Here is a 56897-nt window from a genome sequence, read left to right on the forward strand (position 1 = left end):
GGACGTTTGAAATCGTCAGCGCCGATCCGCCGCCTTTCATCAAGAACCGCACGATGAAGGCAGCCGGCATGGCGGGCTATGAAAAGCTTGCCGTGAAGCTTGGGCCCTTGATTGCGAAGGGCGGTATTCTTGCCTTCGCCGCCTGCTCGCATCATGCAAGCCCCGGTGCGCTGAAAAAAGCGATCACGGGTGGCCTTGCCAAAGCCGGGCGCAAGGCCACGCTTATCCATGAAGCGGGCGCGGACAAGGATCACCCCGTGCATCCGCAACTGCCCGAGACGCGCTACCTGACCTTCCTGATGTTCGAGCTGGACTGATCTCACGGGATTTTGCCGTCGTTTTGACACGCGGCTGTGGTATCAATGATCAAAGGCCCCGCAATCAGGAGAAGCCAGCCATGACAGCCGCCTCAGGGAAACTGCGCGAATATACCATTCTGGAAGAAATCATCCATGCCATCAGCCATGGCCTTGCGGCCATTGCAGCGGTGGTGGGGCTGTGTTTCCTTATCGCCAAGGCGGTGGCGGCGGGTGGTGCGCTGGAGATCACGGCGGCCGCGATTTACGGCAGTTCGGTGCTGCTCGTTTTCGCGCTGTCCACGCTTTACCATTCGATGGTCTATTCGAAGCGGCGGGATTTTTACGAGCTGCTCGATCATGTGGCGATTTACGCCAAGATCGCCGGCACCTATACGCCGATCGCCCTTTTGGTGCTCTCGGATACGCTCGGCCTATGGGTTCTTGTGCTTGTCTGGTGCGCGGCGGCGGCAGGTGCGACGGCCAAAATCATCGGCTTTGCCACGGGGCACGCTGAAGGCAAGGTGTTCCGCGCCATTTCGCTTGGCACCTATCTCGCCATGGGCTGGGGGGCTGTTGCCTTCGCGGGTGAGCTATATGACCGCCTGCCGGGTGCGGGCCTTGGCTGGATCGTCGCGGGTGGGCTGCTTTATACCGTCGGCGCCATCTTTTATGCCCTGAAGGGCAAGCGCTTCACCCATGCCATCTGGCACGGCTTTGTGGTCCTCGGCAGCATCGCGCATTTCATTGCGATCTACGCATTCGTGCTGCCGAGGGTTTCTGTGTGAGCCTGATATCAGGCGGAACGGAAGGCCACGACGACCGGCAGGCGCGCTGCCCGCCACGCCGGGAAGACCCCGCCGATAAAGCCGATGATCAGCGCCAGCACTGCCGCCTGCCAGATGAGGGCAGGGGAGAGCTTGAAGCTGAACACCACCTGCGTGAAGCTGCCGCCGAGCGTTGATGCCGTGATCCCGTCAAAGAACAGGTAAGCGGCAACTGCGCCGAGAAGGCCGCCCATCAGGGCCAGCACCATCGATTCCGCGAGCGTGCCCACGAAGGCTGCCGTGCCGCCGAAGCCGATGGCCCGCAGGGTGGCAATTTCGCGCGCCCGGTTGGCGACCGAGGTATACATGGTGTTCAGGGCACCGGCGAGCGCACCGAATGCCATGGCGATACCAAGCGGCCAGCCAAGATACATGATCAGGTCGGACATGCCCGAGGCCTGATCGGCGAAATAGTCGGCTTCCGATTTGATATCGAGCTTCAGGCGCGGGTCGGCTTCGTTATAGGCCTTCAGCGCTTCAATCGCAGCCGGGTCATCAAGCTTCAGGCGAACCGTCTGGAAGCTGTTGCCCCGCTGGAAAAGCGACTGCACGGAGCCGAGATCGGCCCAAAGCTCGCTTTCAGCCACTTTGCCATCCATCGAGAAGACACCGACGACCGTCCAGCGCGATCGGGCGAAGGTCACTTCACGGCCAAGCTCGAAGCCTTCGAACTCCTTCAGGGCACCGGCGCCGACGATAAGCTCGTTGGTGCCGGGCATGAACATGCGGCCTTCGACGATTTTCAGGTCGCCGCGCATCTTCATGCCGGCGTCGGCAAGGCCGCGTAGCGGCAGGTTGGCCTTGGTGTCGCTCGCCTTCTTGATGCCGTCGACGACGACATAAAGTTCAGGCGAGACGATGGGGCCAGCGTCGCCTTTGGCGATGCCGGGCCCGGCTGTCAGCAGGTCGACCTGTTCCTTCATCAGCACGCTGTTCAGTTCGGCCTGCGCGCCCTCACGCATGGCGATGGCAACGTCACGTGCACCTGTGCCCGCAACCGTCGCCTGGAACCCGTTCGCCATGGCGAGGAAGGCCAGAAGGACGGCCACGACGATGGCGACCGCGAAAACGGTTGCTGCCGACATCCACGCCCGCTGCGGCAGGCTTTTCACATTCATCGCCACAACGGCGTTGATCTGGGAGATAAGCGATCCCATAGCGTCCTCCTATTGCCGGCTCATGGCGGTGATGATGTTCAGGCGGTGGGCCGAAAGGGCCGGTACGATCCCGGTGAGGAAACCAAGCCCCACCATGATCGCCAGCGCCGTCAGCGCCACGTCAGGCGTCAGCACCAGTGTCGGCAGGATGCCCGCGAGGGCCGCTTTCATGCCGCCCACGATAAGCCATGCCGCGCCGATCCCCAGAAGCCCACCGATGAGCGACAGAAGAAGCGATTCCCCGAGCACCAGCTTGAAGATGCGGGCAGCCGGGAAGCCGAGCGTTTTCATCACGGCGATTTCGCCGGTACGCTCGCGGATCGCCAGCACCATCGTGTTGCCGACGATCAGGAGGATCGTGAAGAAGGCGGCACCGACGACGGAGGTGACGATCATCGCGATATTGCCGATCTGCGCGATGAAGGCCTTGTTGAAGGCTTTCTCGCTGTCGGTCGAGGTTTCGAAGAAGCTGTTGGCGAACATGGTGTCGATCGTGTTCGCCACCTTGTCATTGAGCGCCGGATCGGTGGTGCGCAGGATCAGCCAGCCGGCATAATCCTTCCCGAAACTGCGGCTTTCATCGAAATATTTATAGTGGAAATAGACCGAGTTCGTGTCGAACTGCTCGGTCGAGCCCGTATAGATGCCCTCCACATCAAAATCCCACGCCGTACCACCGGTTTTCTGGGAGAAGATGTTGGAGTTCATCGGGATGCGGTCGCCCACTTTCCAGCCGAACTTGACAGCGATTGCCTGACCGGCGATCAGACCCTGGCGGTTTGCCATGAAGGCCTTCTTCTGGTCTTCCGGCAGGACGATTTCAGGATAAACGTCCAGAAGCGTTTCGGCGTCACAGGCCATGGCCGCGATGAAATTCTTCGGGTCCTGATAATAGCCGCCGAACCAGTTGCACCAGGTGAGGACATCCACGCCTTCGATGGCGCGGGCCTTGTTCACATAGGCGATGGGCAGGGGCTGGGTGAAGTTGATCTTGTTCACCACCACCATGCGGTCATCGGCCGAAAGCTCGATCCCCGAATTGAAGGCCTTGTTGAAGCTCGACAGCACGCCGAAAATCAGGAAGGCCACAAAGATGGCAAACAGGGTGAGGCTGAGCCGCAGCTTGCGCCGCGTCAGATTTTTGAAAATCAGGTAAAGGTCGCTCATGCCATCAGTTCCTCTTTGACGAACTGACCCTTGTCGAGATGCAGGGTTTTCTTGGCATACTTGGCGGCTTCGGGGTCGTGCGTGACCATCACGATGGTCTTGCCGAACTCGCGGTTCAGAAGCTGCAGCATCTTCAGGATCTCGTCGGCGGTGGCGCGGTCAAGGTCACCGGTCGGCTCATCGCAGAGCATCAGTTTCGGGTCCGAAACAATTGCACGGGCGATGGCGACACGCTGTTGCTGGCCGCCTGACATTTCCTTCGGCAGGTGGCCGGCGCGGTCGTCAAGGCCAACAAGCTTGAGGGCTGCTTCAACGCTTGCCTTGCGGCGCGACCGGCCAAGGCCCGTCAGCAGCAGCGGCAGTTCCACATTCTTGGCCGCGCTCAGCATCGGCATCAGGTTATAGAACTGGAAAATGAAGCCCACATTGGCGGCGCGCCACGCAGCAAGGCCGTTTTCGCTGAGGTTATCGATGCGCTTGCCATCGAAATGGATTTCGCCGCTCGTTGGCTGGTCAACACCGCCCAGAAGGTTCAGCAGCGTCGTCTTGCCCGAGCCCGACGGCCCCATGATGGCAATGAAGTCGCCCGACTTGATGGTCATGTCGAGCCCTTCGAAGATCGAAATCGTCTCTTTTGCCTTCACGAAGCTTTTGCTGACCTTTTTCAGTTCGAAAAGGTTGTCCGTCATTATATTAGCCCCTCTTGCTGTCGATTTTGGATTGTTCAGGCTTTCAGGAACGCCACTTTTACCCCCATTTCGGGAAGGATGCGGGCGTCTTCGGTATCGATCCCGATGCGCACCCGAACGGTGGCCCGTTCACGATTGGCGGTCGGGATGATGGCAACCACATGGGCCGGGATATCCCAGTCCGGGTAGGCGTCGAGCGTGGCGGTGACCTTCTGGCCGGTGCTCACACGGTTGATATAGGCCTCGTTGACATCGACCTCGATCTCGAGCGAGCCCATGTCGACGATCGTGCAGATGCCCGTACGGGTGAAGCCGCCGCCAGCCGAGATGGGCGATACCATCTCGCCCGGCTGGGCATTCTTGTCCGTCACCACGCCCGAGAAGGGCGCACGGACGGTGTGATTATCGAGCTGTTCTTCGGCGGCGCGCACGGTGATGGCGGCCACCTCGCGGTCAGCGCGGGCGGTGACAAGTTCGGCCTTCAGGCTGTCCACATCCGCCTTGGCGCGGGTCAGCGCTGCCTCGCTCGAGAAATCCTGGATATTCAGTTTCGACACGCGGTTCAGCACGCGCTCGGCTTCGGCGAGGTTTACTTCGACGGTGGCTATGCGCGAGGTGGCGGCCTTGAGCTGCGCGCGGGCGCGGTCCACATCGACGGTCGCAATGGCGCTGTCGAGTTTGGCAAGCACGGTGCCTTGCTCGACGGTCATGCCTTCCTCGACGAGGACATCGGTCAAGAGTCCGGTGATTTCAGCGGCCACCGTCGCCATGCGGCGCGCGGTGATATAGCCCGAGGCGCTGAGTACGGTTTCGCCGGCCGGCGTCACGGCCCGTGCCGGTTCGGCAGACGGGGCAGCGGGCGCTGCGACGGGCTCGGTTGCCGCCGCGCTATTGCTACCGTTTGTGCTGCTGCTGGCAGGCGTTGTGGCCTGCGGTGCTTCCTCGCTGCCGGTGCCCATGAAGGCTGCGGTGCCTGCGATGGCAAGGGCGGTGATGGTGGCGGCTGCCAGAAGCTGTTGCTTCGGCCCCAGCCCGCGCGCGGCTTTCGCCGTGCCCCGCTCGTCATTGTCAATACGGAGGGATTTCAAAAGATCGCTTTGGTCGTTCACTTGGCTGGCTCTCGTCTCTCGCTGTTGGTCAAGTCACCGGGGTCGGTTCCATTACGCTGGTCCGACCTTATTGGATGGGTACAGAGTAACAACTTGTCTCAACGAACGATATAGTTAACGCACATTTACTTCCACATGAAACCAAGTGCGACATTAACGCAACAATCTGAGGCATTTACAGCTTTGATCATACTGGCCGGTTTGACTTTAACCATGAATCGCGTTCTGATGTCAGGTGGGAAGACGTACCGGTCTGGGGAGGCCGGTTAAATTAGGGAGGAAACTATGATGACACGTACGACCGTGGCTCGTCTGCTTGCGTCCTCATGCCTTCTTGGCATGTCGAGCGCAGCGCTGGCGCAGGAAGCGGGCCAATCCGGCAATGATTTCACACTCGAAGAAATCGTCGTAACGGCACAGATGCGGAGCCAATCCGTGCAGGACGTGCCGATTGCCGTAACGGCCATGTCTGAAAACATGATGAAAATGGCAGGCGTCGATGACCTGAAGGAACTGGCGCAGTTGGCGCCCAGCCTGCAGGCATCCTCGACCAACAGCGAAGCCCAGGGCACCGTGATCCGCCTGCGCGGCATCGGTACGCAGGGTAACAACGCGGCGTTTGAATCCGCGGTCGGCGTCTTTATCGACGGTATCTACCGTTCGCGCGCCGGTGCAGCCCTCACTGAAATCCTTGATCTTGAGCGCGTTGAAGTGCTGCGCGGGCCGCAAGGCACGCTTTTCGGCCGCAACACTTCGGCCGGTGCCATCAATATCGTAACCAAGCAGCCCGAATTCGAAGCTGGCGGTTACCTTGAAGGCACCTATGGCAATTATAATGCGTTCGACGTTCGCGGCTCGGTAACCGGCCCGATTGTTGAAGACAAGCTCGCCTTCCGCCTTTCCTCGTCCTACGTGCAGCAGGACGGCTGGATGACCGACACGATTTCGGGCGATGACCTGAACTCCAAAGGCCGCTTCCAGCTGAAGGGCCAACTGCTTTGGACCCCGAACGAGGATGTGCGCCTGCGTGTGATCGCCGACTATCGCGACGTGGATGAGGATTGCTGCTATGCGGTGCCTTACGCCTATCGTGGCGGCATCGCCGGCACCATCATCAATGCCATCATGCCGGGCGCCCAGACGATGCCGGCAGATCCGGAATCCTATGAAGCCCAGATGACCTCGGGCCCGGATCGTCCGAACTACCAGAAGAGCAAGGACTGGGGCCTCGCCACGGACCTGAGCTGGCAGCTTGGCGAAGTCGAGCTGAAATGGATCAGTGCCTACCGCGAGTTTGAGTCCAACCGCGGCCAGGATATCGATTTCACCGGCGCCGACCTTCTGTATCTGAAGCAGCTCAACGATATCAACATGTTCACCCAGGAACTGCGCCTGTCGGGCCAGAACGGCCGACTGGACTGGGTTGTCGGTGCCTTCTATTCGGATGAGGAAATCGGTGTAGGTGGCGACCTGTTCCATGGTGCTGACTATGAAGCCTTCCTCAATGCCCGTACCGGCCCGCTGATCGCGGCCGTGTTCGCTGGCCCGACCGGTGGCCTTGTCACCAACTGGAGCAGCTATGTGAACGTCTTCTCGGGCGGCGCCATTCCGCCGGGTACCGGTTGGGGTGAAGGCACTGGCGTTTACGGCGATACCTGGCTTTCGAAGAACAAGTCCTACTCGCTCTTCACGCACAACGTGATTGAACTGAGCGACAAGCTGGACATGATCTTCGGCCTGCGTTTCACCCGTGATGAAAAGCATGCGGAATCGAACCTTTCGACCCCGAACACACCGGGTTGTAACTTCGCCCTGCCGCGGCTTGCCCAATTGCCGATTGCCGAAGCACCGCTTGGTGCGATCCTCGGCACCGATGACGTTCGCCGCGTGATCGACGTGCTCGCCACCCTCGGCTGCCTTGGCATCACCTCGGCTTCGTTCGATATCGCACCGGAAGACCAGGACCTGAACGACAGCGAATTCTCTGGCGTTCTCGGCCTCAGCTACCAGTTCGATGACGACACCATGATCTATGGTAACGTCGCGCACGGCTACAAGTCGGGCACGATCAACCTCGACCGCGCCGGTACGATCCTGACGCGTCCGGGCGACAATACCGATCCGCGGAACTATCTGAGCCCGCAGATCGGCGCCGAAGAAGTGGACTCGTTCGAAATCGGTATGAAGAAGACCATGTTCGACAATCGCGCACAGGTTAACGTCGCGCTGTATTACATGGACTTCGATAACTTCCAGCTCAATACCTTCAACGGCTCGAACTTCCTGCCGGAAGCTATCGAGGACGTGAAGACGAAGGGCTTCGAGATCGAAACGCAGGCGCGTTTCAGCGAAAGCTTCGACATGATGCTGGGTGTGGCCTATTCGAAGGCTGACTATGGCGACAATCTGCCGGCCACGGTCAATATCCTGAAGAATGATCGCTTCGGCACCGCCTATCCGGAAGTCAGCGGCCTTTCTGGCCAGCAACTGACCAACGCCCCGCGTTGGGTGCTGACCAGCGGCGCCACCTGGCACAAGGAAGTTTCGGACGGTATGGAATTCTTCATCAGCGGTAACGTCCGTTACCAGACGAAGATCAATACCGGTTCGGACCTTGATCCTGAGAAGCTGCAGAAGGGCTTCGCGCTCGTCAATTCGCGTGTCGGTATTCAGGACGTTGACGGCAAATGGTCGGTTGAACTGTGGGCAAACAACCTCTTTAATCAGTTCTACCAGCAGAACGCTTTCGACATCCCGCTGCAGGCTGACGACGGCTTCGGTGCCTTCCTTGGCCAGCCGCGCATGTACGGCATCACCGGTCGTTTCCGCTTCTGATCTTGGCGAAATGATCTAGCTTCAGACAAGGGCGTGCCAGCATGGCGCGCCCTTTTCAATTCGAACGACAATCGATCCGTGCAAGTTGAGTAATGGTCCAATAAAGTGTTGTATCTGTTCGGTTGCTAACGTTAATCTGAAACTGTCTCGTATTCTTTTGGGGCATACATGTCGAAGATTCCCGAGCGATTTGTGGGGTACGCGTTCTGCGTCGGCGATCTCCTGTTGGAGCTTGACCGCGATTTCACGATCCTGAGCGCTGACGGGGCGAGCCAAAGCCTTCTCGGCAAGGTGCCGGGGCCGCTCGTTGGCAAGAATTTCATGTCGCTGATGGGCGCGAGCGACCGCAAGATCCTCGAGACAACAGCCAAGACCCTTTCCGGCAAAAAGATGCGCAGCGGGCCTTTCACTGTGAAGGTGGGGCAAGCCGAAAAGGACCGCGAACCTTTTTCCATTTTTATCGGCGCCCTGCCGATGCGGGATGACAGGCTGTATCTGGTGATGGCGCGCCCGCACCGGATTGGCCTGAAGCCGGAAACCCGTTCGTCGCCGCAATCTGTCGCTGAAGCCAAGGCAGACTTCTATGAAAATCTGCAGACGGTTTTCAAGAACGACCCGGAAGCGCAGGACAATATGCTTGTTACTGTGCTGCAATCGATCGGCAAGCCTTTCACCGAGAACCAGCAGGCAGAGGTAGAACGTTATCTGAAATCCTGTTCGGTCGGCGGCAACCTTGCCACCCGGCTCGGGGATGACAAGTTCGCGCTGGTGCATGAAAAGGACGAGGACGGTTCGACCGTTGCCCTGTTGACGCATGAGATCAGCGAGGCGACGGGCGTGAAGATCGATAGCGCCACTATCGACGCCCATGACGCGCACCTCGCCGAAGAAGACAGCGTCAAGGCGCTGGTCTTCAGCCTGCAGCAATTCACCCGCGCCCAGAAGGGCTTTGCGCTGAAGGACCTGCAGGCCGAATGCGGCAAGATGATCGGCGACAATACGAAGAAGCTGAAGGAATTCCGGCAGGTACTGAAGGACGGTGCCTTCTCGCTCGTCTTCCAGCCGATTGTGGAGTTCAAGACCGGCAAGACCCACCATTTCGAGGCGCTCTCCCGACTGCAGCTGAGCGACGTGAATGCCTCGCCCTTTGAGATGATCACCTTTGCCGAGGACGTGGGGCTGATTGACGAGTTCGATCTGGCTGTGCTGCGCCGGGCCATCTCAAAGCTCGCTGAATCGGAGAAGTCAGGCCATATCCCGAAGCTTGCGGTAAACTTGTCCGGCCGATCACTTTCGGATCGCGGCTTCATCAAGAAGCTCCTCTTGGAACTCCATAATGCTGACCGCTACCGTGATAACCTCTCGCTGGAAGTGACTGAGTCCGCCCGGATTGATGATCTAGCCTCCCTTGGTCGAGTATTGCGGGATATCCGCAATGCAGGCTTCAAGGTCTATCTGGACGACTTCGGCGCCGGGGCGGCGGGCTTCCAGTATCTGCGCGAATTGCAGGTGGATGCCCTGAAGATTGACGGTGTTTATATCCGCAACGCGGTTGACAGCGCCAAGGACCGCGCCTTCCTGCGCAGCATGGTCACGCTTTGCCAGGACCTTGGCATCGAAACGGTGGGGGAATGGGTGGAAACCCAGGCCCACGCGACGCTACTGCGCGATCTTGGCGTCGACTACGGCCAGGGCTATTTCTTCGGCAAGCCCGTCTCCGGGCTGGTGCCTGCCCGCGTCGGCAAGATCTGACTGAGGCCTTCGCCGCGTCCGCCGCCGCGCTCAGCGGGCGGCGATGGGGATGGCTACCATGCTCGTATCAAAGCATTTGAGGAACGCGAGCATATCGAGCTTGCTGCCATCGATGGCCACATTGCCGCTTGCCAGTTCTTCCACGAAGCCGGTTTCGCCTTTCACGATCTGGTCGTAGGTCGACCTGTCCACCGTGAGGGTGGCATTGAGGCCGTCTTCAAGCCCGGTACGGATATCGAGAATTTGGTTTCTGAGCTCAATGGTGAACTGCTCGTCCCGGTCCGGGAACACATAGCCTACCTTCACATGCTTGTCGGCAGCGGCTTCCGGCGACAGCCGGTAGCGCATCAGTTCCAACAGGCGGCGGCTTGGCAGGCCATCTGTGTTGAAGCGCGCCCGTCCAGCTTCCAGCAGGGCAACGCTGTCGACAAGGCCGTCGAGTTCGCGCGCGCCGACGAGGTAGAAGCCCCGCCAGTTGGTATTGAGTGTATTCTCACCGATCTGGCGCAGGGCTTCAGCCTTCAAGTGGCGCGCTTCGCGGTCTTCGCGGTTGATCCGTACCAGAAGCGTGGTGAGTTCGGCGCTCCACTGTGGGTCGCCGCCATCGAACACGCGTTTGGCCTCGGCAAACACCTTGTCGCGCCCGCCCATCAGGGCAACGGTGCGTCGGGCAGCCTCGACACGCGGTGTGGGGTCAAGCGTAGCGGCATCGCCGTCGAACCAGCTGATATAGCTGGTGTAGAAGGAGCGCACCGAATGCTTGACGGTGCCATAAAGTTCAAGTGTCCACGGGATCATGGTCAGATGTTCAGGCAGGGCAGGCATGGCTTCGGCCAGTTCTTCCTGCGTATAGCCTTTGTTGATCAGCCGTACGGCCTGATCGTGGGTCCACTGGATCGCGTCACGGTAGGTGACAAGCAGCTTTTCAACCTCGGCCTCGCCGCTGACGATGGGGCCGTGGCTCGGCACCAGCACGCGGGGGTGATAGGCGCGCATCCGGTCAATCGCATTGATCCATTTCTGGGCGTCGCGCGGCTTGGTGCCTCGAAGCGAATGCAGGTTCGGGAAGGTCGGTCCCTGGATTTCATCGCCCGAAAGCATCACGCCATAGTCGGGCAGATAGACGGCGATGTGCGAGGCCGCCTCGCCGCCGGTGCGGAAGATATGCATGCGCACACCGTCCAGCGTCAGGTCTTCGCGGTCCCCGATCAGGTGATTGGGTTCGATGAAGGCGCTGGGGCCGGGGATGATATTGCCGCCAAGGCCGACCTTGTATCCCTTGCCATCGGTTTCAGGGTCCAGAAGCACACCGTACATATAAGCCGCGCGCAGCCCCATGATCGGCCCGGTGACGGCATTTTCGTCCAGCAATTCTTCGGGCAGGTCGTCAGCCGAGATCACCATAACCTTGCCGCTTGCCGCATCTTCGCGGCTTACAAAGGCGCCGGCGCCGCCCGTGTGGTCGATATGATGGTGGGTATAGATGACACCGACGATGGGCTTGTCGCTCTTCTGGCGGATCAGTTCGAGCGTAGCATCGCCGTCTGTGCGGCTGAGTGTGGTGTCAACGATGATAAGCCCGGTGTCACCCTCGATCACGATCGTATTGGGGATGCCGCCGTTCACATTCATATATTGCCAGACGGGTGCATCCTCCACGAGGAACGGTCCGTTACCATGGTCCTTGAAAAACTCGACGGCTTCCGCTGGCAAGTCAGCAGGCTTCAGCACCCGAGCCTTGGTCGGCTTTTCGTCGCAAGCAGCGAGTGCCACAAGGCAGGCGCCGGCCATCAGGCCATGAATGATCGTCCGTACGCTGGCTGTGGCCATCGTCCCTCTCCCCTGACGTCTGTGTCTCTCCCGTGAAAAATTAGACTGGTCAGTTCAGTTCTTGTCAAGCCGGGAACGAGGCGGCAATCTGTGGCTGGGAAATCAAGGGGAAAGTTCATGTCAATCCGCGCCTGGCTGGCGCGCCGCCAGATCCGTCGTGCCTTTCGGGGGAAAGCCACACGCGACTTCGCGCCTGACCAGCTTGTCAAACTCTTCGGTGGCCTCCTTGCGAAGGCCGAGCAAATGGCGCCAGCACTGCCGGCGTCTGTCAAGGTCACGCCAGTTGAAGGCGAAGGCTTTCGCGGTGAATGGGTCGAGGCACCGGGCGCGCTGCCCGCTCGCAGCATCCTGCATTTCCATGGCGGCGGCTATGTGTGGGGCGGTATCGGCGGCTTCCGTGATTTCGCGATGCGGCTTTCGGCAGCGGCAAAGGCGAAGGTCTTTCTGCTGCAGTACCGCGTGGCGCCCGAGCATCCGTGCCCGGCGGCAGTTGAAGACGCCGTTGCCGCATGGAAGGCGCTGGCAATGGGCGGTGCACCTGTGATGCTGGGCGGGGATTCCGCAGGTGGTGGGCTCGCTGTCGCGCTTGTGCAGGCGCTGGCCGCTGAAGGCATCAAGGGGCCAGCTGCCCTCGGGCTGATCGCGCCTTGGGTCGATCTTGGGCTTGGCGGCTCCACCTTCGCCGGGAACGCAGAAAGCGACGTGATGCTGGACCCGCGCGGCATTGGCCGGGCGGCGGAGCTTTACCGGGGCGGCCTTGCCGCATCCGATCCGCGCTGCTCACCGCTTTTCGGGCGCATGGATACGATGCCGCCGACGCTGCTGCAGGTGGATGCGGGCGAGATATTGCTCGATGACAGCCGCAGGCTCGCAGCAAAGATCACGGAAGCGGGCGGCAAGGCACAGCTCGATATCTGGAAAGGCCTGTTCCATGACTGGCCGATGGTCGCCCGGCTGGTGCCGGAAGGCCGCAAGGCGATTGTCGATATGGCGCGTCACTATGAAGCCCATTGGGATGGGGGAGAAACAACATGAGTTACAATTACGGCCCGGCTTTCATCACCGGGGCAGGCTCCGGCATCGGGCGTGCGATGGCCATCCAGCTGGCGGCTGCGGGCTCCCCCGTCGCCCTCGCTGACGTCAACGAGGAAGGCATCAAGGCAGCTGCTGCCGAGATTGAAGCGGCAGGCGGCAAGGCTATCACCTTCAAGCTGGATGTCTCCGACCGCGCTGCGGTGATGGCGGCGGTCCAAGCCACGAACGAGGCCTTCGGCGGCATCGGCTTCATAGCCAACAATGCTGGTGTGACGCTCACCGATCTTGTCTCGACGATGCAGGAAAGCGACTTCCGCTGGCTTATGGAAATCAACTTCTGGGGGGTGGTGCACGGCACACAGGCGGCATTGCCGCTGATGTTGAAGCAGGGCCGTGGCCATATCATCAATATTTCCAGCCTGTTTGGCCTGATCGGCGTGCCGAGCCAATCGGCTTACTGCGCTGCCAAGCATGCGGTGAAGGGTTTCAACGAATCCCTGCATTACGAACTCGCAGGGACCGGGGTCAGCGTCCACAGCGTGCATCCGGGCGGGGTGAATACCAATATCGTGCGCGGCGGGCGTCACCGCCGGAACGCCGAGGGCGACACCGATACGACAAAGATGCAAAGTTCCTTCCAGCCGCTGGCCATCACTACACCGGATGAAGCAGCAAAGGTGATCCTGTCGGGCGTCGCGAACGGCGACTACAGGATCATCGTGGGCAAGGATGCGCGCTTTGCGGATCGCTTCCAGCGCTTCTTCCCCAACCTCTGGCGCAAGTTCTTTGGCCGGGGATTGAAACGTCGCAAGGCATTTTGATGCCAAAGGCAGCGGCTGGCGTCGCCGGAGCTATCCCTTGGACCATCCTTCAGCGCTGACTATCGGCTAGTTTTTGAGGGGAAGGATTACGCCAGCACGGGCGGCATCCACGGCAACCTCGGCATTCCTGTAGCGCTGCCAGCCTTGCAACTGGTGGCGGCGTGCTTCAACGGCATTCTCGCGGATCGCCAACAGCCCGAAAACACCGGTCTGCATGGCATTATACTGCCGCAGTGAGGCGGCAACCGCCTGATCGGCCGCAACGGTAACCTGTTCGTTCAGAAGCTTGACGAGCTTGTGGGCGGCATCGCGTTCGCGCACCAGAAGGGCGGCGCGGTTTGCGGTCACCACAAGGGAATGGGCATACTCATATTGTGCGGCGCGGACGTCTGCCTCGGCTTTTTCGCGTTTCGGGCCGTCGAAATTGAAGACGGGAACCGGCATTTCGATCGAGGGGCCGACTTCCCACTGATGGTCGTCCCGCTCCGCCGAAACGGCAAGATCGATGTCCGGCAGGATGGAGCTGATGTCTGTGATGCCATGCGAGGCTCCAACGCGGGCGACTTCCGCCTTGCTGGAGGCGAGCGCCAGACTGTTGTCCATCACAGCCTGCATGTCGACAGCGTTCAGGTCGGCAGGGATGGTGGCGGGGTCTGCGTTGTGGACGAACCAGTCGCCCATCAAATCAACACCCAGAAGGCCGGCCAGGTCCTCGCGGGCCTCGCGGCGTTCGGATTCTGCCATGATCACGGCATGCTCGGCGTTTGCCACCGCAATCTTGCGCGCGACCAGTTCGTCAGCGGGGAGGTTGCCCTTGTCAGCAAGCTCGACAGCGACCTTTTCAGCGGCCCGGGCGATATTTTCCGACATTTTGGCCAGATTGTGCGCCTGCTTGGCGACGGCAAGCCGGGTCCATGCCCGGCGGACATCAGCAATCAGCGCGACGGCATGATCCGTGACCTCGATCTCGATCCGTTCAGGGATTGTGATGCCTTGCTTGTTTCTCAGCGGTATCAGGAAGATATCCAGAACCGGCAAAGCGATGCCAGCCTCGGGGGTCCGGGCGCCATCGGAAACAGGCAGCAGGCCAGTTGCCCGCAGATCAGCTTCGGTGATGGCCAGCTGATCGTATCGGGCTCTCAGCGTATGATCGTTGAAAAGGGCCAGGCGGACGGCAGCTTCCTCACCGAGCGGGCTTGCCAGAATCTCTGCGACTTCGGCATCGCTGGTCAGTCCAACATAGCGGGTGCGGACATCAAGGCCGGTGTTGGTGCTGTCCCTGCTTGTCCCTTGGGGCAAGGTAGCGCAGGCCGAAAGAAGGGCTGCAGCGGTGGCAAGGCTGATGCTCGACGAGATCAAACGCACTAACACTCTCCGGGCGAATGGCTGAACAAGGCGCGACCATAGCCGCAACCCCATTTCACGGCAAGTCAAAGCACAGCGAGCGCTTTTGGGGCGCGGCTTTCTCATGGCGATTGTGTTGATGCCTGCTTCCTGATAGGGGAAGCCAAAGGGAAAACACCAAACGGGGCAATCATAATGAGCGAACAAGCCACTGAAGCAGCATTTCCGGCAACGGGCAGCGCCTCGGGCCAGCTGTTTTCGGATCTGAATGCGGGTTTCGCCTTCTTCCTCGATTGCGTGGTCAATCTGTTCGTTCTCTCCGGCATCCTGATCGGTGCGTTCGGCATGCCGGGCGAAGTGGTCTTCGGCAAGATCATCCCCGGCGCCATCGTCGGTATCGTTGCGGGCAATGCGCTGTTCATCTGGCAGGCCAAGCGGACATCGAAGGCGACGGGCAACCCGGCGCTGACGAGCATCCCGCTCGGTATCGACCTGCCGACCATCTTCGGCATGTGCTTCTTCATTGTCGGCCCGGCCTATGTCTCCAATGTGGAGGCCATGGGCAGCCTGCCGGCCGCCGAACATGCCTGGCAGATCGGCATGGCCGCCGCCTTCTGGATGGCAATCATCAAATTTGTCCTCTCCTTCTTCGGTCGCGCCATGCAGACCCAGATGCCGCAGATGGCGCTCGTTGGTGCGATGGCCGGTATCGCGACCGTGTGGCTCGGCGCTGAAGCGCTTCTTGGCGTGTTCGCGCTGCCGGAAGTCAGCCTCGTTTCCATGATGATCATGGCCTTTGCCCTGATCGCCGGTCACCGCCTGCCGCTTTCGATGCCGGGGGCGGTGATCGCCATCGTCGTCGGGACGCTTCTTTATTATGTGCTCGCCTTCGCAGGTGTCGGGAACGGCTATGTGGTGCGTGAAGCGCCTGAACTGATCCCGGCGATCCCGACCTTCACGGTTGCTGGCATCAGCGCCATGTCGGGCGAAATCACCAACAGCCTCGGGATCGTTTTCCCGTTTGCGCTGCTGATCGCGGCGTCTGCGGTGAATATCGTGGCAGGTGCGCGCATCGTGGGCGATCATTTCGACCCGCGTCAGGTCGTGCAGATCGATGCGACTGCCACCTTCATCAGTGCCATTTTCGGCGGCATCGTGCAGACGACCCCGTACTTTGGCCACACGACCTACAAGCGGATGGGCGCGCGCACCGGCTATGCCATCGGGGCGGTCAGCATGATCGCCATCGGCGGGCTCGGCGGGGTGATCGCCTTTGCCTCGCAGATGATCCCCGAAGGCGTGCTGAAGCCGATCCTTGTGGTGGTGGCGAGCGATATCCTGCGACTGGCCTTCGCCGGCGGTGATGCCCGCCATGCGCCGGCGCTTCTCTTTGCCATGGTGCCGGGCATCCTCAACTATGCCTTCTCGAAAGTGTCGGACCTTTACGGCCGCATCGGCGAGGCGGTCCAGCAGACCCTCGGCACCGACTGGCAGAACAGCTATCTGCTCCTTGGCGCCATGTCGCGCGGTTATATCCTTACAAGCCTTATCTGGGGTGCCATGCTGGTGTGGATCATCGACCGCTCGATGAAACGCGCGGCCTTCGCCGCCATTGCAGCGGCTACCTTTACGCTGTTTGGCGTGATCCACTCGGTGCTGCCGTCTTCGGGCATGTATCTGCCGTGGGCGATGCCCGCGATGGACGGCTTTGCGAGCGTGCTGCCATATCGGCTGGCGGCGGGTTACCTGATCACCGCGATCATGCTTTTCCTGTTCTCGCTGGACCGCGAAAAGCCCAGGGCCTGAGACCTTAACAAGGCGGGAGAAACCTGATGACCTCGCCCCAATATGTGAATGTCGGCACGGACTTTCATGCCGACTGGCTGGAAGATATCCGTGTCAACAAAAGCGGCGTCGAGCGCCGGGTTGCCGCACTTGGTGCTGCGCGTCCGGTCAGCGGTGAGGCACAGGTTGCCTTTCTGCTGAAGGCCATCAGCTGTATCGACCTCACGACCCTTGCCGGCGACGACACGCCGGGCCGGGTGGAACGCCTGTGCGCCAAGGCGCGGAACCCGGTGCGCCGGGATATTCTCGCCGCTTTCGATATGGCCGACATGGGCCTCACCACCGGTGCGGTGTGCGTTTATCACGGCATGATCGAAACGGCGGTGAAGGCGCTTGAAGGCACCGGTATCCCCGTGGCGGCGGTTTCGACCGGTTTCCCGGCGGGCCTGGCGCCCATGGAAACGCGGATCGAGGAAATCCGCCGCTCGGTGGGGGCAGGGGCAGCGGAGATCGATATCGTCGTCACCCGGGCCCATGTCCTGACCGGCAACTGGCCGGCCCTTTACGCAGAAGTGAAAGCCTTCAAGGAAGCCTGTGGCGCTGCCCATATGAAGGCTATCCTTTCAACGGGTGAGCATGGCAGCCTCACCGAAGTTGCCAGGGCCTCGATGGTTGTCATGATGGCCGGCGCCGATTTCATCAAAACGTCGACGGGCATGGAGGCGGTGAATGCAACGCTTCCCGTGTCGCTCGTGATGGCGCGGATGATCCGGGACTTTGCGGATCGCACCGGCATCAAGGTTGGCTACAAACCCGCGGGCGGCATCCGGAAGGCGGCGGAAGCCGTGCGCTATCTGGTGCTGATGAAGGAAGAACTGGGCCGCGACTGGCTGGAGCCCGGCCTGTTCCGGTTCGGGGCGTCGGCCCTGCTTGGCGATATCGAACGCCAGCTTGAAACATTGGCGACGGGCATTCCCTCTGCCCCGTGGCGCCATGCGATGGCCTGAGGAGACGGGGCGATGAGTGTGAAAGACAAGCTGCAGACCATGGACTATGACCCCGCGTTTGAAAGCCGTGCGGCGGCGGATGCCTGGCTCGATGGCCACAAGCGCCGCTTCGGTCATTTCATTGGTGGCAAATGGCTGAAGCCCGCGAAGGCGCAGATGCTGCCGAGCTTTGCGCCCGCCACGGGCGAAGTTTTGGCCGAGATTTCAGTGGGCACCCATGCGGAAGTGACTGCTGCCGTGAAGGCTGCGCGCGCAGCGGAAAAGGACTGGGCGAAAACGAGCGGGCACAAACGCGCCGCTTATCTCCGCGCGCTTGCCCGGCTCATTGAAAAGCATGCAGGCGTGCTTGCTGTTCTCGAAGCGCTCGATAACGGCAAGCCGATCCGCGAGACGACCAATGTCGATATTCCGGCATCCGTCCAGCATTTCGATCATCACGCCGGCTGGGCTGAACTGATTGAAACCGAGTTTCCGGGGCATGAACCGGTTGGTGTGGCCGGGCAGATTGTCCCGTGGAATTTCCCGCTCTTGATGGTCGCGTGGAAAGTGGCGCCGGCGCTTGCGGCCGGTAATACGGTCGTGCTGAAGCCTGCCGAGTTCACGTCGCTCACCGCCCTTTACTTTGCCGAGTTGGTGATGGCCGCAGGCCTGCCCGATGGCGTGGTGAATATCGTGACAGGGCCGGGTGAAACCGGCGCGCTACTGGTGGAGGCCGATGTCGACAAGATCGCGTTTACGGGATCGACCGAGGTCGGCAAACTGATCCGCCGCCGGATCGCCGGCACTGGCAAGCATCTGACGCTGGAGCTTGGCGGCAAGTCGCCCTTCATCGTGTTCGATGACGCGGATTTGGATGCGGCTGCAGACGGCCTTGCCGATGCCATCTGGTTCAATCAGGGGGAAAGCTGCTGTGCGGGCTCGCGCCTTCTGGTGCAGGAAGGCATCGCCGAGCGCTTCCTTGAAAAGGTGAAGGTGCGGATGGCAGCAATCCGCATCGGCCACTCGCTCGACAAGACCGTCGATATGGGGGCGATTGTTGACCCTGTCCAGCTAGAGCGTATCAAGCGGATGGTGGCCGAGGGCACCGCGGACGGCGCCAAGGTATGGCATGCCCCCTGCGGATTGCCTGAGGATGGCTGCTATTATCCCCCGACACTCGTGACCGGGGCGGGAACGGCCAATATCCTGATGCAGGAAGAGGTATTCGGGCCAGTTCTGAGCGTCCTCACCTTCCGCACGCAGAAGGAAGCCGTGGCGCTGGCCAACAACAGCCGTTACGGCCTCGCTGCCAGTGTCTGGTCTGAAACCGTCTCCCGCGCGCTTGAGGTTACCGCCGCGTTGAAGGCCGGGGCCGTGTGGGTGAACGGCGCCAGCATGTTCGATGCGTCGGTCGGTTTTGGCGGTATGCGGGAATCCGGTTTCGGGCGTGAAGGCGGCCGCGAGGGCATGACGGCCTATCTGGTGCCGAAGGCCGAACGCAAGCTGAAGGATTTGAAGGCTGACGCTGCCCCTGCGGGCAGCAGCAACGCCAAGGATATCGACGCCGCTGTCGAGGCCACATCAGGCGCGCAAGCCGCTTGGGCGTCCAAAGCCGCTGCCGAGCGCGGCACCGCACTGCGCCGTATTGCCGAAACGCTGGATGCCCGCGCGGATGAGTTCGTTCGCAAGCTGGAAGCCACAGGCAGCGGCCGCAAGGCCGCGAAGGCCGAAGTGGAAACCACCATCCGGCGCCTGTTCACAGCAGCGGCCCTTGCCGACAAGTTCGAAGGCGTGGTGCATACGGCACCCCTGCGCGGGGTGGCCTTTGCAATGAATGAGCCCTTCGGTGTTCTGGGGATCGCATGCCCGCCCGAAGCATCGCTTCTGGCGCCCGTTACGCTCGCCGCTCATGCGCTTGCCGCCGGGAACGCCACTGTGCTGGTGCCGGGCGCTGCCTTGGTCGCCGATTTGAAAGGGCTGTTCGCCGGATTGCCGGTGAGCATCGTGACGGGCGATCCCGCCGCCAGCGCCCTGTTGCTGGCGCGGCATGGTATGGTGGATGCGCTTTGGTCCTTCGCGGGCGACGGGGCCGTGCAGGAAGCCGCAGCCGCCGACAATATGAAACGCACCTGGATGGGCATGGCCAAGGCGTGGGACTGGGAGAATGGCACACTGACAAGCGGCAAGGCCTTGATGGAACGGGCTACTGAGGTCAAGAATATATGGGTGCCTTGGGGTGACCAGAACTAGCGGGTGACCAGAATTAGCGGGTTTCGAGTGACGGGGAAGGAGCGGAGATGAACAGACGGGTCTTGCTGATTGGCGGAACAGCCTATGCCCCCGCGCTCGCGGCGGTGGAGGCCAAGCGCAAGACGCTCGTTGCCACTGTGCCCGATATGGGCTCGGCGCGGGATATCATCTCCACCGAAACCTTCGATTTCATCGTGGCCGACCTCGATACACCCGGTGTGGAGGTCGATTCCGTTATCCGGCTCGCCGCTTCTGCCCCCCTTTGCGCCGGTGTCCTGATCTTCGGCGACATGAACACGGCGCGCGCCCGCGCGGCGCGTGATCTGGCGACCGCCCTCAGCGTCAATCTTGTCGGTATTCTGGTGAGCCCGATCCGCGCCAGTGATATCGCCCGACTTCTGGAAGGTGTTAGCCTGACCGAAGAACCCGAGCGGGCGGGGAGTGCGGCGATCCTGTCTGAAGCCGAATTTCTGCGCGGGCTGATGACCGACGGGCTGGTTGCGGCTTACCAGCCGAAGATCGACCTGAAAACCGGGCGGATCGTGGGCGCTGAGGCCTTTGCTCGCTGGCGGGGGCCTTCGGGCGGTATCCTCGGTGCCGGGGCAGTGCTGCGGCTTGCCCGCCAGCGCGGCTATATGGACGTGCTCGCGCACCGCATGTTGGAACTGGTGGTGGCCGAACTTGGCCTTTGGGTACAGATGGGGCTGGAGCTGAAGGTTTCCGTCAATGTGTCGACCGAAAACCTGCGCCGCAGCGATTTTGTGGATGTGGTGACGAACCTTGCCGCCGTTCACAAGGTGCCGCCGCATCTTATCCAGCTTGAAATCACCGAAAGCGAAATCAACTGGGATGATGCGCCACTGAAGGATTCCATGCAGCGCCTGAATGGGCGGGGTTTCCCGCTGGCACTGGATGACTTCGGGACCGGCCTTGCCTCGCTCATGAAGCTATCGGAAGTGAAGTTCGACGAAATCGTGGTGGACCGCCGCTTCACCCGCACGGCGGTGGACGACGGCCCGGCGCGCACTGTGCTGGAAGGCGCCATCGGCGTGATCCACAAGCTCGGCCTTGTTTGTACCTGCGAGGGGATCGAGGACGCGGCAACGCGCGATCTGGTGGCGGGGCTCGGCGCCGATGTCGGACAGGGCTTCCTGCTGGGCCAGCCGATGGTTGGCACTGAATTCCTAGAGCTTCTGGACCGCCAATAGGCGCTGAATTCTGCCATTGTTCTTGTTTTGTTCTCATGCTATGAAAGGGCATGAGACACAGTATGGCTATATCGAGCGATCCGACAGTCCGTGCAGAAATGCTGCGGGGGCGCGGTGCTGTGAGCAACCGTTCCGGCCGGTTCGAGCGCTTTGCGAAAAGTATCGCCGATGATGGCTGGGGGCCGGTGCAGGGCACGCTTGAAGCCCTGGCCGAACTGCCGCGCCTCAGGACCGAGGTCACGGACGAACACCCGAAGCACATCATCACCAAGAATGCCTCGCCGGACATTCCCTTCGATCGTTCGATCAACCCCTATAGGGGGTGCGAGCATGGCTGTGTTTATTGTTTCGCGCGGCCGACCCACACCTATCACGGCCTTTCAGCCGGCCTCGATTTCGAGACAAAGCTGTTCGCCAAGCCGGATGCCGCCGACCTCCTGAAAACGGAACTTGCGAAAAAGGGTTATGCGCCCGCCCCCATCGCCATGGGGACGAATACCGACCCTTATCAGCCGATCGAGCGGGAGCGGGGCATCACCCGCGCGCTTCTTGAAGTGCTCGACAAGGCCAGTCACCCAGTGACGATCGTCACCAAATCACGCCTTGTGGTGCGCGATATCGATATCCTGTCGCGCATGGCGGAACGCAATCTGGTGAAGGTGGCGCTGTCGGTGACGACCGTGGACCCGAAGCTTGCCCGCACGCTGGAGCCCCGCGCTGCAACGCCGCAGCGGCGGCTGGATGCGATCCGGCTGCTCACGGACGCGGGTGTGCCGACGGGTGTGATGATGGCGCCAGTGATCCCGGCCATCAATGACCATGAAATGGAACGGGTGCTGGCCGCCGCCGCCCATGCGGGGGCGCGGGAGGCGGGCTATATCCTCGTGCGGCTGCCGCTTGAGGTCGCCGGGCTTTTCGAGGAATGGCTGGAAACCAATTATCCGGACCGCAAGGACAGGGTCCTGTCGCGCCTTGCCGCCATGAGGGGCGGGCGGCTGAATGATCCGCGCTTCGGCAATCGGATGAAGGGTGAGGGGCTGGAGGCGGAACTGTTGCGTCAGCGGTTTGCGCTGATGTGCAAGCGGTTCGGCTATAACAAGGATCGTATCCGGCTGGATACAGGTGCCTTCGAGCCGCCCCTCAAACCGGCGAGGGGCGGCCAGATGGATCTTTTCGGTTAGGAATTTCCGTTCGGCCTGAGGAGGCCCACAGGGCCGTCTCGAAGACCGCAGTGTCGAAGCGGCGCCCTTCGAGACGCGCTGCCGCGCTCCTCAGGACGAACGGTGCGTGTTCTTTAGACAAGCTCGCCAAGCTTGGCCTTGTCGAATGCGGCGAGGCTGTCGAAGGCACCGTCGCGCACCGTTTTGGTCCAGTCCGGGTTGGCGATGAGGGCACGACCGACGGCAACGAGGTCGAACTCGTCATGCGCCAGACGGTCCATCAGCTTGTCGAGGCTGGCCGGGGCCGCATTCGCGAAGCCTTTGGCGTTTTCATCGATGAAGCCGCCATCAAGGCCGACGCTGCCGACAGTGATGGTCGGCTTGCCGGTGATTTTCTTGGTCCAGCCCGCGAGATTGAGGTCGCTGCCTTCAAACTCGGGTTCCCAGAAACGGCGGGTGGAGCAATGGAAGATATCGACGCCCGCGTCGGTCAGCGGGGCAAGGAAGGCTTCAAGCTCGGCCGGGGTCACCACAAGGCGGGCGGCATAATCCTGCTGTTTCCACTGCGACCAGCGCAGGATGATCGGGAAATCGGCACCGACACGGGCGCGGATGGCTTTCACGATCTCCACGGCGAAGCGCGTGCGGGCCACATAATCGCCGCCCCATTTGTCGGTGCGCTCGTTGAGGTCACCCCAGAAGAACTGGTCAACCAGATAGCCATGCGCGCCGTGGATCTCGACCGCGTCAAAGCCGATGCGCTTGGCGTCTTCCGCCCCTTGCGCAAAGGCGTTGATCACGTCTTCGATATCCTGCTCGGTCATCTCATGGCAGCGCTTCTTGCCCTTGGATACCATGCCCGAGGGGCCATGGCCCGGCACGGTCGGGTCGGGCTCGATCCCTTCCTTGCGCACCGATCCCACATGCCAGAGCTGCGGGGCGATCTTGCCGCCGGCGGCATGCACGGCATCCACCACCTTTTTCCAGCCGGCAAGGGCCTTGTCGCCATAGATGAAAGGCACGTTCGGGTAACCGCTCGCCGCCGGGTGGCCGATGCAAGTGCCCTCGGTGATGATGAGGCCCACGTCGCCTTTTGCGCGGCGCTCATAATAGGCAACGTTCAGATCGTTCGGCACATTGCCCGGCGAATAGGTGCGGGTCATCGGCGCCATCACCACACGGTTCTTCAGTTCCAGCTTTTCGCTTTTGAACGGGGTGAACAAGGCGTCGGTCGAATGGGTCATAAGATTTCCGATCTTCACAAATGCGTCAGCGGCCGGGCTGGCCTATAGGCCAACCGTTGTCCAACCGGCCGCGGGGAGCTAGGTTGAAAAAATGTCACCAAGGGAGAATTGGGCCATGTTCAGAAAATGTCTAGGGGTCGCTGTCGCTTTTGTGATTGCAGGCACCGCCATCGCCGCGGAAAAGACCGCATGGGACTTCACGCTGACCTCCATCGACTATACCGACATGCCGATGGAAGCCTACAAGGGCAAGGCCGTGCTAGTGGTGAACACCGCATCCTATTGCGGCTTCACGCCCCAGTATGAAGGCCTGCAGAAGCTGTATGACGAATACAAGGACAAGGGCCTTGTGGTGCTGGGTGTGCCCGCCAATGATTTCGGCGATCAGGAGCCGGGCTCCGAGCGCAATATCAAGAATTTCTGCAAGGTCAATTTCGCCGTCGATTTCCCGATGACCAAGAAAATGGTCGTCAATGGTTCGGAAGGCACCGCCGACTTCTATAACTGGATGGCGGAAGAGCAGGGCGAGGACAGCCGCCCGAAGTGGAACTTCCACAAATATCTGATCGGCCGCGACGGCCACACGGTTGCCTGGTTCGGCACCAAGGTGGAGCCGGATAGCCCCGAGCTGAAAGCCGCCGTGGAAAAAGCGCTGAACTAGGCGCGCTGCAGCCAGTTATCAGCGGGGTAGTGCGCTGCCCCGTCGACCACATGGACGGTATAGGCATGCCGCGAGCGGGGCGAAAGGTTCGGCCCCGAAAGATGCGGCAACAGCCCGTGAAGCACGATGAGGGTCCCTTTCGGCACAGCGAGGGGGACCTTTTTCTCTTCCTCGAACGGGGATGCATCCAGCGTTTCAGTATAGGTGCCGGTGTCGCCGGTGCGGCGGAACCGTTCTTTGGGCGCGTCGCCGGCGTGCGCGCCGGGGATGGCCCACATGCAGCCGTTTTCCTCTGTCGCGTCTTCAACCGCGAGCCAGAAACCAAGCACGCTTTGCGGTTCGGTCCAGAGATAGGTGGCATCCTGGTGGCACACCACCTCGCCGCCGATCTCCGGCTGCTTGAAAATATACATCGACTGCACCGGATCGGGCTTCGCGTGGCCAAGTGCTTTCGCGAGGCCCATCATCTTCGCGCTGTTTGAAAAGGCGCTGAAAACGGGGTCAAGCGTGTGCAGCGCATGCCCCACCTTGTTGATCGCCACATTCAGCGGGTGTGTCAGGTTGCCGCCTGCGTCAATCGCACCCGCTTCGAAAAAGAAGCGGATATCGGTGGCGCTTTCCAGAAAGTAGCGGTCCCGCGAGGGTTCGTCAGCCGTGGCGGAAAAGACCGTGCGGTGGGCATCGGGGTCGAAGCCCGTGGTGATTTCCGCCATCCGCGCCTTCATGGCATCGCATTCCGCTACACTTGCATAATTTTCCAGCACCAGCACACCGTCGCGCGCGAAAGCGGCAATCATTTCGGGTGTGGCGGCAGCAAAATCGCGGGCGTCGAAGCGGGGCAGGGTCATGGGCGTGTCTCCTATTGCCCGAGATGAAGCACGCGGCGCGAAATCCGTCAAGCGAAGGGCTTGATCTTGTCGCCCTTTCAGCCTACTCGGAAAGGAGAACAAAAGGGGAGCATCGATGAGCATCACGGAACTTCTGCCGATCGTCACGGGCGGGCTTGTTGTCCTTCTGCTGCTCCTTCTTGTGGCCGTGATCCGCAAGCTTTCAAACCTTGGCGAGCAGGTGGCCGATGCGGGTGACCCTGCGGCCCTGATCCGGCTGGACACGCGGCTGACCGACATGGGCGCGCAGGCTGACCGGCGCGAGGCGGCGATCCGCGACGAGTTCCGCGCCAACCGCGATGAAATATCCAAAGCCGTGGCCAATCTCGCCGAACAGATCCGCCGCATGGGGGCGGAAGCCAATCAGGCGCAAACCGATTTCCGCGACAAGCTCGACCAGAAAATGGCCGAACTGCGCACCGAAAACAGCGCCAAGCTTGAGGAAATGCGCAAGACGGTTGACGAAAAACTGCAAACGACGCTGGAGCGCCGCCTGAGCGAAAGCTTCAAGACGGTGTCAGAGCGGCTGGAAGCCGTGCACGCGGGCCTTGGCGAGATGCAGAAGCTAGCAACCGGCGTGGGCGATCTGAAACGCGTGCTGACGAACGTCAAATCGCGTGGCACGTTCGGTGAGGTGCAGCTGGAACTGCTGATCCATGATTTCCTCACCCCCGACCAGTTTCTGGCGAATTTCGATTGCGGCAAGCGATCAGGCGGGGAGCGGGTGGAATTCGGCATCAAGGTGCCGGGTACAGCGCAGGATGTATTCCTGCCGGTTGATGCCAAATTCCCGACCGAGGATTATGAACGACTGCTGGCCGCCGTTGAGGTGGGCGACAAGGACGCCATCGATGCGGCAGGCACGGCCATCGAGCGGGCCATCCGTCGTTTTGCCAAGGATATCGCCGACAAATATATCAACCCGCCCTACACGACTGACTGGGCAATCCTCTTTGTACCCACCGAAGGCCTTTATGCCGAAGTGCTGCGCCGACCCGGCCTTTTCGAGGCCCTGCAGCGCGACCTGAAGGTGACGGTCGCTGGCCCCACCAACTTCCAGGTGCTCCTCTCTACCTTCCGCATGCAGTTCAAGCAGGTGGCACTGGCCGAGCGCGCCAGCGAGGTCTGGCAGGTGCTCGGGGCCGTGAAGGGCGAGTTCGAACGGTACGGCGAACAGGTCGGCGCGCTGACCAAAAGCCTGTCGGCTGCCCAGAATCATGTTGAAAAGCTGGATGTGCGCCGCCGCCAGATGCTTCGCGCGCTCAAAGGCGTTGAAACGCTTGAAGAGGGGCAGGCCGCTGCCCTTCTCGGCAGCCATGACGAAAACGAATAGCTGCTATGCAGGCTTTATTGCGATAAAGCGTGCGATTTTTGCGGTGGGTCTTCTTGAAGACAAGTCAAGTCTGACATATATAGGCTGTGTACCGAGTACAAACGAGTACAAAAGGGTCACCAAATAAAAACGGCCCGATAAACGACGACAGCAACAGCGAAGGTGACCAGACCCAAAACGGGCGGCCCTTCCATACACAGCGAGGATATAACCATGTTTACCCAACTCATCACCGTTTCGAGACCGTCGAGCACCCGTACTGCCCCGAGCAGTGTGCCGATGATGGATGTGCGTGTCGCACGCCGCCGCCGCCGCAATGTGCGCCTGGCGCGGATCGCCGCCTGAACCAGACATTCGAACGTGACGGGCTTCTACCCCTAGCCCCCTGAACTTAGGAAAAGTCCGTCAACGTCGAAGGCCGGTTCCGGCAGCGGGATGTCTTTGCCAAGGCAGCGTCCCCCATAGCCTTCGCACTGCCGTGCCGGACCGGCCGCCTCCAATATGTTTCGAGTACACTTCCCTTCGGGGAAGTCTTCTGAGCCTATCCATACCACCCCACTTGACCAGCGCCTCCATTTCCCGGGAGGCGCTTTTCTTTTGTGCGGCACAGAAAGATGTGGGGATCAGGCCTCGACGAGCGAGCGGACAAGGAGCCGGAGGCCGGAGGCGCGCCAGTTATCGAACGGCTTGTCGCGTTCGTGGATACGGTCCTCAAGTGTCAGCCAGCGCGCCAGCGTCTGGAACAGGATCAGATGCTTCAGAATATCACCGTCCGGGAACAGGTCGGGGCCGTAGCCATTCACGAAAGCACGCCACCAGGGGCGTTCCTCCACCGGCATCGGCTGGAAGCGGGCGCGAAGCGGCAACAGGTCGGTCGTCAGCAGATAGGTGATCATGCGGGCCATGTCGGTGCAGATCGGCACCTGCTTGCGGCCCCAGATATCGATGCCGATCACCCGGCGCGGACTGATCAGGATATTGTTGGGCGTGAAATCGCCGTGGCTCATCGTGTGCCGGCCCATGCGGCCATCAAGGGCAGCCGAGCCCGCCTCGAAGCGCTCCATGCCCGCCTGAAACACGCTGTCACGCGCCAGCCGCTTGGCGGCGTCGGCATGCTGGTCGGCGCGGCGGGCAATCAGTGCGCGGAAATGGTCGGCATCAAACGGCTTTACTTCGGTGTGGGCCGCCTGATGGAAACGGCGAAGCCAGCCGCCGGTCAATTTGATCGCCTCGAACTGGCGCCAGCGATTGACCAGATTGAGCACCAGCACCTTCGTGAGCGTCGGCGCTTCCACCCATTCCATCACCAGAAGGCGCTGGGCGTCATCATGACCGTATAGTTCCGGCACCATGAAGCCGCTGTCGGTACCCTTCATCAGCGGATGATATTTCATCAGCGCATCACGCTGGGCGGGAAAGGCGCCGCCAAGGCCCACGTCATCACGGTAGCTTTTCAGCACCACGATGCGCTTCTCGGCCTTTGAATCGAGGAAATAGAGATCGCATTTGCGGGAGGCTATCCGCCGGTCTTTCACACCCCAGTCGGCACTGCCGAAACGGTCGCCGAGGATGGCACGCGCCGCCTCTTCGATATGGCCGGGGATGGGGGAGGTCATACCGGTCAGTGTCCTTGCCTGTTGCATCATGCGTTACTCGCTACCATTCTTTTTTCTATCATAGCGGAGGGCCGCTGCCATCCGGTAGTGATAGCTAAAATTTTGACGCCAAATCGGGAGAAATTATGACGCTGTTTGATCACGCCGGGATCGACCTTTCCGCCGGCCCCGACTGGCGCGCCGAGGAACGGCTGATGGCAGAGCTGGGCGGGCCTGTTTGCGGCGTTGATGAGGTCGGGCGCGGGCCACTTGCTGGTCCCGTGGTTGCGGCTGCAGTGATCCTTGATCCGGCCCGCGTGCCGGTGGGGCTCAATGACAGCAAGAAGCTCACCGAAAAAGCCCGCGTGCGGCTGGCCGCTGAAATCCGCGAAGTGGCGCTCGCGGTTTCAATCGCGGAGGCGAGCGTTGAGGAGATCGATACGATCAATATCCTTGAAGCTGCCATGCTTGCCATGCGGCGGGCGGTCGCCGGGCTCGCCGTTCGCCCCCTCGGCGCACTGGTCGATGGCAACCGCGACCCCCTCATTGGCATCACCACCGAGACCCTCGTGCAGGGGGATGCGAGGTCCCTTTCGATCGCCGCGGCATCGATTGTCGCAAAAGTTTTTCGTGACGAACTGATGAAAAATCTGGCCGAAAAACACCCCGAATACGGTTGGGACCGAAACGCAGGATATGGTGTGCCGGTCCATCTTGAGGCTCTAAAACTTGTGGGCGTGACCCCATTTCACCGAAAATCCTTCGCGCCGATTCGCGATATTTTACATCAACAAAATACCTTAACTGATTGATTCACGTGTAAGAATCGATTGACGCCGAATCGATTCCGACTCATAGTCCGTCTCACAGAGCGATGCGGAGGCAACGACCGAGAGGCCATAAGGCCCTATCCGCATCAAGGCTCGGGACGGAGAAATGACATGGCTGAGACGAAGAATGCTGCAAAGGCTGCAGCAAAGGGTTCCGCATCCGCAATGAACCTTCCGCTGGACCGTATTGTCCAGGGTGACTGCATCGAGGTGATGAACGCGCTGCCCGAGAAATCGGTGGACGTGATCTTCGCCGACCCGCCCTACAATATGCAGCTCAAGGACACGCTGCACCGGCCGGATAATTCCAAGGTCGATGGCGTCCATGATGCCTGGGACAAGTTTTCAAGCTTCTCGGCTTACGATGACTTCACCACCCGCTGGCTGGCCGCTGCCCGCCGCGTGCTGAAGGACACCGGCACCATCTGGGTGATCGGCAGCTACCACAATATCTTCCGTGTAGGCGCCGAACTGCAGAACCAGGATTTCTGGATCCTGAACGATATCATCTGGCGCAAGTCGAACCCGATGCCGAACTTCCGCGGCACCCGCTTCACGAACGCCCATGAAACGCTCATCTGGGCCGCCAAATCGGCCGACAAGGGCGGCTACACCTTCAATTATGATGCGATGAAGTCGATGAATGACGACACGCAGATGCGCTCGGATTGGGTGATCCCGATCTGTTCGGGCAAGGAACGCCTGAAGGACGGCGAGAAGAAAGCCCATGCGACGCAAAAGCCCGAAGCGCTTCTCTACCGTGTGCTGATGTCCTCGACCAAACCGGGCGACGTGATCCTTGATCCCTTCTTCGGCACCGGCACCACGGGTGCGGTTGCCAAGAAGCTTGGCCGTCACTTCATCGGTATCGAGCGTGAAACCGACTATATCAAGGTGGCGCAGGCCCGCATCGCAGACGCCTCACCCGCTGACGCCGAAGCCCTTGGCTATAACGAAGGCAAGCGCGCCCAGCCGCGTGTGCCCTTCGGCACCCTGGTCGAGCGCGGCATGATCACGCCCGGCACCACGCTTTACGACAGCCACCGCCGTTTCGCTGCCCGTGTGCGCACCGATGGTACGCTGGTGGCTGCCGACAGCAAAGGCTCGATCCACCAGGTGGGCGCGAGCGTGCAAGGCGCACCGGCCTGCAACGGCTGGACCTTCTGGCACGTCGAGAAGAAAGGCCAGCTTTACCCGATTGATGTGTTCCGCCAGCAAATCTGGGCGGAGATGCACTGAGACAGCTCCGGGCCTGCCGCGCGCCGGCCCGGACAGCCAGTTGCCTGCCAGTGTTGCGGCGGGCGCCCTCGCCATCCTCACATCCCGCGCAGGATGGCGGACTCCTTGGGAAGGGGCTTGCCCGCCCCGACCCCTCCGTTGGACGCCCCTCATGCCCATGGGGGCGTCCATTTTTTATGTCTGTTCGTCATGCCGGGCTTGATCCGGCATCCAGCGGCGCAGATGGCTGACATGGATCCCGGATCAGGTCCGGGGTGACGGAATTGTGGGGGGCTTCAGGGCGAAGGGTAAAGGGCGACCATCTTCACAAACACGGTCGGCAGGCCGGCTGCATCCAGATCCTCGATCGGCACCCACTCGCCGCTTGGCAGGTTGATGCGCCCGGATATCTCCGCTGCCGCCACACGGGTTTCCAGATGAAAGTGCGTGAAGGTGTGGCGGGCGATACCGTCCAGGAGTTGCCAGTCCCCGGTTGCAGGCGCATGCGCGGCCCAGTTATCGGGGAAATCGGCTTGCGCTTCCCACGGCGTTGAATAAAGCCCCGGCATGCCGCCTAGCAAGCCTTTGGGCGGGCGGCGCTCCAGCAACACATGGCCCTTATGGGTAGGCATGAAGGCGACCGTACGGCGGGTCGGCTTTTCCTTCTTCGGGGCTTTCACCGGGAAACGTTCGGGCTCCCCTGCTGCATGGGCCGCGCAGTCGGGCTGCAGCGGGCAGAGGAGGCATTTCGGTTTTTTGGGCGTGCAGATGCTGCTGCCCAGATCCATGCAGGCCTGCGCAAAATCGCCGGGGCGGTCACGGGGCACCAGCGTCGCCGTCCTTGTTTTGATCTCTGCTTTGCCCTTCGGAAGCGGCGTTTCAATGCGGAAAAGGCGGCTCATCACGCGCTCCACATTGCCGTCCACCACGGTGGCAGGCTCGCCGAAGGCAATGGCGGCCACCGCTGCGGCTGTATAGTCGCCAACGCCGGGCAGGGCACGCAGGGCCGCCTCGGTTTCGGGGAAGCGGCCGCCATGGTCGCGGGCCACGGCCTCGGCGCACTTATGCAGGTTGCGGGCGCGGGCATAATATCCCAGCCCCGCCCATGCCTTCAGCACGTCTTCAAGCGGCGCGTTTGCGAGGTCGGTGACCTTTGGCCAGCGGTTCAGGAAATCGGCATAATAGCCTTTGACGGTGGCAACCGTCGTTTGCTGCAGCATCACTTCCGACAGCCACACATGATAGGCATCGCCCACTTCGCCCGGTTTTGCGCGCCAGGGCAGGTCGCGCCGGTGGCGGTCGTACCAGGCAAGAAGGCGGGATGCGGGTGTCATCGGGTGCGGGTTTCCTTGAGCGCGGGGCGCTGATCCTGTAGCAAGGAGGGCGAGCATAGCGGGCGCAACCCCGAGGGCAAGACGTGAGCGATAAAAAAGACAAGCCGGAGCAGAAGCAGTATCGCCGCATGAAGATGGCGAAGGCCGCCGATGTGGCCGCGCCGCTTGTGGACCGTGCCGTGCGCCGGCAGGGTTTCGCGAGTGTCGAGGTCGTGCGCCGCTGGGGTCAGATCGTGGGCGTGGAACTCGCCGCCGCCACCTTGCCGCAAGCCCTGAAATTCCGGCGCGGCGAACGCACGGGCGGCACGCTTGTGGTGCGCTGCCCGTCTGCCTTCGCGCCCCTCATGACCCATCAGGCGCACCGGGTGATCGAGGCCGTGAACGCCTATTTCGGCTTTCAGGCGGTGGCAGCGCTGGAGGTGGTGCAGGGGCCGCTGCCGGCACGCTACCAGCGCCGCTTTGAAAAGCCGGTGCCGCCGTCCGCCGAAACCGTGGCGGGGGTTGACCTGCTGGTTGGCGGGCGGGAGGCAAGCCCCCTGCGCACCGCCCTTTATGAGCTGGGCCTTGCGGTCAATACATCGAAGCCGAAGGCGGGCGGTTGACCCCGCGGTCGGCTTGGCGCAACGTGCAGGAAGTTGAAGACAAGGGATATGCGTAAGATGAAGGCAATTATCGGGGGCACACTGATCGCCCTTTTCTTTTCTGCGGCCGGGCAGGCAGCGGATGTGGCGGCAGCGCCGCACGGCACCAAGGGCGACATCATCTATGGTGATCCGAAGGCCGATATCGAGATCATCGAATACGGTTCGCTCACCTGCGCGCACTGCGCCCATTTCGCGAACGATATCCTGCCCGCCATCAAGGAAAAGTATCTCGATACCGGCAAGGCGCGGCTGCACTACCGGAATATCATCCGCGATCAGGTTGACCTTGCCATTTCTGCGGTGGCGCGCTGCGGCGATATGGAGATGACCCACAAGCTGACGGCGGCCTTTTTCGCCTCGCAGGACAAATGGATTCACCTCGGCAGCGAAGCCGCGATGATTGATAGCCTTGCAACGGTTGCGGCGGCGGCGGGTATGGAGCGCACCGAGTTCGACCGCTGCGCGGCGGACGCCGACATGCGCAAGGGCCTTGTGGAAATGACCCAGCGCGGTGCACAGCTCTATGGCGTACGCCAGACCCCTACCGTGATTGTGAACGGCATGGTGCTGCCTGACTATTCGGCGGAATCCATCGAAGCCGCCATCGGGCTCAGCCTCAAGTAACCGGCCCCCGCGAAGCCGCTGATGCCAATGGGGATTGACGAAAGGCAACCCTTTCGCGCACGGTTCCGCATTGGCAAAGATCAAGGGGCCTTCGGGCTGCCAAACCAAAGATAAAAGGACGAGAAAGACATGAAGCGTTTTCTGGGCGTTGCGGCTATCGCGCTCTCCCTTGCAGCTTGCGGCGACAAGGCCGAAAAAGGGGCTGCTGACAAGGCGGAAGGGGGCGATTCGGTTGGCGCCAGCTCCGTGACGGCACCGGCCGAGGCCACGCAAGGCACCTGGGGGGAGATCCTTTACGGCGACCCTAACGCCCCCGTCGAGATCGTCGAGTATGCGTCGCTCACCTGCAGCCACTGCGCTTTCTTCACGAACGATATACTGCCGTCCATCAAGGAAAAATATGTGGATACCGGTAAAGTGAAAATCACTTACCGGAACTTCGTCATGAATCAGGTGGACCTTGCGGCATCTACCGTGGCGCGTTGTGGCGACATGGAAATGACCCACAAACTGATGTCAGCCTTCTTCGAAACGCAGGGCGAATGGGCTCACTTGCAGGATCAGCGCGCCATCCTTGACACGCTCGCCCGCACTGCCCGCCGCGCCGGTATGAGCCGCACCGAGTTCGACCGCTGCCTCGCCAACACCGACATGCACAAGCATCTGGTGGAAATGACGCAGGAGGGCAGCAAGGAATTCGGCGTGGATTCGACGCCGACGCTGTTCGTCAACGGCAAGAAGCTCGACAACTACTTTGGCGAAACGGTTGAAGCGGCTATCGAGGCAGCGCTGAAGTAAAGACATGCGGGTCCCGCATCACAGGGTGCGGGGCCTGTTTCAGGGGGAGGGGCTTCCGGCCCATGCAGTTCACGCGGCTCAGGCTTTCGGGGTTCAAATCCTTTGTCGATCCGACCGAGCTTCTGATCGAGCCCGGCCTGACGGGCGTTGTCGGGCCGAACGGCTGCGGCAAATCCAACCTTCTTGAAGCCATCCGCTGGGTGATGGGCGAAAACCGGGCCAAGAGCTTGCGCGGCTCCGGCATGGATGACGTGATTTTCGCAGGCACCGACCGCCGCTCACCCCGCAATCTGGCCGAGGTCACCCTCGTTCTTGAAAACAGGGACAGGAACGGCCCCGCCGGTTTCAATGATGAAGACCTGATCGAGGTCACCCGCCGGATCGAACGGGATTCAGGCTCTGCCTACCGCATCAACGGCAAGGATGTGCGCCAGAAAGACGTGCAGTTGCTGTTCGCGGACGCCGCCACCGGGGCGCACAGCCCGGCGCTCGTCAGCCAGGGCCGGATCGGCAACCTGATCAACGCCAAACCGCAGGACCGCCGCGCGATCCTCGAAGAAGCTGCTGGTATTTCCGGCCTGCATACCCGCCGCAAGGAAGCCGAACTGCGCCTCAGGGCCGCAGAGGGCAACCTTGTCCGCGTGCAGGATGTGATCCAGGCGATGGAAAGCCAGATCGCGGGCCTGAAGCGTCAGGCCAAGCAGGCAGTGCGCTACCGTGAGATTTCGGCCGATATCCGCCGCGCTGAAGGCAGCCTTCTGTTCCTGCGCTGGAAAATGGCGGCGGACGAAGTGCTGGAACTTGAACGCGCCTTCCGGGCGGCTGAAGCCGAGGTCGCGGACGTTTCGGCGGCACTGGCTGCCGCCTCCGAGCGCAGCGCTGAAAAGGCCGCCACGCTCCCGGCCCTGCGTGAAGCGGATGCCGTTACCGCTGCCGCCCTGCAGCGCGTGCTCATAGAACGGGACAATCTCGCCGCTGAACTGCAGCGCCGCCGTGAAACAGCAGCCACGCTCAGGGCCACGCTTGAACAGATCGCCGCTGACCGCGCCCGCGAGGAAGTGAATGGCGGCGATGCGACCGAGGCATTGACGCGCCTCAAGGGTGAACGCGAACGGCTGGAAGCGGCCCGCGATGCCGAAAAAGACGGCGAGGTCGCAGCCCGTGAGGCGCTCGATGCCGCCGCCCGTGCGGCCAGTGCTGCCGAAGCCGACTATGACAAGGAAAGCGAGCGCACAGCCGAAACTCGCGCCCGGAAATCGAGCTTTGAAAGCGACCGGATCGCCGTCAACCGTCGCCGCGAGCAGCTGGAAGCCGAATCCGCCCGTATCGAGCGCGAGAAAGAATCCCTTGCCGCCGACGATGAAACCGCCGCGAGCGTGACCGCCGCCGAAAAGGCCATCACGGTTGCTGAAGAAGCCCTCGCCAGTCTTTCCTTGAAGCTCACCGAGCTTGAGGCCGCCACGCAGGAAGCCCGCACCGCGCGCGGCGAGGCAGACAGCGCGCGGGCAGAACTGGCCGGTGCGCTGAAAGCGCTGACGGCGGAAGTGTCCGGCTTGCGGTCGCTGCTCGCTGAGCCCGCTGCCGGGGCAGGGCGGCCGGTATCGTTTGACCTGAAAGCCGAACCCGGCTTTGAAGCAGCCCTTGGCGCGGCACTCGGCGAGGAAGCGGAAGCCGGCCTTGATGCCGCGGCGGCCCGTCACTGGCTGGCAGCCCCTGCCTTCGCGGGCATCAATTGGCCGCAGGGCATCGTGCCGCTGACCAGTTTTGTCTCGGGGCCTGATGTTCTCAGTCGTCGCCTTTCGCTTGTTGGCCTTGTTGCCAATGACGCGCTTCTTGGCGATTTGGCAGCGCTTGTCGCATTGCTGAAGCCGGGCCAGATGGTCGTGACGAAAGATGGGCTTCTGATCCGGGCGGACGGTTTTGTCGTCAAGGCTGGCGCCCCGACCCGCGCGGCACAGAGGCTGGCGCATGCGAACCGGCTGGCCGAGCTTGAAAAGGAACTGGCGGCGCGCGAGGCCGCGATGGCGGAGGCCGTGGCGGCTGCCGAAGCGGCAATTGCCACGCATGAAGCGGCCCGGAATGCGGAACGGATCGCTCGCGATGCGCGGCAGGCCGCCGAGAGAACCCTCGCTGACGCCCGCCGCGCCCATATGGCCGCAATGGAAGCTGCCGCCCGCCGTGAAAACCGGCTGACCGCGCTGACGGATACGGCCGAGCGGCTGAAACGCGAAGCGGCGGATGTGGCAGCGCAGCTTGAGGAAATCGACGCCAGGCTCGCTGGCCTACCCGATATCGCCGGGCTTGAAGGCGAGCTTGCCTCCCGCCGGTCGCAAGTGGAAGCGCTGAGGGCCGGGCTTGCTGCTGCCCGCGCGACCTATGATGGCCTGCGGCGTGAAGCGGCAGCGCGGGCCGAACGGCTTCTTTCCATCGCATCAGAGATGAAGGCCTGGGAAAGCCGCGCCGAAGGGGCGATTCGCCAGATCGCCGAACTTGACGAGCGCACCGAATCCACCAAAGCCCAGCTTGCCGCTGTGGAAGCCGCGCCGGAGGAAATGGCCGCGCGCGAGCAGGCCTTGATGGACGCCAAGGCAAAGGCTGAAGCCGCCCGCCACGAAAGCGCTGAAGCCCTTCTCGCCGCCGAACGGGCGCTGGCGGATGAAGACCGCGCGCTGCGCAATGTGCAGGAACGCCATGCGGCAGCCCGCGAAGGCATGATCCGCGCCGAGGCGGCGGTCGAAGTTGCCGGCACGAAGCGCAAGGATATCGCCCTGCAGATTGGCGAGCGGTTCGAATGCGACCCGGCAAGCGTGCTCGAAAAGGTCGGCGCACCCACTTCCGACAGCCTGCCTGATGCGATGGTGATCGAACATCAGTTCGAATCGCTGAAACGCGAGCGTGACCGGCTGGGTGCGGTGAACCTGCGGGCGGACGAGGAACTCACCGAAATCGAGGTGCAGATGACGCACCTGAGCGGGGAGCGTGACGACCTGGAAGCCGCCATCGCGCGGCTGCGCGGCGCCATCGGCAGCCTGAACCGTGAGGGACGCGAGCGCCTGCTGGCCGCTTTCGAGGTGGTGAACAGGCATTTCGGCGAGCTTTTTGTCACCCTGTTCGGCGGCGGGGCCGCGCATCTGGAACTGACCGAATCCGATGATCCCCTTGAGGCAGGCCTCGAGATTTTCGCGAGCCCACCGGGCAAACGGCTGCAAGCCTTGTCGCTTCTGTCGGGCGGTGAGCAGGCACTGACGGCGCTTTCGCTGATTTTCGCGGTCTTCATCACCAATCCCGCGCCCATCTGCGTGCTTGATGAGGTGGACGCCCCGCTTGACGATGCGAATGTGGAGCGATTCTGCAATCTTCTTGATGAAATGACCGCGCGGACCGACACCCGCTTCCTGATTGTGACCCATAATGCGGTTTCCATGGCGCGGATGAACCGGCTTTTCGGCGTGACGATGGCGGAAAGGGGCATTTCGACCCTTGTTTCGGTCGATCTTGAGCGCGCAAGCGAGCTGCGCGAAGCGGGATAAGTGCAAGGATGCACTGTCAGTTCGTAATGAAATTGAAATGTTTTCCAATGATTTCAATTGGTTAATACATTTCTAATGCGTCTTGACACCGGATATGCCTGCCACTATGTTGCAGGCGCCTTCACGGCCTTGTCTTGTTAGGGACAGGGCTGCCGGCGACCCGTCCGGGAAGGCAGGACGAAACTAGGTCCGGAAGCAGGCCAAGGCTGGCCCATCGGGAAGGATGCGAGACGTGGCTGACGAAGACAGGGACGCCCGCCTTACATCACTCGAGGAACGGCTGAGGAAAGCACGCGGCGACGACCCGGCGGAAACGCAAGGGGACGGCGCGGCACCGGATGGCAGCCGTTCGAACGCCCTTGGAATTGCCTTCCGTATCGGCGTTGATCTGGTTGTCGGGGCGATTGTCGGGGCCATCATCGGTTATGCGATCGATGGCTGGCTTGAGACAAAACCGCTTTTCCTGATCGTCTTCCTGATACTCGGGTTTGCAGCAGGCATCCGCAATATCATGCGCGAGGCTATCAAGCTGCAGGGGCCGGATGACGGCCAGGCGTGATTTTATTCTTGGTCCGTGCCCAATTACAGGGTGCGACAACAACAGGGGCGATACTCGTGGCACATAGTCCGCTTGAGCAATTCCAGATCAAACCGATCGCTGAGTTTTCGATTGGCGGGATCGACGCCTCTTTCACCAACAGCTCGGCCTGGATGGTTGCGGTCGTTGTGGCCATTACCTTCTTCCTCGTTGGTGGCATGCGTAAAGCCGCGCTCGTTCCGGGCCGCTGGCAGGCAATGGTTGAGGTCTTCTACGATTTCGTCGCCGGTATGGTGAAGGAAAACGTCGGCCGCGAAGGCAAGGCTTACTTCCCCTTCATCTTCACGCTTTTCATGTTCATCCTTGGCTGTAACCTTGCCGGGATGCTGCCCTACAGCTTCACCGTGACGAGCCATATCATCGTCAACTTCGGCCTGGCGATCGTTGTCTTCCTCGGCGTGACGCTCATCGGCTTCATCAAGCACGGCGCCGGCTTCCTGCGCCTCTTCGCCCCGTCGGGCGTGCCGGTGTGGCTGCTGCCCCTGCTTGTCGTCATCGAAGTGATCTCCTACTGCACCCGTCCGATCAGCCTGTCGGTTCGCCTCTTTGCGAACATGCTGGCCGGTCACATCATGATGAAGGTGTTCGCGGGCTTTATCATCTCGATGAGCGCTGTCGGCCTTGCCGGTTACCTCGGCGCCGTTGTGCCCTTCACCGTCAACGTTCTTCTGACGGGCCTCGAAATTCTCGTAGCCTGCCTGCAGGCCTACGTGTTCACCATCCTGACCTGCATCTATCTGAACGACGCAATGCATCCGTCGCACTAAGAGCAGGCCGGAAAACTCGGTTCATCTGACCCTATCCAACTCGAAAAGGAAAACACCATGGAACTCGCAGCAGCAAAGATGATCGGTGCTGGCATCGCCACCCTCGCTCTCGCCGGTATCGGTATCGGCCTCGGCAACATTTTCGGTAGCTTCCTCGGCGGCGCACTGCGCAACCCGTCGGCTGCCAAAGGCCAGTTCACCAACCTGCTGATCGGCTTCGCGCTGACCGAGGCAACCGGCCTCTTCGCGCTCGTGATCGCCTTCCTGATCCTCTTCACCTAAGAAGATCAGACGCCAAGGTTGCCGGGGCGCGACGCCACTCGCTGTCGCGCCCTGCCGCATCCTGAACGGATTCGGGCATTGCCCCGCGTCCCTCTGTTGAATATCTAGCCTTTGAGGCATGTGATGGCGGAAGCTCAAGACGCGCACACCACCGAGACCGAGGCAGCCGTTGCCGGGGCCCAAGAGGCTGTGGCAGACGCACATGACGCCGCAGTCGAGGCACATACCGAAGTGAGCCAGGAGGGCGGTCTGCCCCAGCTCAATATCGGTACCTATGAAGAGCAGCTCGTTTGGCTGTTCCTCACCTTCGTCGTTCTTTACATCATCGTGTCGCGCATGGCCCTGCCGCGTGTGACCAAGGTGCTGGAAGAGCGCGAGGAAAAGATCGCGGCAGACCTTGACGCAGCCGAAGTCCAGAAGCGTGAAGCCGAAGAAGTGAAGGCCGCTTACGAAGCCGCCCTCGCCGAAGCCCGCGCCAAGGCCCAGGCCGTCATGGTTGAAGCCAAGGCCGAAATGGCAGCTGAAATCGCCAAGGTTCAGGCCGATCTCGACGCCAAGCTCGGTGAAAAAGCCGAAGCCGCCGAGAAGCGGATCGCTGCAGCGAAAGCCGAAGCGATGGCCTCGATCGAAGGTGTTGCGACGGACGTGACCCGCGAGATCGTAACCAAGCTCGCCGGTGATGAAGCCGACGACAAGGCTGTGGCCGCCGCCGTCAAGGCTGCGCTCGAAACCGCGAAAGGGGCTTGATCATGGCTGCTGGTGAACCCTTCTACCTTGATCCGACCTTCTGGGTTGCCGGTTCGTTTGTCGTGTTTGTCGGCGGCGTGATCTACGCCAAGGCACACAAGACCATCGCCGCTGCCCTCGACGGTCGCGCTGCTGCCATCAAGGCGCAGATCGACGAAGCCGCTGCGCTGCGTGAAGAAACCGCCAAGCTTCTGTCGGACTTCCAGCGCAAGAAACGCGACGCCGAGAAGGAAGCTGCCGACATCGTGGCCCAGGCCAAGGAAGACGCGAAGCTCCTGATCGCGGAAGCCAAGGCTGACATGAAAGCCATGGTCGAGCGTCGCACTGCTTCGGCAGAGCTGAAGATCGCACAGGCCGAAGCTGCTGCCGTCAAGGAAGTGAAAGCTGTGGCTGTGACCGTTGCCGTGGCAGCTGCCACCGACGTGCTGGCGGATGCCCTCAAGGGTGCGGCCGGCGGCAAGGTGATCGACGCTGCAATCGGCGATATCGACACGCTGCTGCACTAAGCCGCACGCAAGCCCACAAGATTGACGCCCTGGCCTCACTGCCGGGGCGTTTTCTTTTTGGGCTGGTGGCAGGCGTGGTAAGGGGCTAGAAAACGTTACCAAACTTCCATGACGGAACGACCATGACCCGTGCGGCACAAGACAGACTGATGATCCTTGCGACCTTCGCTTCGATGAGCGTGGCGACGATCCTTGTTGTCACCAAGGCGCTTGTCTGGTGGGTGTCGGGCTCGGTCGCGATGCTCGGCTCCATGGCCGATAGCGCGCTTGATCTGCTCGCCTCTGCCATCACCTTCCTTGCCGTCCGCATGGCCGTGATGCCGCCCGATGACGATCACCGTTTTGGCCACGGCAAGGCGGAAGCCATTGCGGGGCTTATCCAGGCCGGCATTATCATGGCCTCGTCATTCTTCATTCTCCTCGAATCCTCGGCGCGGCTCTATAACCCGGTGCCGGTGCAGGCGACGGGGCCGGTTATCGCGGTTTCGGTTCTCTCGATCGTCCTGTCGCTCGGCCTTGTGATGTTCCAGCGCTATGTGGTGGCGCGCACGCGGTCGATCGCGGTGGCGGGTGATCATCTGCACTATCAGGGTGACCTGCTGATGAATGCGGCGGTGATCGCCGCTGTGCTGATCGCCGGCACCGGCTTCACCGAGGCCGACGGCATCTTCGGCATCATGATCGCGCTTTATATCGGTCACGGGGCCTACGGCATCGGACGCAATGCCATCGACATGCTGATGGACCGCGAGTTCAGCGATGCCGACCGCGAGACGATCTTCAATCTGGTGATGGGCAGCCCCGATGTGCGCGGCCTGCATGAGCTGAAAACCCGCCACGCGGGCCGCGACAGTTTCATCCAGCTGCATATCGAGGTCGACGGCGAGATGACGGTCCGCGAAGGGCATCTGGTGGGCGACGAGATCGAGGCGACCCTCAGCGAAGCCTTCCCGCACGCGGAAATACTGATCCATATCGATCCGCCATCAGAATATTCCGGCCAGATGACAGCGGCCGAAGTGCCTATGCCCGAGAAGGAAACCTGACCTATGCTGACGCTTTACGGCATCCCCAATTGCGACACCGTGAAAAAGGCCCGTACCTGGCTTGAAGGGCAGGGCATTGCCTACAAGTTCCACGATTTTCGCAAGGACGGGCTGACGGCGGAACTGGCCGGGGCGATGCTTGATGCGCTCGGCGGGGATCAGGTGATCAACCGGCGTGGCACCACATGGCGCAAGTTTGATGCGGCCCGGCAGGCGGCGGCGGAAAGCCGTGATGGTGCCATCGCGCTGATGCTGGCCGAACCGTCGGTGATCAAACGCCCTGTCTGGCACAAGGGTGGCGACTGGCGGCTTGGTTTCGCACCGAAGGATCAGGATGCCATCGGTACATGGGCGGCGGCCTGATAAACCATTGAGACAAGGACGGCACCAAAGACCGTCTATTCGTGATATCCTACAACCGAACAGGGAAGACAGGCAGCGATGCAGGAAGTTTCGATTTATCAGGTAGACGCCTTCACCAGCAGGGCATTCGGCGGTAATCCGGCGGCAATCTGCCCGGTGCCGGCGTTTCTTGACCCGTCGGTGATGCAGTCGATCGCGCGAGAGAATAACCTCTCTGAGACGGCCTTCATCGTGCCGCGCGAGGACCGCGCCGAGGCTGACTATGACCTGCGCTGGTTCACCCCGTCGCTCGAGGTTGACCTGTGCGGCCATGCCACGCTTGCCTCTGGACTTGTTGTCATCCGGCATCTGGAACCGGCCCTTGAGACCGTCCGCTTCGCCACGCGGTCGGGCATCCTTCAGGTGACGAAACGGGCAGACGGCAAGCTGGCGCTTGAAATGCCGACGCTGATGCCGACCCCCGTGACAGCGCCTGATGGCCTCGCCGAAGCGATGGGTGCGATCCCGGAAGCGGTGCTGCACCGGGGACGGGACTATTTGCTGATTTACCGCGAGCCCCAGATCATCCAGCGCCTGCATCCCGACATGCGCGCTCTGCAGGCCTATGCGCCCTATGGCTTCATCGCGACGGCGCCGGGGACAGACGGGGTCGATTTCGTATCCCGCTGCTTCTTCCCGAACCACGGTATCCCGGAAGATCCGGTCACCGGTTCCGCCCACTGCCTTTCGGGGCCTTACTGGGCCGAACGCTTCGGCCGGAGCGAGCTGCATGCCCTTCAGATTTCAGCGCGCGGGGGGGAGCTCTGGATCACGGTTAAGGGTGATCGTATCGAGCTTGCAGGATCAGCCGTTGAAGTCATGCGCGGAGCGCTCTACCTTTCCCATTGAAAGCCGGTGATTGCCATGTGGGTGGCGGTGAGGGCTGCTTTTCGGGGGAAGTGTGATGACCAATGTCTATGATTTCGAAATGCCGCGGCTGAATGGCCAGCCGCAAGCGCTTGCTGATTATCGCGGCAAGGTGCTTCTTATCGTCAACACGGCGTCCAAATGCGGCTTCACGCCGCAATATGAGGGGCTTGAGAAACTGTATCAGGATTACAAGGATCGCGGCCTTGTGATCCTTGGCTTCCCCTGCAACCAGTTCGGGTCGCAGGAGCCGGGCTCGGAAGACGATATCGGCGAATTCTGCCAGATCAATTATGGCGTCAGCTTCCCGATGTTCTCGAAAATCGATGTGAACGGGCGGGGTGCAGCGCCGCTCTACAAGTTCCTGCGGAAGGCCCGCAAAGGCTTCCTCGGGTCCGAGCGAATCAAATGGAACTTCACCAAGTTCCTTCTGGACCGCGACGGCAACGTGGTCCGGCGTTTTGCCTCGATCTCGAAGCCCGAGGCAATCCGGCCCGATATCGAGGCCCTGCTTTAGGGCCCAAAAACCAGACGCCGTTAAGGCGCGTATCCAGCATCACGCCGGGGGGAGAATGATGGCGAGACGATCGATCACACGGCGCGACTTCCTGAACGGGGTCGCGATCACTGGGGCAGCCTTCGGCCTTGCCCCTGCAGAGGCATTCGCAAAAGGCCTGATCGCGGGCGATCCCAAATGGGTCTATCCGCCCGAACGCACCGGCATGCGCGGCAGCCATGAAGGCAGCTTCGAGGTCGCCCATGCGATTTCGTGGGAAGGCAAGGTGTTTGACCGGCCGAAGAAGGCATTGGACCGCCCCTATGACCTGATTGTCGTCGGCGGCGGCATCAGCGGATTGACGACGGCGCGGCTCGCACGCGACCGGCTGGGCGCCAGTGCGCGCATCCTGATCCTTGATAACCACGATGATTTTGGCGGCCACGCCAAGCGCAACGAGTTTCTGGTGAAGGGCAAGCGGCTGATCGGTTATGGCGGCAGCCAGTCGATCGACAGCCCCAAAAGCTACAGCCCGGCGGCCCGCGAGTTCATCCAGTCGCTCGGGATCGAGACCGAGAAATTCTACCGCTACTACGACCGCTCGTGGGCATCGCGCCGCAACCTTGGCACCGCCACTTACCTTGATAAGGAAACCTACGGCAGCGACCGGCTGCTGAAGGTGCGCGAGGCTGGCAACTGGGGGCTCGGCTGGTCTTGGTCTACGGAAGAGGAAAAGGCCGAATATGCAGCGCTGATCGACAGCCTGCCGTTCCCGGCCGAGGAACTTGCCGCATTCCGCCGTCTGGTGCTTGATAAGCCGGACTGGCTGGGTGACATGCCCATCGAGGCGCGGGCTTCTTATCTGAAATCGCATTCGCTGCAGTATTGCCTGAAAAACCATGCCGGGATTTCGGACGGCATCTACAGCCTCTTTGGGCGCACGTCGCTGGGCCTTTGGGGGATCGGCTGGGATGCCGTGTCGGCGCTTGAAGCCGTGCGCGAGGGGCATTTCGCGACCGAAGGGGTCAAGCTTGACGAAGGCACCTTCGACTATGGCCCGCACGGGGAAGAGCCCTATATCTTCCACTTCCCGGACGGCAACGCCGGGGTAGCGCGGATGATCGTTGCCGACCTGCTGCCCGATGCACTCCGTGCCGGCAGCATGGAAGAAGGCGTCGAGGCCCGCGCGCATTATGACAGGCTGGACCGTGCCGAGAATGGCGTGCGCATCCGCCTGCGTTCCACCGCCGTCAATATCGCCAACACGGGCGAGGGCGCGGAGGTGACCTATGTGCGCGACGGAAGGGCGGAACGGGTGACGGGCGCGAAGGTCATCTTCGCCGGATACGCCCATATCCTGCCTTACATCCTGCCCGAGCTGCCGGCTGAGCAGATCGAGGCGATCCGCTGGCCCAAGAAAGTGCCGCTTGCCTATATTAATGTGGCGCTCACCAACTGGCATGCCTTTGCCGAAAACGGTGTCAGTTCCTTCTTCGCGCCGGGCAAGAAACTGCATCAGGCTGCGCTCGATTTCCCGGTCAGCATCGGCAATTACCGTTTTGCCGACAATCCGGATGATCCGATCATCGCGCACCTCTCGCATGTGCCTTGCGCGCCCGGCATGCCCTCGCGCGACCAGCACGTGGCGGGCCGGCACGAAATGTATGCCATGACGTTCGAGGATTATGAGGCCGAGGTCGTGTCGCTCCTCAAGGGCGGGCTTGGCAGCGCCTTCGATGCCGAGCGCGACATTGCCGCCATCACGGTGAACCGCTGGCCGCACGGCTATGCCTACGAATATAACGAACTGTGGGACGACCCGACCTGGAGCCCGGCCATGGGGCCGCACCTTCGGGCACGCCAGCAGGTCGGCAATATATCCATCGCGGGGAGCGATGCTTCGGCCTTCGCCTATGTGGACGGGGCCATCGATGCGGCGGTGCGCGCCGTGAGGGAACAATTCGGGGGATAAGACATGACAGACTGGCCTGCGCCTGAAACCGTCCGGCTGAAGGATATCGACCTCGCCGTCTATCGCATGGGGCCGAAGGACTGGCGCAGCGCCGGCAAACCGCCGGTCTTCTTCCTGCATGGCTTCCCCGAACTTGCCTACAGCTGGCGGAGCCAGATGAAGGCGCTCTCTGCCGCCGGCTATCCCGTTTTCGCACCGGACCTGCGCGGTTACGGTGCGTCGGCCAAGCCCGAGGGCCGCGAGAATTACACGATGGCGAAGCTGACGGGTGACGTCCGGGGCTTGCTTGATCATTACGGGATCGAAAAGGCCGTTCTGGTGGGCCACGACTGGGGCGCGCTGCTCCTGTGGTCGCTGCCTTTCTATATGCCGGGCCGGGCGCTTGGTTACGCCGGGCTCAATGTGCCCCTGATGCCGCATTATCCGGTTGATCCCATCACGCTGTTCCGCCAGCGTTTTGGCGAGGAAATGTATATCGTCCGCTTCCAGGAAGAAGGCGCGTGTGAGCCGCTTCTGGAAGCCGATGTGCTGAATACCTTCCGCTTCTTCATGCGCAAGCCCGCGCCGACCTCGCGCCGGCCCGATGAAGTACCCTTCTCGGAAAAGAGCCTCGATCTTCTGACGCTTCTGCAGAAAGGCGCAGATCACTGGGGCGGTGAAGCACTGATGAGCGATGCCGACCTCGCCCCCTATGTGGCGGCCTACACCGCAGGCGGCTTCAAGGCGCCGATCCACTGGTACCGCAACATGGCCGCCAACTGGCAGGACCAGAAACAGTTTCTGGATGCCGATGGCCTGTTGCCGAAAGTGCCGGAACCCTGCCTGATGATCACGGCGGAAATGGACCGCGCCTGCCCGCCCGCCCTTGCCGACGGCATGGAAAAGCGGGTGAGCGGCCCCTATACACGGCTTGACCTGAAAGGGTGCGGCCACTGGAGCCAGCAGGAACGCGCGGACGATGTGAACAGAGCCCTGCTTGACTGGCTGAAAACGTTCACGGCCTGAAGGGGCACCTTTACCGCTTCAGGGCCTGATCCAGTTGATCTTCGCATTGCTTGATGGGGAGATCGGGTATTTTGCGAAACTGGTGTGCCTCGCAGTAGCGACCGTCATCGGGCCTCCGATGGGCATAACTGTATGAGCATTTTCCATCAGCACTGGAATAGGGGATGCTGGCCTCAGCCCGGGCAATATCCTCATGCCCGATCGGTGCTGCCAGACAGGCGTCGAAAAGGGACAGCTGGTGCGCGTTATACCGTTCCACCCGTGCTTCATAGCTGACAGAACAGGCCGCGGCCGCCAATGCCAGCGGCAGGATCAGGAAATGGCGGTGCATCGTGCCCTCCAGATTGCCTCTGGTTTCATTGTAACAACTTCAGACTGTATTATCACGTTTTTTGGACGCTGCGGTCCAGCCTTGAGCCTGCGGCGTTTATGGTTGTAAGCTCCCATTCGGCGGTGCTTCGGTGGCCGCGATCAAGGGAGGGAAAATCCATGCAACTTTGCGGCCTTAGCCTGTCGCCTTTCTATGAACGCAACCTGATCCTGCTGGACCTCAAGGGGCAGGCGGACAAGGTGGAAACCCCCGGGGTGCCGGGCGGCTTCAAATCGGAAGAGCATCTGCGCATCTGCCCCACGGGCAAGATTCCGTTCCTGCTGAAAGACGATGGCTCGCAGCTGATCGAAGGCCAGGTGATCGCCGAGTATCTGGACGGCCTGTTGGACGGGCCAAAGTTGCTGCCGGCGGACCCCGATGCCCGCGCGCAGGTGCAGATGATCTGCCGCGTCGTCGATCTTTATATCGCGGCGGGCATGAGCCCCATGTCGGTCGCTGTGTTCCGCGGTATCCGTGATGATGCCAAGATCGAAAAGGCGAAGGCCGAAGACTTCCCCAAAGCCGTCAACCTGCTGGGCTGGGCGCTTTCAAAACGCGGCAAACGCGCGGTGGGCGACAGCTGGACGATTGCCGATTGCGCGATGATCCCCATCATGTTCCATTTCAAAAATGCGGTGGCGCGCTTCGATGTTGATGCGCTGGCGATCAATGCCGATGTCGCCGCCTGGTGGGACAGCGTGAAGGACGAACCCGTGGTGCAGGCGAGCCATGGCCGCATGCAGAAGGTCTTCGATTTCGTCGTGGCCGCCGCCGCGCGCAAGGCCGGGTGAGGGCATGGTGAAACTGACCGGACGCTGCCTTTGCGGCAATGTGAAGGTGGAAGTGGTGGCCGAACCCCTGTGGGTCGGCCATTGCCACTGCCCCAGCTGCCGCAAGGCGACGTCCGCCGCGTTCGCCACCTATGCCGGCTTCGCCGCGCATGCCGTGATGTTCAGGGGCAAGGCGCCCAAAAAGGTCGTCTCGTCCCCCGGCGTCATCCGCCGCTTCTGCGCCGATTGCGGCAGCCCGGTCAGCTTCGAAGGCGAGCGCTGGCCCGGCGAAATCCACCTGCATGTGGGCTTCATGGACGAACCTGAAAAGCTGGTGCCGACCGGCGAGACGTATCTTTCAACGCGGCTCTCGTGGGCGCATCTGGAAGCGAAGCTCGACGGGACGGATACTTTTCCGGCGGATCCGCATGGGTGATTTACTGGCTTCGTCACCCCGGACTTGATCTGGGGGCCATGTTTGGTGTGGGCACCGCCGGATACCGGGTCAGGCTGGCACGACTGGGTTTATTTTCTGCAATGAATATGGCGTGTTTTGCCTAGAATCTTCCGGTGAATAAAATGACCCAAGAGATGCTTACATATAGGAACTGGCGCTTGCTAGTCACGCTACTCTTCTGCACGGCTATGCTAGGCTTGAGCTTCTACTACATTTACAAGGGGTTTTTTGCGGGCTTGCCTTTGGATGACCCCGCCGTGAAGCACCGTGTTCGAGCGCTCTTCCTTCTTCCGTTGGTCCTTTTTGGATTAGTGCCTGCCTTGATAAGGTGGTGTCGTCCCGGTCCCGCTTTTCTACTTGATGAAGAGGGGATCATTGGGCTGAGCCTGTCGCGCAATCATAAGACCCTATGGGAATCAGTCTGCTCAATCACCGTGGTGGATACGGGTTGGTCAGCGCGCAGGCTGCACTTCGGTCTGAAAGATGGCTCAGAAGCCAGAATTCAGTCTGCATACTTCACGCCTAGGCAATTCCAGTGCTTTCTCGCCGTCATCGAAGATAAAGCAATGCATAGAAATATTCCTGTGATGCATGATGAGCGATAGTTTCGCTCTACTTCTTGCGGCGCGGACGGAAGTTTCAAATCCAGCGCCGCACCTTCGCCTTGTAGGCCTTGTAAGCCTCCCCGATATGCGCTTCGAGAAACGCTTCTTCCATCCGCACCTGGATATTCACGCAGGCTGCCATCAACAGGCTTGTGGCCAGCATCAGCCATGAGGGCATCATGAGGGTGAGGCCGATCTGATAGACGGCGGTGCCGAGGAAGAAAGGGTTGCGACTGATGGCGTAGGGGCCGCGGTCGACAAGCGCACCGGGTTCGTCTGTCGGGATGCCGATCCGCCAACTGGTGCTCATTGTCGCCTGTGCCGTCAGTGCGAAGGCGATGCCGCCGGCGGCGATGATGGTGCCGGCCCAGAAAACGCCAGGCACGCTGGCGGCGTGAATCCAGCCGACAAGGCCGTCAAGCGGCAGGAAAAGGCGGCCGATCACATAAAGTGTGGTGATGAGGCCCGCCATTTTGTACCAGCGGCCGATCTCCCCCATCGGGCTGTCATCCGACACAAGCCGGTAGGGGTTTACCCCTTGTGTGCGCCGTAGCCATTCCGACCGCCAGATCATGCCGCCGCCCATGGCGACCATCAGGCCGACGGGCAGGAGTGTGTGAAGTGTCACGCCGGTCATATCCTTCTCCCCCTCATGTGGGTCCGGTCTTGTGATCCGGCCCGTATTGGGCTAACAGAGTGCCAACTTTCCCCTCGAATTCGAAGGACCTTTTCCATGGCATCCTACCAGTATGTCTTTCAGATGCAGAAGCTGTCGAAAACCTATCCCGGCGGCAAGCAGGTTCTGAACAATATTTCGCTCAACTTCCTGCCCGACGCCAAGATCGCGATCATCGGCCCGAACGGCGCCGGTAAATCGACGCTGATGAAAATCATGGCGGGTTACGACAAGGATTTCACGGGCGAGGCATGGCCGGCCGCAGGCGTGCGCGTTGGCTACCTGCCGCAGGAGCCGCAGCTTGATGCCTCCAAAAACGTGCTGGGCAACGTCATGGAAGGCCTCGCCGGTATCAAGGCGCAGTTCGACGAATATAACGCCGTCGCCATGCAATATGCCGAAGACCCGGAGAATATGGACCTGCTGACCCGTATGGGCGAGCTGCAGGAAATCATTGATGCCGCCGACGCATGGGACCTTGAAGGCCAGGCCGAAGTTGCGATGGACGCGCTGAACTGCCCGCCCGGCGACTGGTCGGTGGACAAGCTTTCGGGCGGCGAGAAGCGCCGGGTGGCGCTTTGCAAGCTGCTCCTTGAAAAGCCGGAACTCCTGATCCTCGACGAACCGACCAACCACCTTGACGCCGAAACCGTCGCGTGGCTCGAGCGCTTCCTGCAGAACTACAAGGGCTGCGTGATCCTCGTCACCCACGACCGCTACTTCCTCGATAACGTGGTGGGCTGGGTGCTGGAACTGGACCGCGGTCGTCCGATCCCGTTCGAGGGCAACTATTCGGCATGGCTCGAAGCCAAGGCGAAGCGTATGGCGCAGGAAGAACGCGCCGAAGCCTCACGCCAGAAAGCGCTCAATTCGGAACTCGAGTGGATCAGGCAGAGCCCGAAGGCCCGTCAGGCCAAGTCGAAAGCCCGTATCAAGGCCTACGACGAAATGCTGGAACAGCAGAACGAGCGCGTCGCCGGCACCGCCCAGATCAAGATCCAGCCGCCCAAGCGTCTTGGTGGCAAGGTGATCGAAGCCAATGGCCTGACGAAGGCGTTTGGCGACAAGCTCCTCTTCGACAATCTGTCCTTCTCGCTGCCGCCTGGCGGCATCGTTGGCATCATCGGGCCGAACGGCGCGGGTAAAACCACGCTCTTCAAGCTGATCACCGGTCAGGAAAAGCCGGATGCGGGCGAGATCACCGTGGGTGACACCGTCGAGCTTGGCTATGTGGACCAGAGCCGCGATGCGCTCGACCCCAACAAGAACGTCTGGGAGGAAATCTCGGGCGGGCACGACATGTTCTATTTCGGCAAGACCGAGATCAGCACCCGTGCCTATGTGGGCGCCTTCAACTTCAAGGGCGGCGACCAGCAGAAGAAGGTCGGCCTCTTGTCGGGTGGTGAGCGCAACCGCGTTCACATGGCCAAGATGCTGAAGTCCGGCGGCAACGTTCTGCTCCTTGACGAACCGACCAACGATCTGGACGTTGAAACCCTGTCGGCCCTTGAAGAAGCGCTTGAAAACTTCGCGGGCTGCGCCGTGGTCATCAGCCACGATCGCTTCTTCCTCGACCGTATCGCCACCCACATCCTGGCGTTTGAGGGCGACAGCCATGTGGAATGGTTCGAAGGTAACTTCGAAGCCTATGAAGAAGACAAGAAGCGCCGCCTTGGTGTGGATGCTGACCAGCCGCACCGGCTGAAGTTCCGCCGCTTCGAACGCTGAGCGGACAGGCAACAGTCAAAAAGGAAAGGGGCCTTCACGGCCCCTTTTTTCATTCTTCCGTTTCGTCGCCTTCAAGCTCGTCAAAGAGATCAGGCTCTTCGGTATTCTGCTTGGCCATTTTGCCGTTCAGGATTTCGAACTGGCGGTTCTGCAGCCATGCCGAGCGCATGAAGGTGTAGGAATCGCGTTCCTGATCCAGCGCCTCGAACGTGCCGGTGGCGCGGTAACGGGCGTCGATCACTTTCAGGCTGAACTGGGTGAGCTGCAGGCCTTCCACATCCATCTTGTCGAGGCCGATCTCGCCAACGTTGCCGACAAAATCGACACCGAAGCCGAGGCCGTCACGCAGGTTGGAGGGGCCAAGGAAGGGCAGCACAAGGTATGCGCCGGGCTTCACGCCCCACACGGCGAGCGTCTGGCCGAAATCTTCCTCGTGATATTCAAGGCCGGCGGCGTGGGCCACATCGAAGATGCCGCCAAGGCCGAACACCGTGTTCAGGAAGAACCGGTCGAACGTGCCCTTGGCGCGGCCAAACTCACCCTGTAACAGGTCGTTCACGAAAATCCACGGCTGGCGGATGTTCCGGAGGATATTGGTGATGCCTTCCTTCACCGGCTTCGGCGTGATCGCCGAATAGGTGCTGGAAACAGGGCGCATCACGGCCTTGTCGACGCCCATGTTGAAGGAGTGAACCTTGCGGTTCCAGCCTTCGTAGGGGTCATCCGGATTGACGACGCCGGACGGCGGCGGCACGCTTGCGCATGCCGACAGCGCCAATAGCGCCAAGCCCGCCGAGACGGGCCGGATGGGGAAGTTCTTAAGCATGATCAGTGCACTCTTTCAGGGGATTATGCGCTGCTGATTCAAGATATGGGTCAAGTACCTTTCGATCCACATACGGTTGTGCACCCGGCGGGTCAAAATATTTTTGTTACAGTCAGCGTCAAGAATTCGTGAGGCAGCATCACCGAAACTCGGCTTTACAAATATAAAGATATCTTTATATATGATTGTCATGAGCGGAATTCGGAAGGTTTCGATGGACGATGTGCTGACAATCCTGCGGGCGGCGGGCGAAGCCACAAGGCTGCGCATCCTTGCCCTTTTGCGTCACGGTGAACTGACCGTGTCGGAAATCGTGCAGGTGCTGGACCAGAGCCAGCCGCGCGTGTCACGCCACCTGAAGCTTCTGGGCGAAGCTGGCCTCCTGACGCGCGTTCAGGAAGGCACGCTTGTCTTCTATCGCCTCAGTGAAAGCGGCACGGCGGCATCCCTCCTGAGAGCCATGCTCGCCCCTATCGATGAGGCGGGTGCCGAAGTGGCGGCAGACCTTGAAGCCCTTGCCAATATCCGCGACGAGCGCTTCGCCGAGGCACAGGCCTATTTCCGCGATAATGCAGCGCGCTGGAACGAAATCCGCTCGCTTTATGTGGCGGAAGCCGAGGTCGAGAAAGCGCTAGTCGAGATGGCAGGCGAGGCGGCCACCGGCAGTGTACTGGATATCGGCACCGGCACCGGCCGGATGCTCGAGATTTTTGCGCCCAAGGCCGCCCGCGCCGTGGGCATCGATATGAGCCGCGACATGCTGGCTGTGGCGCGCGGGCAGCTTGCGAACGCGGGCCTCACCGATGCCATCGTCCGGCAGGGCGATATGTATGACCTGCAGCTTGAGGACGGCAGCCGCACGCTCGTGCTGTTCCATCAGGTGCTGCACTATGCCGACGACCCCGCGCTGGCGCTTCGCGAAGCTGCCCGGGTGCTGGCCCCCGGCGGGCGAGTGCTGGTCGCCGACTTCGCGCCCCACACAGAAGAATTCTTGCGGACCGAGCATGCGCACCGCCGCCTCGGCTTCGCGGACGACGACATGAAAGCCTGGGGCGCTGCCGCCGGGCTCATTCCCACCGATATCCGCCATCTGGGCGGCGCCAAACTTGGTGTCACCATCTGGCAATTCGACAAACCGAGGACAGACCTATGACCCCGCCCGCCGACAGCTATGGCCTTGGGCCGCGCCACCGCACTTCGCTTTTCGCGGAAAGCGTGAAGGACGTGCGCATCAGCTTTGAATTCTTCCCCCCGAAGACCGAAGCGATGGAACGCACCCTCTGGGAAAGCATCAAGACGCTGGAGCCCCTCGATCCGGCCTTCGTCTCCGTCACCTACGGAGCAGGCGGCTCAACGCGCGAGCGCACCCACAATACGGTGAAGCGTATCCTGACCGATACCGCGCTGAAGCCCGCCGCCCACCTCACTTGCGTGAATGCCACGCGGGAAGAAGTGGACGCCGTGATCCGCGACTATAAGGAAGCGGGTGTCAATCATATCGTGGCGCTCCGCGGCGATCCGCCGGAAGGCGCCAGGAAATACGAGGCCCATCCGGGTGGCTATGCGAATGCGGCAGAACTTGTCGCCGGTATCCGCGCGATCGGGGATTTTGAAATCTCGGTCGGCGCTTACCCCGAAAAGCACCCTGACAGCCCAACGCTGGCCGCTGACCTTGATAACCTGAAGCGCAAGATCGACGCCGGCGCCACGCGCGCCATCACCCAGTTCTTCTTCGATAGCGAGCAATATTTCCGCTTCCTCGATCACTGCCAGTCTTACGGCATTGATGTGCCGATTGTGCCGGGCATCCTGCCGGTGACGAACTTCAAGTCGCTGAAGGGCTTTGCTGGTGCCTGCGGGGCCAGCGTGCCCGCGTGGCTTGGCGAGCTATTTGAAGGGCTCGACGAACGCCCGCAGACCCGCGCGCTCGTGGCCGCCACCGTCGCCGGCGAACTGTGCCGCCGCCTTTATGCGGGCGGGGTTCGGGACTTCCATTTCTACACGCTCAACCGGGCGGAACTGACCTTTGCCGTGTGCCATATGCTGGGCCACCGCGCGCCTCTGCAGCAGGGAGCGACCGCATGACCGACAAGACGAAACTTCTGGAAAAGATCGCGTCCGAACGCATCCTGATCCTTGACGGCGCCATGGGCACCATGATCCAGCGGCATGGACTGACCGAAGCTGATTATCGCGGCAGCCAGTTTGCGGATTGGCCGAGCGACCTGAAGGGCAACAACGACCTTCTGTCGATCACCAAGCCCGATGTTATCGAGGGCATCCACACGGCCTTTCTGGAGGCCGGTGCAGATATCGTTGAAACCAACACGTTCAGCTCCACTGCCGTGGCACTTGCTGACTATGGCATGAGCGCGCTGGCGCGGGATTATAACCTCGCGAGCGCCCGTCTGGCCCGCAAGGCAGCAGATGCTTTCACGGCCAAAACGCCTGAAAAACCCCGCTTTGTGGCGGGCGCCATCGGCCCGATGAACAAGACCCTGTCGCTGTCGCCGGATGTGAACAACCCCGGCTACCGTGACGTGGAGTTTGATGGTGTTGCGGCAGCCTACAAGGAACAGGTGGAAGCGCTGATCGATGGCGGGGTGGATATCATCCTGATCGAGACGATCTTCGATACGCTGAACGCAAAGGCCGCCATCTTCGCGACCGAGGAAGTGTTCGAGGAACGCGGGCTGAAGCTGCCGATTATTCTTTCCTGCACGGTCACCGACCGCTCGGGCCGCAACCTTTCCGGCCAGACAATCGAAGCCTTCTGGTATTCGGTGCGGCACGCGAAGCCCTTTGCAGTGGGCCTCAATTGCGCCTTCGGTGCGGAATTGCTGCGGCCCTATGCGGTGGCCCTGAACCGTGTGGCAAACACCCGCGTATCGATCTATCCGAACGCGGGGCTCCCGAACGAGCTTGGCGAGTATGATGAAACCCCGGGGATGACGGCAGAGCAGCTGGAAGGCTGGGCCAAGGAAGGCCTTTTCAACATCGTTGGCGGCTGCTGCGGCACCACGCCCGATCATATCCGGGCGATTGCCAATGCGGTGAAAGCGTACGGCCCTCGCAAGATCCCGACCCTTGAGCCAGAGATGCGGCTTTCCGGCCTCGATCCTCTCACCATCATCGGCCAAAGCGCCGCCTGAACAGACCGACCGGAAAAAGCCATGACGCGCCCGACCGCACAATTCATCAATATCGGCGAACGCACCAACGTTGCGGGTTCCGCCAAGTTCAAGAAGCTCATCTTCGAAGAGAAGTATGACGAGGCCGTTGCCATCGCCCGCCAACAGGTGGAGGGCGGCGCCCAGATCATCGACATCAACTTCGACGATGCGATGCTGGATGCCGAAACGGCAATGCCCAAATTCCTGAAGCTGATCGCTGCTGAGCCCGATATCGCGCGGGTGCCGGTGATGATCGACAGCTCCAAATGGCATGTGATCGAAGCCGGCCTCAAATGCGTACAGGGCAAGGCGGTCGTCAACTCGATCAGCCTGAAGGAAGGCGAGGAGCCCTTCCTCGCGCAGGCGCGGCGCGTGATGCGCTACGGCGCCGCCGTCGTCGTGATGGCATTTGACGAAAAGGGGCAGGCCGACACGGTGGAGCGCAAGTTTAATATCTGCAAACGCAGCTACGAACTGCTCACCGGCATCGGTTTCCCGCCAGAGGATATCATCTTCGATCCCAATATCTTCGCCGTGGCGACGGGGATCGAGGAACACAATAATTACGGCGTCGACTTCATCGAGGCGACCCGGCTGATCAAGACCCATCTGCCCTATGCCAAGATTTCGGGCGGGGTTTCGAACGTGTCGTTTTCGTTCCGGGGGAACGATCCGGTGCGGGAAGCCATGCACAGCGTGTTCCTCTATCACGCCATCCGCGCTGGCATGGACATGGGCATCGTGAATGCCGGCCAGCTGGCGGTTTATGCTGATATCCCGGCGGAGCTTCGCGAGCGGGTGGAGGATGTGATCCTGAACCGCCGGCCTGACGCGACCGAACGGCTGCTTGATATCGCGGGCGACTATAAGGGCGACGGCGTGAAGGCGCAGAAGGCTGACCTTTCGTGGCGTGAAGCCCCGGTTGCCAAGCGGCTCGAATATGCCCTCGTCAAAGGCATCAGCGACTATATCGAGGAAGATACCGAAGAAGCCCGTCAGGAAGCCTCGGCGCCCATTCAGGTGATCGAAGGCCCCCTGATGGACGGGATGAATGTGGTCGGCGACCTTTTCGGCTCCGGCCAGATGTTCCTGCCGCAGGTGGTGAAATCAGCCCGTGTGATGAAACAGTCGGTTGCCTATCTCCAGCCGTTTATCGAGGCCGAGAAGCAGGAGGGCTCCAAGGCCAAGGGCCGCATCGTGATGGCGACCGTGAAGGGCGACGTGCACGATATCGGCAAGAATATCGTCGGCGTGGTGTTGCAATGTAACAATTTCGAGGTGATCGACCTGGGCGTCATGGTGCCGTGGGCGGATATCCTGAAGGCTGCGAACGATAGCGACGCCGACATGATCGGCCTGTCGGGCCTGATCACGCCGAGCCTTGACGAAATGTGCACGGTCGCGGCCGAAATGGAGCGCGCGGGCATGAAAATCCCGTTGCTGATCGGCGGGGCGACCACCAGCCGTGTGCATACGGCAGTGAAGATCGAGCCCAATTATTCAGGGCCGCTTGTCCATGTGCTGGATGCTTCCCGCGCGGTTGGTGTGGCATCGACCTTGATGTCGGTGGACCTGAAGGCGCCGTTCGTCGAGAAGACGGCGGCGGAATATGAAGATATCCGTGTGAAGCGCGCTGCCGCCCCGAAGGCTGACCGGCTGGTGACGCTGGATGCTGCCCGCGAAAACAAGGCGATGCCCGATTTCGAGGGCTTCACCCCTGTGCGGCCCACCTTCACCGGCGTGAAGGTGTTTGACGATTATCCGCTCGAAGACCTTGTCGAGCGGATCGACTGGACGCCCTTCTTCCGCACCTGGGAACTCGCCGGCAATTACCCGGCCATTCTTGATGATGCGGTGGTGGGCGAAAGCGCACGGTCGCTGTTTGCCGACGCGCAGGCGATGCTCAAGCAGGTGATTGCCGAAAAGTGGCTGACGGCGAAAGGCGTGGTCGGCTTCTGGCCGGCGGCAGCCGAGGGCGACGATATCGTTCTCTATACCGGTGACAACAGGGACGAAGAGCTTTCCCGTATCTATTGCCTGCGCCAGCAGGTGGAGAAGCGGGCAGGGCGCGCCAACGATTGCCTGTCGGACTTTGTGGCGCCCATCGGCACCAAGCCCGATTGGGTCGGCGGTTTTGCCGTGACGGCAGGTCACGGGATCGAACCGCATCTGGCGCGCTTCAAGGCCGCGCACGATGACTATTCGGACATCATGCTGAAAGCGATTGCCGACCGTCTGGCCGAAGCCTTTGCCGAGCGCCTGCATGAACGTGTGCGGAAGGAATTCTGGGCCTATGCGCCGGATGAAGCCCTCGCCAATGAAGACCTGATCAAGGAACGCTATCAGGGTATCCGCCCGGCGCCCGGTTATCCCGCTTGCCCGGACCATTCGGCAAAGCCCGAACTGTTCCGCCTGCTGGACGCGACCGAAAAGGCCGGCATTGTGCTGACCGAAAGCTTCGCGATGGTGCCGACGGCTGCCGTGTCGGGCTATTATTTCGCCCATCCGGAAGCGCGTTACTTTGGTGTTGGCAAGATCGGCGAGGATCAGGTGGCGGATTACGCAGAACGCCGCGGTATCAGCATCGACGAGGCGAAGCGCTTCCTAAGGCCTAACCTCGCGGACTAAACCGCGAGGTCCTTCAGAAGGATCGAG

53 protein-coding genes (2 of these 53 cut by a window edge) are annotated in these 56897 nt (G+C 61.3%); 39 read left to right on the top strand and 14 right to left on the bottom strand.

Going from position 1 to position 56897, the window contains the following annotated elements; all coding sequences use genetic code 11:
• Together PH603_RS06880 and trhA are read left to right on the top strand one after the other, a co-directional pair.
• Positions 1 to 317: the 3' end of a class I SAM-dependent rRNA methyltransferase gene (locus tag PH603_RS06880; RefSeq protein ID WP_289505300.1), read on the top strand. It extends 889 nt beyond the left edge of the window; the window shows 317 of its 1206 coding nt (coding positions 890-1206); the start codon falls outside the window, past its left edge; its stop codon occupies positions 315 to 317.
• 80 nt (positions 318 to 397) lie between these two features.
• A complete protein-coding gene (trhA, locus tag PH603_RS06885; RefSeq protein WP_289505302.1) occupies positions 398 to 1084 on the top strand; it encodes a PAQR family membrane homeostasis protein TrhA in 687 nt (228 codons plus the stop codon).
• An 8-nt stretch (positions 1085 to 1092) separates the two neighbouring features.
• Here the strand turns inward: trhA and PH603_RS06890 are convergent, their stop codons facing one another.
• From PH603_RS06890 to PH603_RS06905, 4 genes are read right to left on the bottom strand one after another with little or no spacing between them, the layout of a single operon-like run.
• Positions 1093 to 2280: an ABC transporter permease gene (locus PH603_RS06890; RefSeq protein ID WP_289505304.1), complete on the bottom strand. Its 1188-nt coding sequence runs from the start codon at positions 2278 to 2280 to the stop codon at positions 1093 to 1095.
• Between the two features lie 9 nt (positions 2281 to 2289).
• Complete coding sequence (locus PH603_RS06895) at positions 2290 to 3447, bottom strand: ABC transporter permease (protein WP_289505305.1); 1158 nt, start codon at positions 3445 to 3447, stop codon at positions 2290 to 2292.
• The gene (locus PH603_RS06900; RefSeq protein ID WP_289505306.1) at positions 3444 to 4136 is read right to left on the bottom strand and encodes an ABC transporter ATP-binding protein; all 693 of its coding nucleotides are present in this window, start codon (positions 4134 to 4136) and stop codon (positions 3444 to 3446) included. The genes PH603_RS06895 and PH603_RS06900 overlap by 4 nt, the downstream gene beginning before the upstream one ends.
• A gap of 35 nt (positions 4137 to 4171) precedes the next feature.
• Positions 4172 to 5245, bottom strand: coding sequence for an efflux RND transporter periplasmic adaptor subunit (locus tag PH603_RS06905; protein ID WP_289505307.1), 1074 nt, complete (start codon positions 5243 to 5245; stop codon positions 4172 to 4174).
• Positions 5246 to 5530: 285 nt separating this feature from the next.
• Between PH603_RS06905 and PH603_RS06910 the strand changes: the two genes are divergently transcribed.
• Together PH603_RS06910 and PH603_RS06915 are read left to right on the top strand one after the other, a co-directional pair.
• Positions 5531 to 8080: a TonB-dependent receptor gene (locus PH603_RS06910; protein WP_289505309.1), complete on the top strand. Its 2550-nt coding sequence runs from the start codon at positions 5531 to 5533 to the stop codon at positions 8078 to 8080.
• A 168-nt stretch (positions 8081 to 8248) separates the two neighbouring features.
• Positions 8249 to 9832, top strand: coding sequence for a sensor domain-containing phosphodiesterase (locus PH603_RS06915; RefSeq protein ID WP_289505310.1), 1584 nt, complete (start codon positions 8249 to 8251; stop codon positions 9830 to 9832).
• A gap of 30 nt (positions 9833 to 9862) precedes the next feature.
• On the opposite strand, the gene PH603_RS06920 is transcribed toward PH603_RS06915, so the two are convergent.
• On the bottom strand, positions 9863 to 11662 hold the full coding sequence (locus PH603_RS06920; protein ID WP_289505311.1) for an alkyl sulfatase dimerization domain-containing protein: 1800 nt from the start codon (positions 11660 to 11662) through the stop codon (positions 9863 to 9865).
• Between the two features lie 117 nt (positions 11663 to 11779).
• Between PH603_RS06920 and PH603_RS06925 the strand changes: the two genes are divergently transcribed.
• A complete protein-coding gene (locus tag PH603_RS06925) occupies positions 11780 to 12697 on the top strand; it encodes an alpha/beta hydrolase fold domain-containing protein (protein WP_289505312.1) in 918 nt (305 codons plus the stop codon).
• Entirely contained in the window at positions 12694 to 13518 is an 825-nt protein-coding gene (locus PH603_RS06930; RefSeq protein ID WP_289505313.1) for an SDR family NAD(P)-dependent oxidoreductase, read from the top strand. The genes PH603_RS06925 and PH603_RS06930 overlap by 4 nt, the downstream gene beginning before the upstream one ends.
• Before the next feature lie 66 nt (positions 13519 to 13584).
• On the opposite strand, the gene PH603_RS06935 is transcribed toward PH603_RS06930, so the two are convergent.
• Positions 13585 to 14883, bottom strand: a complete 1299-nt coding sequence (locus PH603_RS06935) for a TolC family protein (protein ID WP_289505314.1) — start codon at positions 14881 to 14883, stop codon at positions 13585 to 13587.
• A 174-nt stretch (positions 14884 to 15057) separates the two neighbouring features.
• Here PH603_RS06935 and PH603_RS06940 point away from each other — a divergent pair, with 174 nt between their 5' ends.
• The 5 genes from PH603_RS06940 (at position 15058) to PH603_RS06960 (ending at position 22272) form a co-directional block, all read left to right on the top strand.
• Positions 15058 to 16668, top strand: a complete 1611-nt coding sequence (locus tag PH603_RS06940) for a SulP family inorganic anion transporter (RefSeq protein WP_289505316.1) — start codon at positions 15058 to 15060, stop codon at positions 16666 to 16668.
• A 26-nt stretch (positions 16669 to 16694) separates the two neighbouring features.
• Entirely contained in the window at positions 16695 to 17654 is a 960-nt protein-coding gene (gene deoC / locus PH603_RS06945) for a deoxyribose-phosphate aldolase (RefSeq protein WP_289505317.1), read from the top strand.
• Positions 17655 to 17666: 12 nt separating this feature from the next.
• Positions 17667 to 19883: an aldehyde dehydrogenase family protein gene (locus tag PH603_RS06950; protein WP_289505318.1), complete on the top strand. Its 2217-nt coding sequence runs from the start codon at positions 17667 to 17669 to the stop codon at positions 19881 to 19883.
• A gap of 47 nt (positions 19884 to 19930) precedes the next feature.
• Positions 19931 to 21091 carry an EAL domain-containing protein gene (locus PH603_RS06955; protein WP_289505319.1) on the top strand — a complete coding sequence of 387 codons (1161 nt, stop codon included), beginning with the start codon at positions 19931 to 19933 and terminating at the stop codon, positions 21089 to 21091.
• Between the two features lie 62 nt (positions 21092 to 21153).
• Positions 21154 to 22272, top strand: a complete 1119-nt coding sequence (locus PH603_RS06960; RefSeq protein WP_289505320.1) for a PA0069 family radical SAM protein — start codon at positions 21154 to 21156, stop codon at positions 22270 to 22272.
• A gap of 113 nt (positions 22273 to 22385) precedes the next feature.
• On the opposite strand, the gene PH603_RS06965 is transcribed toward PH603_RS06960, so the two are convergent.
• Positions 22386 to 23495, bottom strand: a complete 1110-nt coding sequence (locus tag PH603_RS06965) for an NADH:flavin oxidoreductase (RefSeq protein WP_289505321.1) — start codon at positions 23493 to 23495, stop codon at positions 22386 to 22388.
• Positions 23496 to 23610: 115 nt separating this feature from the next.
• Here PH603_RS06965 and PH603_RS06970 point away from each other — a divergent pair, with 115 nt between their 5' ends.
• Entirely contained in the window at positions 23611 to 24156 is a 546-nt protein-coding gene (locus tag PH603_RS06970) for a glutathione peroxidase (RefSeq protein ID WP_289505322.1), read from the top strand.
• Here PH603_RS06970 and PH603_RS06975 read toward each other — a convergent pair.
• Positions 24153 to 25004, bottom strand: coding sequence for a phytanoyl-CoA dioxygenase family protein (locus PH603_RS06975; RefSeq protein ID WP_289505323.1), 852 nt, complete (start codon positions 25002 to 25004; stop codon positions 24153 to 24155). The genes PH603_RS06970 and PH603_RS06975 overlap by 4 nt on opposite strands.
• 115 nt (positions 25005 to 25119) lie before the next feature.
• Between PH603_RS06975 and PH603_RS06980 the strand changes: the two genes are divergently transcribed.
• On the top strand, positions 25120 to 26376 hold the full coding sequence (locus PH603_RS06980) for a DNA recombination protein RmuC (RefSeq protein ID WP_289505324.1): 1257 nt from the start codon (positions 25120 to 25122) through the stop codon (positions 26374 to 26376).
• A 213-nt stretch (positions 26377 to 26589) separates the two neighbouring features.
• Positions 26590 to 26721, top strand: a complete 132-nt coding sequence (locus tag PH603_RS06985; protein WP_289505325.1) for a hypothetical protein — start codon at positions 26590 to 26592, stop codon at positions 26719 to 26721.
• Between the two features lie 278 nt (positions 26722 to 26999).
• Here the strand turns inward: PH603_RS06985 and PH603_RS06990 are convergent, their stop codons facing one another.
• Complete coding sequence (locus tag PH603_RS06990; RefSeq protein WP_289505326.1) at positions 27000 to 27992, bottom strand: phosphotransferase family protein; 993 nt, start codon at positions 27990 to 27992, stop codon at positions 27000 to 27002.
• A 125-nt stretch (positions 27993 to 28117) separates the two neighbouring features.
• Between PH603_RS06990 and rnhB the strand changes: the two genes are divergently transcribed.
• Both rnhB and PH603_RS07000 read left to right on the top strand, forming a co-directional pair.
• The gene (gene rnhB, locus PH603_RS06995; RefSeq protein WP_289505327.1) at positions 28118 to 28783 is read left to right on the top strand and encodes a ribonuclease HII; all 666 of its coding nucleotides are present in this window, start codon (positions 28118 to 28120) and stop codon (positions 28781 to 28783) included.
• A 129-nt stretch (positions 28784 to 28912) separates the two neighbouring features.
• A complete protein-coding gene (locus tag PH603_RS07000; RefSeq protein ID WP_289505329.1) occupies positions 28913 to 30040 on the top strand; it encodes a site-specific DNA-methyltransferase in 1128 nt (375 codons plus the stop codon).
• Between the two features lie 275 nt (positions 30041 to 30315).
• Here PH603_RS07000 and mutY read toward each other — a convergent pair whose 3' ends face one another.
• Positions 30316 to 31353, bottom strand: coding sequence for an A/G-specific adenine glycosylase (mutY, locus tag PH603_RS07005; RefSeq protein ID WP_289505330.1), 1038 nt, complete (start codon positions 31351 to 31353; stop codon positions 30316 to 30318).
• An 83-nt stretch (positions 31354 to 31436) separates the two neighbouring features.
• Between mutY and PH603_RS07010 the strand changes: the two genes are divergently transcribed.
• The 15 genes from PH603_RS07010 to PH603_RS07080 all read left to right on the top strand — a co-directional run bounded on the left by PH603_RS07010 (position 31437) and on the right by PH603_RS07080 (position 45637).
• The gene (locus PH603_RS07010; protein ID WP_289505331.1) at positions 31437 to 31955 is read left to right on the top strand and encodes a DUF721 domain-containing protein; all 519 of its coding nucleotides are present in this window, start codon (positions 31437 to 31439) and stop codon (positions 31953 to 31955) included.
• Between the two features lie 57 nt (positions 31956 to 32012).
• Entirely contained in the window at positions 32013 to 32621 is a 609-nt protein-coding gene (locus PH603_RS07015; RefSeq protein WP_289505332.1) for a thioredoxin domain-containing protein, read from the top strand.
• 129 nt (positions 32622 to 32750) lie between these two features.
• The gene (locus tag PH603_RS07020) at positions 32751 to 33419 is read left to right on the top strand and encodes a thioredoxin domain-containing protein (RefSeq protein ID WP_289505333.1); all 669 of its coding nucleotides are present in this window, start codon (positions 32751 to 32753) and stop codon (positions 33417 to 33419) included.
• Positions 33420 to 33481: 62 nt separating this feature from the next.
• The gene (locus tag PH603_RS07025) at positions 33482 to 36949 is read left to right on the top strand and encodes a chromosome segregation SMC family protein (protein WP_289505334.1); all 3468 of its coding nucleotides are present in this window, start codon (positions 33482 to 33484) and stop codon (positions 36947 to 36949) included.
• A gap of 232 nt (positions 36950 to 37181) precedes the next feature.
• Entirely contained in the window at positions 37182 to 37508 is a 327-nt protein-coding gene (locus PH603_RS07030) for an AtpZ/AtpI family protein (RefSeq protein ID WP_289505335.1), read from the top strand.
• Positions 37509 to 37564: 56 nt separating this feature from the next.
• Complete coding sequence (locus PH603_RS07035) at positions 37565 to 38314, top strand: F0F1 ATP synthase subunit A (RefSeq protein WP_289505336.1); 750 nt, start codon at positions 37565 to 37567, stop codon at positions 38312 to 38314.
• Positions 38315 to 38371: 57 nt separating this feature from the next.
• Entirely contained in the window at positions 38372 to 38596 is a 225-nt protein-coding gene (locus PH603_RS07040) for a F0F1 ATP synthase subunit C (RefSeq protein ID WP_289505338.1), read from the top strand.
• A 123-nt stretch (positions 38597 to 38719) separates the two neighbouring features.
• Positions 38720 to 39343 (top strand): F0F1 ATP synthase subunit B family protein, encoded by a 624-nt coding sequence (locus tag PH603_RS07045; protein ID WP_289505339.1) that lies wholly within the window; start codon positions 38720 to 38722, stop codon positions 39341 to 39343.
• A gap of 2 nt (positions 39344 to 39345) precedes the next feature.
• On the top strand, positions 39346 to 39849 hold the full coding sequence (locus tag PH603_RS07050) for a F0F1 ATP synthase subunit B family protein (RefSeq protein WP_289505340.1): 504 nt from the start codon (positions 39346 to 39348) through the stop codon (positions 39847 to 39849).
• 149 nt (positions 39850 to 39998) lie between these two features.
• Positions 39999 to 40895, top strand: coding sequence for a cation diffusion facilitator family transporter (locus PH603_RS07055; protein ID WP_289505341.1), 897 nt, complete (start codon positions 39999 to 40001; stop codon positions 40893 to 40895).
• A 3-nt stretch (positions 40896 to 40898) separates the two neighbouring features.
• Positions 40899 to 41258 carry an ArsC family reductase gene (locus PH603_RS07060; protein WP_289505342.1) on the top strand — a complete coding sequence of 120 codons (360 nt, stop codon included), beginning with the start codon at positions 40899 to 40901 and terminating at the stop codon, positions 41256 to 41258.
• 78 nt (positions 41259 to 41336) lie between these two features.
• Positions 41337 to 42146 carry a PhzF family phenazine biosynthesis protein gene (locus PH603_RS07065; RefSeq protein WP_289505343.1) on the top strand — a complete coding sequence of 270 codons (810 nt, stop codon included), beginning with the start codon at positions 41337 to 41339 and terminating at the stop codon, positions 42144 to 42146.
• 55 nt (positions 42147 to 42201) lie between these two features.
• Positions 42202 to 42681: a glutathione peroxidase gene (locus tag PH603_RS07070; RefSeq protein WP_289505344.1), complete on the top strand. Its 480-nt coding sequence runs from the start codon at positions 42202 to 42204 to the stop codon at positions 42679 to 42681.
• Positions 42682 to 42736: 55 nt separating this feature from the next.
• Positions 42737 to 44632, top strand: coding sequence for an NAD(P)-binding protein (locus PH603_RS07075; RefSeq protein ID WP_289505345.1), 1896 nt, complete (start codon positions 42737 to 42739; stop codon positions 44630 to 44632).
• 3 nt (positions 44633 to 44635) lie between these two features.
• Positions 44636 to 45637, top strand: coding sequence for an alpha/beta fold hydrolase (locus PH603_RS07080; protein ID WP_289505346.1), 1002 nt, complete (start codon positions 44636 to 44638; stop codon positions 45635 to 45637).
• Between the two features lie 10 nt (positions 45638 to 45647).
• On the opposite strand, the gene PH603_RS07085 is transcribed toward PH603_RS07080, so the two are convergent.
• Positions 45648 to 45968, bottom strand: a complete 321-nt coding sequence (locus PH603_RS07085; protein ID WP_289505347.1) for a hypothetical protein — start codon at positions 45966 to 45968, stop codon at positions 45648 to 45650.
• Positions 45969 to 46126: 158 nt separating this feature from the next.
• Between PH603_RS07085 and PH603_RS07090 the strand changes: the two genes are divergently transcribed.
• The 3 genes from PH603_RS07090 (at position 46127) to PH603_RS07100 (ending at position 47839) form a co-directional block, all read left to right on the top strand.
• Positions 46127 to 46798 (top strand): glutathione S-transferase family protein, encoded by a 672-nt coding sequence (locus PH603_RS07090; RefSeq protein WP_289505348.1) that lies wholly within the window; start codon positions 46127 to 46129, stop codon positions 46796 to 46798.
• A gap of 4 nt (positions 46799 to 46802) precedes the next feature.
• On the top strand, positions 46803 to 47213 hold the full coding sequence (locus PH603_RS07095; RefSeq protein WP_289505349.1) for a GFA family protein: 411 nt from the start codon (positions 46803 to 46805) through the stop codon (positions 47211 to 47213).
• 134 nt (positions 47214 to 47347) lie between these two features.
• Complete coding sequence (locus tag PH603_RS07100; RefSeq protein ID WP_289505350.1) at positions 47348 to 47839, top strand: hypothetical protein; 492 nt, start codon at positions 47348 to 47350, stop codon at positions 47837 to 47839.
• 34 nt (positions 47840 to 47873) lie between these two features.
• On the opposite strand, the gene PH603_RS07105 is transcribed toward PH603_RS07100, so the two are convergent.
• A complete protein-coding gene (locus PH603_RS07105) occupies positions 47874 to 48476 on the bottom strand; it encodes a methyltransferase family protein (protein ID WP_289505351.1) in 603 nt (200 codons plus the stop codon).
• A gap of 96 nt (positions 48477 to 48572) precedes the next feature.
• On the opposite strand from PH603_RS07105, the gene ettA reads away from it, so the two are divergent.
• Complete coding sequence (ettA, locus tag PH603_RS07110) at positions 48573 to 50243, top strand: energy-dependent translational throttle protein EttA (protein ID WP_289505352.1); 1671 nt, start codon at positions 48573 to 48575, stop codon at positions 50241 to 50243.
• A 49-nt stretch (positions 50244 to 50292) separates the two neighbouring features.
• On the opposite strand, the gene PH603_RS07115 is transcribed toward ettA, so the two are convergent.
• Entirely contained in the window at positions 50293 to 51069 is a 777-nt protein-coding gene (locus PH603_RS07115) for an MlaA family lipoprotein (protein WP_289505353.1), read from the bottom strand.
• A 190-nt stretch (positions 51070 to 51259) separates the two neighbouring features.
• Here PH603_RS07115 and PH603_RS07120 point away from each other — a divergent pair, with 190 nt between their 5' ends.
• Genes PH603_RS07120 through metH form a run of 4 tightly spaced genes read left to right on the top strand, consistent with a single transcriptional unit; the run spans position 51260 to position 56870 of the window.
• Complete coding sequence (locus PH603_RS07120) at positions 51260 to 52222, top strand: ArsR/SmtB family transcription factor (RefSeq protein WP_289505354.1); 963 nt, start codon at positions 51260 to 51262, stop codon at positions 52220 to 52222.
• Positions 52219 to 53154 carry a methylenetetrahydrofolate reductase [NAD(P)H] gene (metF, locus tag PH603_RS07125; RefSeq protein ID WP_289505355.1) on the top strand — a complete coding sequence of 312 codons (936 nt, stop codon included), beginning with the start codon at positions 52219 to 52221 and terminating at the stop codon, positions 53152 to 53154. The genes PH603_RS07120 and metF overlap by 4 nt, the downstream gene beginning before the upstream one ends.
• On the top strand, positions 53151 to 54221 hold the full coding sequence (locus PH603_RS07130; RefSeq protein WP_289505356.1) for a homocysteine S-methyltransferase family protein: 1071 nt from the start codon (positions 53151 to 53153) through the stop codon (positions 54219 to 54221). The genes metF and PH603_RS07130 overlap by 4 nt, the downstream gene beginning before the upstream one ends.
• 21 nt (positions 54222 to 54242) lie before the next feature.
• Entirely contained in the window at positions 54243 to 56870 is a 2628-nt protein-coding gene (metH, locus tag PH603_RS07135; RefSeq protein ID WP_289505357.1) for a methionine synthase, read from the top strand.
• Here metH and PH603_RS07140 read toward each other — a convergent pair.
• On the bottom strand, positions 56867 to 56897 hold the end of the coding sequence (locus tag PH603_RS07140) for an NAD(P)/FAD-dependent oxidoreductase (RefSeq protein WP_289505358.1). Its footprint extends 1211 nt past the window's final position; only the last 31 of its 1242 coding nucleotides appear in the window; its start codon lies off the right edge, out of view; it ends in the stop codon at positions 56867 to 56869. The two genes, metH and PH603_RS07140, sit on opposite strands and share 4 nt — an antisense overlap.

It is taken from the genome of Gimibacter soli (genome assembly GCF_028463845.1).
GTDB classification, from domain to species: Bacteria; Pseudomonadota; Alphaproteobacteria; order Sphingomonadales; family Kordiimonadaceae; genus Gimibacter; species Gimibacter soli.

What these genes read in the sequence shown, in the direction of transcription:
- trhA (WP_289505302.1), top strand. Translation starts at nt 398, where the DNA reads ATGACAGCCGCCTCAGGGAAACTGCGCGAATATACCATTCTGGAAGAA.
- PH603_RS06890 (WP_289505304.1), bottom strand. Translation starts at nt 2,280, where the DNA reads ATGGGATCGCTTATCTCCCAGATCAACGCCGTTGTGGCGATGAATGTG.
- PH603_RS06895 (WP_289505305.1), bottom strand. Translation starts at nt 3,447, where the DNA reads ATGAGCGACCTTTACCTGATTTTCAAAAATCTGACGCGGCGCAAGCTG.
- PH603_RS06900 (WP_289505306.1), bottom strand. Translation starts at nt 4,136, where the DNA reads ATGACGGACAACCTTTTCGAACTGAAAAAGGTCAGCAAAAGCTTCGTG.
- PH603_RS06910 (WP_289505309.1), top strand. Translation starts at nt 5,531, where the DNA reads ATGATGACACGTACGACCGTGGCTCGTCTGCTTGCGTCCTCATGCCTT.
- PH603_RS06915 (WP_289505310.1), top strand. Translation starts at nt 8,249, where the DNA reads ATGTCGAAGATTCCCGAGCGATTTGTGGGGTACGCGTTCTGCGTCGGC.
- PH603_RS06920 (WP_289505311.1), bottom strand. Translation starts at nt 11,662, where the DNA reads ATGGCCACAGCCAGCGTACGGACGATCATTCATGGCCTGATGGCCGGC.
- PH603_RS06925 (WP_289505312.1), top strand. Translation starts at nt 11,780, where the DNA reads ATGTCAATCCGCGCCTGGCTGGCGCGCCGCCAGATCCGTCGTGCCTTT.
- PH603_RS06930 (WP_289505313.1), top strand. Translation starts at nt 12,694, where the DNA reads ATGAGTTACAATTACGGCCCGGCTTTCATCACCGGGGCAGGCTCCGGC.
- PH603_RS06940 (WP_289505316.1), top strand. Translation starts at nt 15,058, where the DNA reads ATGAGCGAACAAGCCACTGAAGCAGCATTTCCGGCAACGGGCAGCGCC.
- deoC (WP_289505317.1), top strand. Translation starts at nt 16,695, where the DNA reads ATGACCTCGCCCCAATATGTGAATGTCGGCACGGACTTTCATGCCGAC.
- PH603_RS06950 (WP_289505318.1), top strand. Translation starts at nt 17,667, where the DNA reads ATGAGTGTGAAAGACAAGCTGCAGACCATGGACTATGACCCCGCGTTT.
- PH603_RS06955 (WP_289505319.1), top strand. Translation starts at nt 19,931, where the DNA reads ATGAACAGACGGGTCTTGCTGATTGGCGGAACAGCCTATGCCCCCGCG.
- PH603_RS06960 (WP_289505320.1), top strand. Translation starts at nt 21,154, where the DNA reads ATGGCTATATCGAGCGATCCGACAGTCCGTGCAGAAATGCTGCGGGGG.
- PH603_RS06965 (WP_289505321.1), bottom strand. Translation starts at nt 23,495, where the DNA reads ATGACCCATTCGACCGACGCCTTGTTCACCCCGTTCAAAAGCGAAAAG.
- PH603_RS06970 (WP_289505322.1), top strand. Translation starts at nt 23,611, where the DNA reads ATGTTCAGAAAATGTCTAGGGGTCGCTGTCGCTTTTGTGATTGCAGGC.
- PH603_RS06975 (WP_289505323.1), bottom strand. Translation starts at nt 25,004, where the DNA reads ATGACCCTGCCCCGCTTCGACGCCCGCGATTTTGCTGCCGCCACACCC.
- PH603_RS06980 (WP_289505324.1), top strand. Translation starts at nt 25,120, where the DNA reads ATGAGCATCACGGAACTTCTGCCGATCGTCACGGGCGGGCTTGTTGTC.
- PH603_RS06985 (WP_289505325.1), top strand. Translation starts at nt 26,590, where the DNA reads ATGTTTACCCAACTCATCACCGTTTCGAGACCGTCGAGCACCCGTACT.
- PH603_RS06990 (WP_289505326.1), bottom strand. Translation starts at nt 27,992, where the DNA reads ATGACCTCCCCCATCCCCGGCCATATCGAAGAGGCGGCGCGTGCCATC.
- rnhB (WP_289505327.1), top strand. Translation starts at nt 28,118, where the DNA reads ATGACGCTGTTTGATCACGCCGGGATCGACCTTTCCGCCGGCCCCGAC.
- PH603_RS07000 (WP_289505329.1), top strand. Translation starts at nt 28,913, where the DNA reads ATGGCTGAGACGAAGAATGCTGCAAAGGCTGCAGCAAAGGGTTCCGCA.
- mutY (WP_289505330.1), bottom strand. Translation starts at nt 31,353, where the DNA reads ATGACACCCGCATCCCGCCTTCTTGCCTGGTACGACCGCCACCGGCGC.
- PH603_RS07015 (WP_289505332.1), top strand. Translation starts at nt 32,013, where the DNA reads ATGAAGGCAATTATCGGGGGCACACTGATCGCCCTTTTCTTTTCTGCG.
- PH603_RS07020 (WP_289505333.1), top strand. Translation starts at nt 32,751, where the DNA reads ATGAAGCGTTTTCTGGGCGTTGCGGCTATCGCGCTCTCCCTTGCAGCT.
- PH603_RS07025 (WP_289505334.1), top strand. Translation starts at nt 33,482, where the DNA reads ATGCAGTTCACGCGGCTCAGGCTTTCGGGGTTCAAATCCTTTGTCGAT.
- PH603_RS07040 (WP_289505338.1), top strand. Translation starts at nt 38,372, where the DNA reads ATGGAACTCGCAGCAGCAAAGATGATCGGTGCTGGCATCGCCACCCTC.
- PH603_RS07045 (WP_289505339.1), top strand. Translation starts at nt 38,720, where the DNA reads ATGGCGGAAGCTCAAGACGCGCACACCACCGAGACCGAGGCAGCCGTT.
- PH603_RS07050 (WP_289505340.1), top strand. Translation starts at nt 39,346, where the DNA reads ATGGCTGCTGGTGAACCCTTCTACCTTGATCCGACCTTCTGGGTTGCC.
- PH603_RS07055 (WP_289505341.1), top strand. Translation starts at nt 39,999, where the DNA reads ATGATCCTTGCGACCTTCGCTTCGATGAGCGTGGCGACGATCCTTGTT.
- PH603_RS07060 (WP_289505342.1), top strand. Translation starts at nt 40,899, where the DNA reads ATGCTGACGCTTTACGGCATCCCCAATTGCGACACCGTGAAAAAGGCC.
- PH603_RS07065 (WP_289505343.1), top strand. Translation starts at nt 41,337, where the DNA reads ATGCAGGAAGTTTCGATTTATCAGGTAGACGCCTTCACCAGCAGGGCA.
- PH603_RS07070 (WP_289505344.1), top strand. Translation starts at nt 42,202, where the DNA reads ATGACCAATGTCTATGATTTCGAAATGCCGCGGCTGAATGGCCAGCCG.
- PH603_RS07075 (WP_289505345.1), top strand. Translation starts at nt 42,737, where the DNA reads ATGATGGCGAGACGATCGATCACACGGCGCGACTTCCTGAACGGGGTC.
- PH603_RS07080 (WP_289505346.1), top strand. Translation starts at nt 44,636, where the DNA reads ATGACAGACTGGCCTGCGCCTGAAACCGTCCGGCTGAAGGATATCGAC.
- PH603_RS07085 (WP_289505347.1), bottom strand. Translation starts at nt 45,968, where the DNA reads ATGCACCGCCATTTCCTGATCCTGCCGCTGGCATTGGCGGCCGCGGCC.
- PH603_RS07090 (WP_289505348.1), top strand. Translation starts at nt 46,127, where the DNA reads ATGCAACTTTGCGGCCTTAGCCTGTCGCCTTTCTATGAACGCAACCTG.
- PH603_RS07095 (WP_289505349.1), top strand. Translation starts at nt 46,803, where the DNA reads ATGGTGAAACTGACCGGACGCTGCCTTTGCGGCAATGTGAAGGTGGAA.
- PH603_RS07105 (WP_289505351.1), bottom strand. Translation starts at nt 48,476, where the DNA reads ATGACCGGCGTGACACTTCACACACTCCTGCCCGTCGGCCTGATGGTC.
- ettA (WP_289505352.1), top strand. Translation starts at nt 48,573, where the DNA reads ATGGCATCCTACCAGTATGTCTTTCAGATGCAGAAGCTGTCGAAAACC.
- PH603_RS07115 (WP_289505353.1), bottom strand. Translation starts at nt 51,069, where the DNA reads ATGCTTAAGAACTTCCCCATCCGGCCCGTCTCGGCGGGCTTGGCGCTA.
- PH603_RS07120 (WP_289505354.1), top strand. Translation starts at nt 51,260, where the DNA reads ATGAGCGGAATTCGGAAGGTTTCGATGGACGATGTGCTGACAATCCTG.
- metF (WP_289505355.1), top strand. Translation starts at nt 52,219, where the DNA reads ATGACCCCGCCCGCCGACAGCTATGGCCTTGGGCCGCGCCACCGCACT.
- PH603_RS07130 (WP_289505356.1), top strand. Translation starts at nt 53,151, where the DNA reads ATGACCGACAAGACGAAACTTCTGGAAAAGATCGCGTCCGAACGCATC.
- metH (WP_289505357.1), top strand. Translation starts at nt 54,243, where the DNA reads ATGACGCGCCCGACCGCACAATTCATCAATATCGGCGAACGCACCAAC.